This is a genomic window from Neobacillus novalis NBRC 102450 (genome assembly GCF_001591805.1).
GTDB classification, from domain to species: domain Bacteria; phylum Bacillota; class Bacilli; order Bacillales; family Cytobacillaceae; genus Neobacillus; species Neobacillus novalis.
Map to the genome: position 1 here is coordinate 1 of NZ_BCVP01000023.1, position 57,671 is coordinate 57,671.

Sequence of the window (57,671 nt, forward strand, 5' to 3'; positions counted from 1 at the left end):
AACAATTTCTAGCCACTTCATTTAAAGCAACTATATTAGAATAACATTTCAAGTTGTTAATGTCAACAACTTTTTTTGTTTTCTTTCGTCTTGCTGACGACTTTTCATATATTACAGGAGATTAATAGATTGGTCAATACCTTTTCTAAAGTTTTTTTAAAATAAGAAGCAATAATATGTAAACAAAGCAGCAGTGTAGGTTAAGCTGCTTTGTTCAGGGCCGATCCCTTAGATAACTGGCATATTATAAGTGACCCAACCTCTTTGACTCCATTTAAGACTCTTTAAGTTTGCGCATCATTTTTTTGATAATGCGAATCTGCCCGCGATGGCTCAACTCGTCTTCAAACACATGAAACCACTTAAAGTAATTGTTTGCAGGGCGGTTCCACCAAAACGGAGTTTGCTCGAATAACCATTCATCAGGCAGGGTTTTAAACGTTTCAATTGTCGTGTTTCTAACATCAGCTAATTGTTCCAGATAATAATCAATTGTGTTCCCCTTGATTTGCTCTCTTGCGCTGCTTCCTAAGTCTAGTCCAGGATTCAGTTGACAAACTTCTTCATCCGTTAGATCCCGGTTTTCAAAGCTTTCAATTTGGTACGCTTTTTCAACGGCAGCCATATGGGCTAACAGCATTCCGATTGAATTCGCCTCGTCATCATAAAGAAAGTCCAGCTCCTCAACCGATAAATCTTTTACCACTTCCATTGTCGTTGCTCTCGTGTAATTCATCATTGAAACCAATTTGCTGAACTCTAGACCTAAGCCATCTTTTTGATCGATCAAAAATAATGTTTGCATATCCAAAGACATTTTAACTACCCCCAATTGGAGAAATGATTCTTACCTTTTATTCGGCAATTGCTAGGGAAAACCCTTTTATGGGAAATTAGGAGGGTATTAAATTTCCATGGGGCTTTTCTGCAATTATTGATCTAACATTTTTCCGGGCTAATTACAGTGGTTTGTGTTAAACTAACCAAACGACGGTTAGCTGAACGAACAAGAATAATGGAGTGGTTATATGAGTAAAGCTAAGGGAAAAAGCGGAACTGGCAGAGGAACTGGCAAGAAGGGCTGGAATCGCTGGCAAGCCGGCGCCAACAAAGCAAAAAGCGCCAAACCATATGTTAGCAAAGGTACGAAAAAAACAGATAGAGAGCAATAAGAATGACAATTCCAATAGAAAAAATACGATGCTCTTTCGAGAGCATCGTTGTTTTTATCCCTTATTAAAGTATTTTCCACCTACAGCTATTCTCTCATTAAAGTTGCCGGTTTACTTCCCTTGCTCACCACAACCTTTTCACCACGACCTATCAAACGACTTAAGAGCTTTTTCCAAAATGAACTTCCTTTTCTCTTTTTTGCAAACCAACTAAACCGCTCCGACTGGCATTGTTTATATCCCTCTTGGACATCTTTCATTCGTTGCTTGAGAGTATATTCATTCATATGAAACATTTCTCTTCCTCCCTTTCTTAAAGAGATAGTTCACCAACATTATGAAGAGCCGCCCCTTGTTCCTTTAACTTTTCTTCTTCAACACTTCCTGCGTTCACTCGGACGATGTTCTGAAGAACGCCTTTTAATTTCTTATCGCGGACCGTTATCTCCCCAAGGATATCTATTTCTACAACCTTATTTCGCAGCACCTCTTCGCTTACATCTTTATCAAGAATAAGCTTGCCATTAACGATAAAATTAGTCGGTTCATCTAAGGCGAGGAATTGTTCGTTCGACCAGACTTCTTCCCCCTCAATGATAAAAAAGCTATTTTCGTAGGATAAAATTTCTGTATCCAGCAGCAGGCTTGTGAGTTCATACATTAGGTCTTCTACCTGCTCATGGCAAACGATAACAGATGTGGAGTGAATTTTGCCGATGGACTCGGTGATTATTTCTCTTGTTACATCTGCATCAAACAAAATCGGCTTTTTTGTATATAAATTCTTTTGTTTGAAGCGGCGAATCGAACGGTTATTTAACCGCAGAGTCCTATTTAACACCTCATATCCTGCTGGAATCACCTCTATCTTACAACCCGCTAAAGAAGCTGTTTTTTTATATAAAAAGGCTTCCTGCTCTTCGTAAAGGGATATTTTTCCACTGACTTCCAACCTGCTAATTTTATCATCGAATTTTTCCATGTTTAAATCTTTTGAAAATGAAAGCACTCCACTTACAACTAAATATGCTTGCTCATCAATGGCTTCGAGGTATGAATTTGTTAAGGTGAATTTACCGCTTTCCATCCGTGGCGGAGTCTCTTGATAGCTTTCAAGCTCAAATACCCCTTTGGAGATAATAGGGCTAAGTAGGCCGGAAAGATGAGCAGGACTATAAACCTTCCCATTTACCATTAAATGAAGCAGCCCTTTTTTTAAATAATCAGGATGAACGTTTTTGTCAACAATAACTTCGCCGTTCACCAGTAGATGTATCGGCTCCGAAATAGATTTCAGGTAGGCCTCATCGAGTTTCAGTATTCCTTTAAAATGGCTATAGCCCTCTGGTACCTCACAGGTCGAACCAATATTTCCAATATTCAGCGCCGTTAAAAGATGGGCATTCCCTTTTCGGTAAAGTACCCTTCCGACATTTTCAATTCGTTCGATTCCCTTAATACTTTCTACTGTCGCATCCAGCAAATTTAACAAGCCAACATTTCCAATTCGTTGATTCATTATTTTTCCTCCTCTAGTACCGTTCTTAATTTTTTGATAGCTAAATGAAGTTTGTAACGCACCGTTGCAGCTGGCAGCCCCAATTGACTGCCGATTTCCTGGCTTGAAAGCCCCAGCCAATAGCGTTTAAAAATCAAATCACTTGTTGCCTGCGGCAAGTGGGATAAGAGTTCGGTTACTTCTAGGTGGCTATGAGCAGCCTCCTGAATAGAAAAGTCTAAATCGTCTTCCCACTCTGTTAACCGTTTTTCTTTTCTTCGTTCATCAATCATTTTGTTTTTCATGACACGGAAGAACCATGCCCGCTGCTTATAGTCTGGTAAAGTAAGTATCTTTTCTTCCTTTAATGCCTTAAGCACCGCATCCTGAACGAGGTCATTCGCTTCTGGTTCATGCCGAGCTATTGACCGCGCATAGCGATGCAGATCGTCTTTTAGCCTTTCATATAAATCACTCACTCCCACTTTGATCACCACTTTTGTTTTTTTATCACATCATCATTTGGGTTAATATTGAAGAATTTTTACTTTGAAGACTGCCTCTTGGCTTTGCATTTAAGTGAAGAAACTTTACTTTCCTTACGTTCTCATATAGGTAACGGTTGAAGACCGCAAAGTGTTGGAGGAATTTATAAAATATTTTAAAGTTTCCCGGGGTTCGGATGAACGAACTCGAAAAAACAGTCCTATACTTGTATTTAAACAAACGTTTGAACAGTTTTCCAACCTAATAATTCCAAGTCATTCGACCAGTTCAAGACAAAACTAAAGTGGCGCTCCGCCCCTTTTCCAGACACAAAAAATGGATAGCCATTTTTAGCTATCCAGCAGCGGAAAGAAATAGGATATCAGGCACTACAGAAGTGTCCACGTGGGGTGGACAAATGTGTTTCTATGGTGCCTGACACCCTTTATTTATTTAAGCTTCTACAACGTTTGGTTGTTGGTATATTTCGGTTTCTAGTTCTCCTGTTGCTTTGCTTGTTAATACGCCTGCTGTCATGGCGCCGCTGACGTTTAGGGCGGTGCGTCCCATGTCAATTAGCGGCTCGACTGAGATTAGCAGTCCGACTATCGCAATTGGCAGGTTCATGACAGATAACACGATTAGCGCTGCGAAGGTTGCCCCGCCGCCAACACCTGCGACACCAAAGGAACTAATCGCCACAACTAGAATTAGCGTGAGAATAAACGATGGACTTGTCGGATTAATTCCAGCCGATGGAGCAACCATTACAGCTAACATCGCTGGGTAAACTCCGGCACAGCCATTTTGGCCGATTGAAAGTCCGAAAGAACCGGCAAAGTTGGCAATTCCTTCAGAAACACCAAAGTCTTTTGTTTGTGTTTTGATTGTCATTGGCAAGGTCCCTGCACTTGTACGTGAAGTAAACGCAAAGGTTAACGTTGGTAATGCCTTTTTCACATAGTTCACAGGGCTTAATTTTGCAAATGATATTAGCAGTAAATGCACAATGAACATAAGAATGAGCGCCGCATAGGAAGCAATGACAAACTTACCTAGTTTCGCAATCGCATCATAATCACTTGTCGCTGTTACCTTGGTGATAATCGCTAAGATGCCATAAGGTGTTAGACGCAGGATTAGCGTAACAACCCTCATAATAACAGCGTACAACGTATCGATGATTTTCGCGAAAAACTCCCCATGCTCCGGATCCTTCCGTTTGACCCCAAGATAAGCAATCCCTATAAAGGCTGCAAAAATAACGACTGCAATTGTGGAAGTTGGACGCGCTCCTGTTAAATCTTGAAATGGATTACTTGGAACAAGTTCAATGATTTGCTGTGGAATCGTCATATTTTCAACGCTTACCACTTTTTCTTGTAAAAGAGCATTCCTCGCCTTTTCTGCATCACCTTCGTTTAGATGGATGCCATCAAGACCAAATCCTAAGGCAGAACCAATTCCAATAGCGGCAGAAATGGCCGTCGTTGCAAGCAAAATCCCGATAACGAGAAAACTGATTTTTCCGATATTTTTGGTTAATTTTAATTTCGTAAACGCCCCGACAATGGAAATGAATATAAGCGGCATAACTACCATTTGTAAAAGTTTTACATAACCGCTGCCGACAATGCTAAACCAATCAATGGAACCTGCTGTAACTTCGTGTGTAGTACCGTAGATTAAATGAATAATAAAACCAAAAATAATACCTAAACCTAATGCAGTAAAAACACGTTTTGAAAAAGAAACATGCTTTTTTTGCATCATGAACAAACCAAAAATAAGTAATAGTAAAACAGCTACGTTCACAATGATCAGAACGGTATTCATCAAATCCCCTCCTTAGTTAATTTATTGAAAATTCTAATACATATATTCCTATGCGTCAAGTCGGAATTTCATTATTTTTTAAAAATTTTAAAACATCCGAGGACGGAGGTTTTCGATTCTAATTTACCTGTTCAATTTGATAAAGAAATGAACTGAAATCTTTTTTAATTAATGGAAGCGTTAAGCCAATTTGCATAAGCTCATCCCCGTAAAAAACCTTATCACCTTTATTTACTCGGTAAGTATCCTCAGGCTTAAGTCCGCGCAATTTCAACCGGAAAAAGGGGGGATTCGGCATTGCCAATGTTTTATAATAAAAAACAACCGCACGTTCCTGTTTGGGCGAAACATACATCCATGCCGTATCCATACCAGCAAACGGACTCAACAGCCTGAATTGGTCACCAAAACAAACTAGGTCTTTGATTTGATGATATTGTTGGATTTGTTCGGCAACTAACGTTTTGTCCCTATCGCTCAGTTTATCGATGTTTAATTCAAAACCCAAATTTGCCGCCATCGCCACATGGCATCTCATTAACAGTGGGGTCGTTCTCTCGACCTGGTGGTTTGGCACATCTGAGACATGGGCCCCCATCGTAATCGCTGGGTATACGAGACTTGTTCCATATTGAATTTTTAACCGTTCGACCGCATCGGTATCATCACTCGTCCAGGTTTGAGGCATGTAATACAGCATGCCCGGATCAAAACGGCCGCCGCCTCCCGAGCAGCTTTCAAACAAAATTGCGGGAAAGCGGTCGGTTAGTTTTTCTAAAATCCGATACAAGCCTAGCATATAACGGTGTGCAGTTTCCTTTTGCCTTTCAGGCGGAAGCGCTGCCGAACCAATTTCGGTCATATTTCGGTTCATGTCCCATTTGACATAAGAAATCGAGGCACTCTTGAACACCTTTGAGAGCGTATCGATTAAGTATTCACAAACCTCTTCACGGCTTAGGTCAAGGACCAATTGATTTCTTGACAGCGTCCGCCGCCGCCCCGGCACATGCAGGCACCAATCGGGATGCCTGCGATACAATTCACTGTCTGGCGATACCATTTCCGGCTCGACCCACAATCCAAATTGCATCCCCTTCTTTCCAATATAATCAGCCAATCCTGCCAATCCATTCGGCAGTTTCTTCCGATATACGATCCAATCTCCTAACGAACTTTTATCGTTGTCACGATGCCCAAACCAGCCATCATCCAAGACAAACAGCTCAATTCCCAGCTCGTTTCCGGCTTCGGCAATCTTCTTTAACTTTTTTTCATTAAAATCAAAATAAGTGGCCTCCCAATTATTAATTAGAATCGGGCGGATTTTGTCGCGATAAACACCGCGGCAAATCCTGGTCCGCAGTAATTTATGATACGTTCTGGACATTCCACCAAGGCCATCTGAAGAATAGACCATAATCGCCTCAGGAGTTTGAAATGTTTCCCCCGGCTTTAACAGCCAGGTAAAATCAAATGGATTAATCCCGATGCTGAGCCTTGTTGTTTGAAAAGGGTCAACTTCAATGGCAGCTTGGAAATTCCCGCTATACACTAAACTAACCCCATAAACATCGCCGGACTCTTCATTCGCATTTTTCGAGAGAAGGGCAACAAACGGATTATGCTGATGGCTGCTTGCCCCCCTGGCGGAAGAAATGGTTTGCATCCCATGGTGTAGGGAGGAGCGTTCAATATGACGTTCCCGGCTCCAAGTCCCGTGCAGATGGAGCCAGTCCCAGTCCGCTTGATGGAAATCGACGGACATACTCATACATTTATGTAATTCCACTTCCCTGCTCCCAAGGTGCTCGAAGGAAACAGACCTTGTAATGACATCAAGGTCACGGTAGATTGTATAATGGAGGTTCATCCCAACCCCAAGCATTGAATCAACAAGCGTGATGACTAATGTATCCGCCTCTGAATCATCCTCGACATAGGCAGCAGGCAATCCCTTTAGCGGGCGTTTCCCTTGAAAAATCTCATGAGAATTGTAAACAAATTCTGTAATCGTTGACCCATCAGCGGAACGCAGCTGATAGGCAGGCGAACGAAAATCCCCATTTCCATACTCCGGATATTCTTGGGGCAGTGTATCAAGCGAAAACTTGGGGGCACCCGGTTCTGTCGTTGGCGAAAACGCCCTGCCCTTAAAGGCAAGGATGGAGGAAGGCTGTCGCATTTTCACCTGCCTGCCCCAATACAAATGAGCAGGATACTTCCCTAGGACAATCTGAATGATGTAACTAACCCTGCCATTATATAAATGAAACACTTTTTCCTTATCATTCCACTCAATTGGCATGCAGCTTCCCTCCTATCACCCCTACTATATTCACTCTAAAACTAAACAATGCGACCGTCGGAGTTAAAATTGGGTAATATACAACAAAGGTCTTACATTTTTCCCGCCCTTTTAGCAGAAAATAATGACGGTAATTATCTATATTGAAATAGGATGTGTAAGTTTTATGCAGCATTTGAATCATTTAATTGAACACTATGGGTATTTTGGCATTATCATTGCGTTGGTGGGAGGTATTATTGGGCTCCCGATCCCTGATGAGGTTTTGCTGACTTATGTAGGATATAACGTTTTTGGAGGCAAAATGTCTTACTTACCTTCACTGCTATCTGCCTTTGCTGGGGCATGTGGCGGTATTTCGCTTAGTTATTTTTTAGGTGTAAAACTAGGTCTGCCATTTTTAATAAAGTTTGGCCCTAAATTACATATTACGGAAGAAAAAGTGAGTAAAACAAGAAAACTTTTTTTGAAATTTGGACCTTTTCTCTTATTTGCCGGCTTTTTTATCCCGGGCGTCCGCCATATTACCGCCTATCTTGCCGGGATTAATGGCTATTCCTATCGAAGGTTTGCCCTATTTGCCTATTTAGGCGCGGTAACCTGGTGTTTTACTTTCATAACCCTCGGGAGGGTGCTCGGTGAGAACTGGATCCTCGTTGGAACAAATCTTTCTAAATATAGTATTTATTTGATTGTCACATTCCTGCTCGGCTGCCTTATTTTTTATACCTATTGGCGAAAAAAAAGGCTGCTGGGAATGATCGATAAATAACATCCTGATGTTGGAACTCCTTGAACTCGAGGAGTTTTTCTTTTTAGCCGATAGGAATGTATAACTTTCCAATCCAAATATTCTAAGCCTTGTCTCCGGCCTCCTGCTATTTTGATCGGTGTCTATGAAATCATTAATTAGGTGTCACGAACCATGAACGACAACAATCCCCTGCAACTGAAAAAATGCCTCATAGTGTTATCGTATATTGCTGATTATTTATACCATCTTTTGAAAAGACACGTTCTCCGTATTGAATTTCTTTTTCCGACATCAATAAAACAGTTGAGCTTCTTGTCCCGTAATGCTCACTTTTGATAAACAGCGGAGAAAGCATTCTTTCCCACTCTAATGAAACGCCTGTACTAGGAAGGATACCATCCGGTGCAGGGTCTGAATGCTGGAGGAGCTCGAAAAGCTTGTCTGTCAAATCCTCTTGTTTTCCTGTTAAGATTTCCGATAGACCTTCCCTGCCTAATTTCACCTTAGGCCATTCGGTATTTAATTGGTGATTGCTCACACCATGAATACCAGGCTCAATCTTTTGCAGCATCTGCCCAATATTCGAATAATAAAACAACTCATTTGCATCGCCCGCAAGCAGGTTATAGCCAGGATAGTCATGATTGTTCTTAACAAGGCCTTGCAGATAATCCTTTACATTCCCTTTGTGTTTCAAGGCTTCTGCCACCAGTTCGCCACGCGACCGTTTCCCTTCGGTTAACTCTTGAGGATTGCGATAGTTGGTCAGGGCCGCAAAACGCCCTTTGGCGGTCACTCCCATCCAAGTTCCCATTTTTTCTAGATCCCTTCCCGCGAGGATTTCAGGACTCTCTGCCCAGTAATGGATCGGTGCAGTCGGCCTCTGATAAAATTCATCACGATTCGCCGCCACGATGAGTTTATATACCGGATGTACTTGATAGGCAAACAAAATTAAACACATTACTATCACAGCCCTTTTTAAAAAGATTATAACAACTTCGGGTGTCAGGCACCCGTTTTTGGTTTAGACGTTTATTATGACATGAAATTTACCATTGATGAGAGGTTAACGCAATAAGGGGAATAAATTAGGCGCTTTATTAATGGGAACTGAATTTTTTCCTAAAATAGTATGTAAATTGGCCTTAAAATGGCCGTTTTTAGGCTCATTATTCTTCTAGAAAATGTTTTGGCTATTTTTAATAGGGTTTTGGCTACTTTTCAGGTGGTTTTGGCTTTTTTTTCAAGGGTTTTGGCTATTTTTCAGGGTGTTTTGGCTACTTTTTAAAGGGTTTTGGCTAATTAGACATTTACTGGAAAACTAATATCATACCAAAAAAAGTATCAGGCTCCTATTTCATGGTGCCTGACACCCCTATCAATATACTATTGGAAAAACCGGGTATCCCCGGCTTCTACTTAGCTGGATAATTTATTGTTTTAAAAGTATCGTCGTCATTTCTTTTTCGAGGAACTATTTTCTCATCGCCTGGCATTAGTCTCCAGCCTTTACTTACAACAATCCGCAGCCAAGTTCCCGGAATCCAGGAAGTCACAAGCGCTAACATAACAAGGATGGCGAAAAACTCCTGGTTAATGATACCCGTCGAATAGGCTACGGAGGAGAGGACGATGCCAGGACCACCCCGGTCATTAATCGCTAATCCTAAGTTTAAACTTGTAAAAGGGTCCTGCTTAATGGTACGGGAAGTAATATAAACAGCTATCGTCTGTGTTAATGTTGCAAATAATAGATAGCCAAGGAAGAACAATGGGTTAAAGTGTCTTACAAGATCCAATTGTAATCCCACCGTCGCAAAGTAGATCGGGATAAACCACGAAAAGGAGATATTTGACACCCCTTGTTCCAGCCGTTCAGACACCACTTTTGGCAAGGCTACTTTTGCAACAATCCCTGCAAGCAGAGCACCAAAGATTGCCTCAACATGAAGATTACCGGCAAGTGATGCAAGCATAAACATAATAAATAAGAAGTATCCTAAATTGGATGACCTGAACAAGAGATTCTGTTTAATGACGGTCATTCGTTTAAATAACACGTAGCCAAGAAACAAGGTGCCAAGAATAAACGCAGTCGATATAGAGAAACTTTTCACCGCAGTACCTACAGTAAAGACGCCCCCTTCGCTAGCAATCGCAGTGGCGAATCCTAATGCAATCCAAAGCAGCACGTCATGGATTCCAGCACAGGCAATTACAATTTTTGCAAAGCGAGTATGCATAATTCCAAGGTCATTAAATATTTTGGAAATGACAGGGATAGATGTCACAGCAATGGATATTGCAATGACAATTTTGAAAGCTAAGGTGTTGTTGGCTGTTCCTAGATAGGGAGTGATGTTAAACCATCCCGCGGCAAGCCAGCCGACGATGAACGCCGGAATGGTCGCACCAATTACTAATGCCGAGGTGATTTTTGCGTCTTCTTTATTAAATTTCGTCTGGAATTTAAGCCCCGAGCAGAACATCAATAGCAGTAAACCAAACTGATAAAGCAGCCCAAACAATTTGTCCTCACCGGCAAAACCCAAAAATATCCATTTAAATGCATCCGGGAAGAAATGTCCTAATAGTGTTGGACCAAGGACTAAGCCTGCAGCAACCTCCCCTATAACTCGTGGAATGAATATTCGCTCCGCTAAATACCCTAATAAATGTGCCATTGCTAATAAACATCCCATAGCCATCAAAAAATGACTAATTTCTGCCCCGCTTAAACTAAACATTCCGTTGATCACCCATTTCAGCTTTTATTGTTTACTTTTTATAAAGGTATGCAATAATAGCCTCAGTGAAATGGACAACTGTCCACTGCTTGTCAAAATTAGGCATGCGAGATTATAGTTATTGGTCGATGTTTTGTGGCTTGAAATTTACCATTGATGAGATGTTGGCGGAATATGAGGAATAAATCAGGCATTTTTTAGATGGAAACTGACTTTTTTCCTAAAATTATTTGTAAAACGGCCTTAAAGAGGTCGTTTTTTAGGTTCATTATTCTTCGAGAAAATGTTTTGGCTATTTTTTATAGGGTTTTGGCTACTTTTCAGGGGGTTTTGGCTAATTATACATTTACTGGAAAAATATACAGACTGGATTAATGTTTGTTTAGTTTTTCTATCAAATGAGAAAAGAGGCACCATGTGAAAAATTCACATGGTGCCTGACACCTAAAAATGACAACCAACAATTACTACCAACCCCGGCCAGCACCGCCGCCTCCGGACGAACCTCCCCCGCCGCCGCGGGAACCACCGCCGCCTCTTCCGCCACCCCTAGACAAGATAGAAAGCAGAAGATAAGTAAGGGTGCCGCCAAAGAATTTAAAGTCAAGGAACACGACGACAACTACAATAATAATGAGGAGCCATGGCGGAATCCCGATCCCTTCATTCTTAGGTGCTGACTGCCCTTCTCCCTCAACGCCATATTCAGCAAGTACTTCTTTCACCAGAACTTTGTAAGTTGCAACAACAGCATTATTTGGCTGTTGATTCTTTAGATAGGGAACAGCATTCTCATCAAGAATTCGTCCAGCCTTTCCATCAGGAATTCTGCCTTCGAGCCCATAACCCACTTCAATTCTTACCTTTTGTTCCTTCATCGCTAAAACGAGTAAGACCCCGTTGTTTTCCTTTTTGTTTCCAATTCCGTACTTTCGAAATGCCTCAACGGCAAATTCCTCTATTGTTCGATCCCCGATTGTCGGGATCGTCAAAACGGCAACCTGCGCTGTCGTTCGATTTTCAAGGCTTCTGCCTAAATTGATTAACTCAGCCTTTTCGTTTTCGTTTAAAACATGGGCAAAATCCTGTACATAAATATCTCCCACAGGTACGGGAATTTGAACATCCTCAGCAAGTGCATTTGCTGCACCTAGTAGAAAGGTGAAAAACACCAATAGAAGGCTGAAGATCCGTTTCGCATTCATCACCCATTGCCCCCAAAGTCAACCTGAGGCGCTTCCTGCGCTTTAGGATCCGCTTTGAAATATTCCTTTTCATTAAACCCGGCAATTCTTGCGATTATCGCTCCGGGAAATTGCTTTACTTTTTTGTTAAACACAGCGACCTGGTCATTATAATCCTTCCGGGCAACAGAGATTCGATTTTCCGTTCCAGCAAGCTCATCCATTAATTGCGCAAACTGCTGATTGGCCTTCAGGTCTGGATAATTTTCAACAACGACAAGCAAACGGCTTAACGCCCCTGATAATTCGGCGTTCGCAGTTGCTTCCTCACCCGGTGTTTTCGCCCCGGCGAGTCGGGCACGGGCATCGGAAATGGAAGTAATCACTTCTTTTTCATGTGCGGCATAGCCTTTCACCGTATTTACAAGGTTTGGAATTAAATCCAGCCTTCTTTGCAGTTGATTTTCTATTTGAGCATAAGACTGATTCACGTTTTCTTCGGAATTGACAAAGTTGTTATAGCTGGACATGAACATAAGGCCAAAAACAACAATGACCGCAATAACAATTCCGATTGCCATAAAACCTTTTTTCAAAATATCCACGCTCCTTTCTCACCTATAGTATATATCACATTTAAAATAAGTTACGCTTTTACCACATTAAATCAAATGATTGATTGAGGACGCGGACGGAAAAACTTGTTTGCCAATTTGTATTATTAATTCTCGATTTAATCAATAACAATCTGCAGTAGTCTTGACTGCGGTTTTTTGGTATCTGATTCCGTGCCATCAGTCTCTGTCAAAAAGTAAACAAAGTATTGATTCAACTATGTAAAAGCTGGTAAAAGGTGGGGAGTTCGTACAAATCAAAAACTTCTTTATAAGATTGAACAGCCCTTTGCTTATTCGCATCGGGCTGTTGACAGTTAATATTCGTACTTTTTATTCTCAATGATTGTATAGCCTTTTCCGTTTTCAATTACAATCATCATGAAATTATTTTTAACAAAGTTCTCACTGAACTCAACATTTTGTTTGTAAATACTTTCCTGCTTGCTGCTATCCTTAAAAACTCCCATATAAAGTGTATTTTCATTAAAAACCTGCTTGATTAGGGTAGTTTCTCCGTTTTCCATTGTAAATAACTGACTCACATATCCATCTCCGGAAGGGACAAACTCAAATACCTTTGTTTCTTTGCCATTAACTGAAAAACTAGCTTTTAGGGATTCAGTTTTCGTATCATATTCACCTGAAATATTCATACTTTGAATAGTCTCATCTTCTGATTTCATTTCCAGGTCGAACATGCAAATATCGCCTTTCAATTCAACGTGACCTTTACTATCTTGATTCATCACCGGCCCTTCCCAAACATTCTGTCCTGTTTTAGGAACGCCAGACAACATCGCTAATGGCATTAAAGGAATATCTGTGCTAAACAAGCCCATCAAAGAAATAGAGGCCATTGGATTTTCTTTTGAGACGGTTTCCAACATAGGGTCCAACATCTCATATGCTTTTTGTTTCACTTCCATATAATGTGTCATTCTAGTGGCAATAGGCGGAATAGCTGACTCTGCAAGTTCATCTTTCGGTGAAGCAGGTGTTTCATTGTCCTTTTTTTGTGGAGCTTTTCCTTCTTCTTTACTCAAGGGAGCTGTTCCCTCTGTTTCCTCTTTTACGTCGCTTTTACCACACCCGCTAATGGAAAAAAACATCAATAAAGTCGTCAACATCAGAAACATTTTATTTACTAACATTCGTTTTCGTTTCCCCATGCACCACACCCCCATTAAAACATCTTATGTTTCCTTAAAATATTTAATGAGCATTTTCCATTTCTTGATACATGTAACAAATATTCATCTAATCAGCCAAACAACAAAACAGGATCTCTACCACTATTCGGTGAAGGTGCTGTACTATTTTTCAGAAAACCGCACTTACTTATGATACGGTTCACCGCATCATAAGTAATAATGAACAAAAAAGTAGCGCGGAGACGGTTCTTTGCTTTCTAAGAAGCAATCGAACGATCCCCGCGCTTTTTGCTAAATAAGTTTTTCCCCACAATTAGGGCAGAAATTGGCTGCACCTGTTTTTTCGCCGCAATTCGGGCAGAAGTTTGGTTTCTTTTGGCCGCCTCCATTTGGTTGTACAGGTGGTTGTGCATCTTGCGGTGGTGCAGGCTGATTCTGATTCATTTGATTCATCATTTTGCCCGCAATATTCATCCCCATCATCATTCCGGCCATATCAGATGCCGCTCCGCCTCCGCTCATTTTTCCAGAGGCCATGCCATCTGTAAGTGAGATTTGCTGGTACCTGCCAACATCACTTACCATGCCATGCGAAGCATTTTTGGTAATCATGTCCTGAATCTCTTTTGGATAACTGAAGCTCATGACAGTAAACCCAGTGATCGTGATGCCGCTCTTGATCATCTGCATGTCTAAATCTTCTTGAATTCCTTTTGAAATGTCGAAAGAGTTGGCTTGAAGATTGAACATATCCTTCCCTTCCCGTGTAATCCATTTCATCAGGAGCTGGTCAAGGATAGATGTGATGCGAATTTTGACATCCTCCACGAAATATTGATCCTTCACACCGGCAATTTGATCGATTAAGGCAATATAATCATGTACTTTAAAATTAAAGGTTCCGTTCGCACGAATCGGCATGCCGCCAGGAAGTCCGAGTGTTGGGATATTGATTGCATTTTGCGTGCCCCATTTCACCACAAACTCTTTCGTGTTCACAAACAGCACCTCTACCCGCATGCCGCTATTGAAGCCAAACTTGAATCCCTTTAAGGTCGATAAGAAAGGGATGATTTGCGATTCGATATCGTACTCACCGTCATCCCGAAACACCCCTTCGATTTTTCCATTGTTAAAAAAAATCGCATCTTGACCAGGTCGAATAATCAGTCTGCTCCCCTTTTTGATTTCACGATTGCTCCATTTATAAAAAATCATATCATCTCTAAATTCTTGCCATTCTACAACATTTGCAAATTGATTTTTAAAAAAAGACATCGATCAGCTGCTCCCTTCTACTTTTAGAATTTGCCACTGCTGCCGCTATGCGAGTGGCCGCCGCCAGTGATTCCGCCTCCGCCGCCACTATTTGTATTATTAGACGGCTTTCTTTGCTTCGTCACTGTTTGTCTGACAAAGTTATCATATTTGTTTAGTACTCTTGACTGATCACTATTCATATAGGTCCCCGCATTTACCGTGACTCTGCCGCCGGAGCGATAGGCCATAATCGCAACAATCACAGCAGCCACGATAATGGAGGCAATTAATTGGAACCACCATTGAAAAAATATATTCTCCGGGTCGGCCCCTGAATCATTGCCATTGTACCCATCCGAACTTTCACCAGGCCCATAGCCTGAATATCCATCCGAGCTGCTGCCATCACTTGGCTCATAGCCCATGTACTCATGGGAAGTAGTTATAAATGCCAAAAAGGCTTGAAAGTAGTGACCATCTGATAGATCAGGGGTAATGTTTTCACGAATCTGATCAAGCCGACCATCACCCAAATACTGCTCTGCTTTTTTAAAACCCGCCAAATAGATATCCCGTTCTTGCATATCGATGGCTAGTATTGCGGTATTTCCATGCGGCTGGTCATACCCGGGAGCATTTTCATCATAGAAATCCTCCACATATTGAACGATATCCTTTCCATCTGTTCCACTTACCGTGAGGATGATAAAAGCAGTCTCCCTTGCTTCACCCAGTTCTTTTGCCAAATTTTGAAGGTCTGCAGCCTCTTGATCCGTCAGTAAATGGGCAAAATCATAGATATACTGGCTCCGGTCAAAGTTTTCCGCTTTGACCGGCATTGCTAGGGGCAGCAGCATAAGAAACACTATCATTAAGAAAAATAATCCTCGTTTTTGCAGAAAAATCCTGCTCACCAAAACCCGCCTCCCATCATTAAAGAGACACATTTTAACGCTAAGAAAGTTCCAGCTGTGATGCCGCTAAACCACATCGCCACTTTAGATGTGCTGATTGGCGGTTTTCCGACTATTTTTCCCGTCTCGCCATTCATCGCAAACGTATACTCAGAATTATTATAATCATAGCTAACCATCCAAACCGGCAGTAAAACATAATCGCTGTTCTTGTTTCTTGTATCAATATGTTTATTCGTATAATTTACTGAATGATAGCCTGTTAGAGTGGATTGAATATAGGATTCAATATAACCGCTAATTTTATCTTTCGCCCGTGGGAGCAGTTCCTCGTCAGTATAATTGTATTTTTCCGCAATATATCCCGCTAAATAAGGGGTTTTAAAATCCTTTAATTGATCATATGGGTATGGCTCCAATTTATCCATTAATTGATCATTCATCTTTTCTGATGCATCAACAGGGATTTTGACATAATCAAGGTTGATATCGCGAAAGGCATCATAATACTTGGTTTCTGTATAAATATAATCACCCTGTTCATAGGTTCTAACCTTTGTACATGTGGCATTTACTTGCACCTTACTATTTAAATCAAATAACCAAAATGGAATATACATGCCTGTCAGACTCTTAATACGGTCTGCATTCATGAAGCCTTTCGGAGTAAGCAGCCCTTTTCTGCACCATTTTTGAAACGCCTTCGTTGCCTCTTCCTTGCTTATGGTAAAAGGAATGACCTTTGCCGGTGCAAGAGTACCCGATAATCTGTCGGCGATGACAACACCCGCTCCGCAGAAACTGCAGCTTGTTGCGGCTGTTTCAGCCTCTGTAATAAGAACAGCCCCACAATTCTCGCAATGGTATTCGTTCGCCTCATCCTCCGAAAATCGTACCGACTTCAATTCTTCCGGATAATTTTCAATATTTTCGTGCCTGCCGCAAGCTTCACAAGATAATTCGCCCGATTCAGCGTCAAAGCCCATATCACTCCCGCAGCCGGGACATTTATAATGAAGAATCATATTTTCATCACCTCTTTGGGGACACCGGGTCTGGAATATTGTCCCTCTCTCTTTCTATCTATCGAATTGGGACAAAGTTCCTGTCCCCGCATCCCCGGGTAGTTGACTGATATCCGCGATCAGTTTGTCATGCATTTGTTTCATTTGCAGGGCGTTTGATGAAGCTAGTTGATAAGAGGCTTGCAATGCCGATAATTCTACCGCTAATGCTGCTTTCTTTTCGAGAAACCTCCTCGCATCCCCTTCATTACCAGCTTCTAATGCCTTGAGGCGATAGCGCTCCATTTTTTCCATGTCATCGTGGCAATCATTTAATGCCCTTTTTGCTCGCTGCTCTTCAGCCATCACTGATGCCGTCTCCGCTTTTAACTTCCCTAACTCGCTGTTAAGTTTCTTTAAATACTGCTTAATCATTTTATCTGGGTCATCAGCCTTATCCAATATTGCCTCGATATTGCTTTCCATAATATCATTAAATCTTGAAATAATACTCATCCTGATCCCCCTAATTCTGAAAACAAAAATAAAAAAGCATCTCTACATATATACTGTTTGATTTTAAAAATAGTTTCATTTTTTACTGCCATATTTGTGGAGCATGGGTGACCTCGTCCCAATCTTCAGCCGTTCCAAAGTCATCTGATGATTGAATAAGCCAAAAGCATTGCTCATTTTCTAAAGTAAATTAACTTATGATAAGGTTCACCGAACCTGTTTAAGGGGCGGTTTTTGACAACTCTGAATATAATTATTATTACAATAATTCACTCTATGTGGTATAATTTATCTCAACCACTATTGAAGGAGGCGTTGTTTTTATGAAAATTACGATGACACTTTACGGGGTGAATTTAATAAAAGGGTGAACGTATAATTACCCCTATAAACTGCGTGAGCCCAATTCATTAGGGGGATTGAAACGTAGATGCGAGATGATTTAAGCGTAGTACCGTTGCCAGATTTTGAACCGGAGATTGGCCGCTGGGTATGGTGCCTAGAGGATGTAAGGGGACCGCTTTTAAAAAGAGTATTGGGATTGAACCAAGATTTGCTTGATAAAAGACTAAGTGGCGGGCACTCAATCGGATCCTTGTTATACCATATTGCACTAATTGAAGCGGACTGGCTGTATGAAGAAGTTCTTGGCGGTAAATGGAATCCAAAGATTCGTTCGTTATTTCCTTTTGAAAACCATAATAGCGATAACACTTTGACGCACATTGAGGGTCAGAACATAGAAGAACATTTACACCGTCTAAAATCGGTACGTGATGAATTGCTTTTCCATTTTCGTTCTATGGACATAAAGGATTGGCGAACCGCGAGAAGTCTAACTCACTATGATGTTACACCAGAGTGGGTAATCTACCATCTTATCGAACATGAATCAAACCATCGAGGACAAATTTTTCAAATTCTTCGTCATTTAAAGGAAATAAATATTAGTCAACATTAAGGTATTTAGCAAGTTCTGCTTATTTTTGTATGAGTCAAGAAAACTCGCCAATTTTTTATGGCGAGTTTTTACGTATTTATTCATTTAAACATGTCAAATTTTATTGCCGTTTTCCGCCCCTATTTATGATAAGGTTCCTTATTTCATAAGTTAATGATGAACAAAATGCCTGCCACCGTTCCTAGAGTATCAGATTACATACTGCTGATACCTTTCAAAATCATTTCGATTACATTCCACGGTTAGCTTTGTGCCATTATCATCATAGCTCGTTGAAAGCACATTCGCATTCTCGTTAAGGTAGGAAACTAATCGGCCATCGTCAAAAGGGATCAGCAGGTTGCAATGGATTTGATTTTTAAAAATCCGCCCGCTGATCATCTTAGCTAACTCCTCGATTCCGACTTCTTGTTTCGCTGAAAGATACAGACTTTCACCCCTCAACTGCGGAATTTCAATATCCACTAAATCCGCTTTATTATAAGCGTAAATCACAGGAACATTTTCAATCCCAATCTCTTTTAACGTTTGATTGGTAACGTCAATTAGTTTTTGATAATTAGGACTTGAAAAATCAACGACAACAATCAATAAATCCGCTGTTGCTGCTTCCTCCAATGTCGACCGGAAGGCTTTGACGAGATGATGCGGCAGCTTATCAACAAATCCAACCGTATCAGACAGTAAAAATGGCTGGTGATTGGCCAGTTTTATTTTTCTAACGGATGTATCAAGGGTCGCGAACAACATATCCTTCTCAAATACTTGTTTATTGAAAGATTGATGAGATCTTCTGAGAAGCGCATTCATAATCGTTGATTTGCCTGCATTCGTATAGCCGACTAAGGAAACAAGCGGCACACCGCTCTTCTTGCGTTGATTGCGCTGTGTTTCCCGTTGTGAGACGAGCGCCTCTAGTTCCTTATTCAAAGCGACGATTTTTGCTTCGATTTTCCGGCGATCGAGCTCTAATTTGGTTTCACCAGCCCCCCTATTTTTAAGGCCGACACCTCCGCCTTGCCGCCCTAACGATTCCCGCTGGCCGACAATCCTTGGGAGCATGTACTTTAGGCGAGCCACTTCGACTTGAAGCTGGGCCTCTCTCGTTTTCGCCCGAGTCGCAAATATATCTAATATCAACATTGTCCGGTCAATGACACGTCTGCCGAGCTCTTCCTCAAGATTTCGAATTTGCGTGGCTGACAGCTCATCGTTAAAAATGACGATTTCAGCATCAGTCTCTTCAAGCAGCCGCAGCGTCTCTTCGATTTTTCCAGTTCCGATATAATGAGTTTTATTAATTCGGTTTAGATTTTGTGTCACTTCAGCGACTGACTCGATTTGGCAGGCGGCAGCGAGGTTCGCCAATTCCTTCATTGAATAGGAAAAGTCAGCTTGATGATGAATATTTGCACCAATTAAAAGCGCTTTTTGTTTTTCCCTCATGGTTAAATTCCTCCATTCCATTTTGAAAATGCAATAAAAAAACACAGACTTCTGCCTGTGCTTAAGAAAATGGAAAAATCATGATCAATAAACCGATAAAGCCGCGAACCTATCTGCCTTACTATTGGGTTCAGATTGCAAAATGACCAGACACTAGTTCTTCGCTAGTAATGCAAAGTACAGGTGTAAAAGGCATTCCACTTATCCAATATTTATTTTTAAAGACCACAAAAAAGAGGTAGACTCGCCCCCTCTTTTTCACATACCGTAAAAAAAAGGTTCCCCTATATAGGCAGACCAATCCCATTTACTCTGCACAGCAGGCAGAGATTTGAACGTTATTCAATTAACGGTTCAAAGTTTGGAATCGCAATCTGCAAAAATACACAGGGAAAACCTCCATTTCGCTATAGTTGCAATTATCATAACACCATATTATATGGAAATCAATGGGATATTTCTTTTCCAAGATTAATAAATACAACCTGGATAGCCTAAAGGTAATCCAGAAAAAACTAACCCATCCTTATATTAGTGTCCACCCCAGACGGACATTTGTCCACGAGCGGTGCCTGACACCCAATTTTCTTCATCAGTTCACCATCGGCAGTTTAATTTCGACTAGTGTTCCTTCTTTTTCTTTGCTTTGGTAGGTGATGCTGCCATGGTGCTGTTTTATTATTTTTTTGCAGATCATTAAACCGAGTCCTGTTCCTTTTTCTTTCAAGGTGTAAAAAGGCTCTCCTAAGCGTGGCAACAGTTCTTCCGGGATGCCGCAGCCTTGGTCTTGAAAAGAGATTACACAGTCGTCCTCCGCACCTTTTCGCAGCTCAATCGTAATTTCTCCCCCATCGGGCATTGCTTCCATCGCATTTTTTAGGACATTAAGGAATACTTGTTTTAATTGATTCTTCTCAGAAGTAATAAAAAAGGCAGTTTCCTCGAACTTTTGGTTAAATTGAATATCCTTCATCAAGGCCTCTGGAGAAAGTAATTCGAGCGTTTTCTCGATTAATTCCCGTAAATTCGTCCGATCAAGCTGGATCGCCTGAGGCTTTCCCAACGAAAGCAGCTCACTTGTAATCGTTTCAATCCGTTCCAGTTCACTTAAGAGCAGGTCGTTATACACGATCGAACTGTTTTCAGCTTTATAAAGCTGAACGAAACCTTTTATCGTCGTCAGCGGATTCCGAATTTCATGGGCAACCCCTGCCGCTAACTCCCCGACAATCGACAGCTTTTCAGATTGCAACAGAAATCCCTCTGCCTTTTTCCGTTCAGATATATCCCGGCTTATCATCACGATATACTCGATGGAATTTGCTTCTCCCCGGACAGGCATGCAGCGGGACTCAAATTCAATCCAACTTCCATTCTTATGTTTGAAACGGAATTCCATCGATAGCGATTCTTTTTTTTCAAAAAGGGCCTTAATCGTATTTTGAAACATAAAAATATCGTCCGGATGAATGAATTTACATAATTCCGCCTTTTCCAATTCAGTGTTTTGGTAGCCCAAAACCAGCTCATGGGATGGTGAAAAGTAACTAATCAACTGATCTTTACCCATTATCTTTATCAGATCGGAGGTGTTCTCAGCAATCAGCCGGTATTTTGCCTCACTTTCGGCCAAGGATACCTCCATGCGGTCTTTTTCAGTAATGATTCGATGCAGCTTTAAGTAGGATTCAATTAGTAATCCCCCTATCATTACCCCAAACATTACAAACAGCACGTATTGAAGATGAAAGAGTGGCTTGTCTCGAAAAACATTGAAAACAAGTGGTACAGTGATTAGGTAGATAACGATGTAAGTTCCATATAAATAAAAACATTTTTTTACCGGCGTGAGCCGTTTTGTGTACAAATGAATGATTGAAAAACCAATCATGATGGCGGACCAGCCAATAATAGCTGGCATCCAATGACCGCTGGCAAACAATCGTGCGGATAATGCAAAACCCCCGGTAATGAGGCCTGCCATTGGGCCAAAATAAGCAAATATCAGAATGACAATGGCATACCGAATGTCATAGGTATAGCCTTGCTGCTGGAAAGATAACATAACGAGGATGCAGGAGACAATTCCCCCATATATACCGCCCCAAAGCCGGACCCGCTTGAACGGTTTAAGTTTAATAAACGAGCGAATAACTAGTGGTGTACTAACCAGTAGCGAAAAAATAGAGAGATTCATAATATAGTCTAAAAGAATCAATGGAACCCCACCCATGGCATAGTTATTTTCATAATATTCCCTCTTATCATATACAAAAAATAGTATTATTTCCATAGGTCATAAACTTTTCAGTTAGTAGTATAGGTCCATGGCAGGATAGCACAACGCACTCCGACGTTTACCACCATTTGTGTTATATTGACAGCTGCTCCGAGCTGCAGTCTTTTCTAGTTAATCCCATACAATTTGCATTTCTCATAGAAACTAGTTTTACCGATTTCCAACAGCTTAGCCGCTTCCTGCTTATTTCCATTCGTGACGTCCAGTGCCTGTAAAATGGAGTCTTTTTCAACTTTGGCCAATGTTTCTTTCAATGGCTGAACCTGTAACGGAGGTTTGATTGTTGAAGGTTTATTCTCTTTATTCGTTTCCTTTACGCAGGTATTATCCAATTCTAGATCTCGTAAATATAATGGCAGGTGGGCCAAGTCAATGATTTTTCCATCTAATACATTGATTGCCCGCTCTAACACATTCTCAAGTTCGCGAATGTTTCCTGGCCACGTATGCTGCATAAGTCTTTTTATAACGTCTGAGGATAGCTCTATTCCTTTTCGGTAAAATATACCTTCCAATTTTTTCAAAAGACCCAAGGAAATTAACGGAATATCCTCTTTACGTTTTCTCAGCGGAGGAATTTCTATTTTAATAACATTTAACCGGTAGTATAAATCCTGGCGAAACTTCCCTTCCTCCACCATCTTTTCTAAATCGCGATGGGTTGCGGCAATGATGCGGACGTCAACAGCAATCGATTTTTGTCCGCCGATACGCTGGATTTCTTTTTCCTGCAGCACCCTTAATAGTTTGCTTTGCATGGCGAGCGGCATATCGCCGATTTCATCTAGAAAAATCGTTCCGTTATTAGCAACTTGGAACTGCCCTTTCTTTCCGCCTTTTTTCGCGCCTGTAAAAGCCCCATCCTCATAACCAAACAGTTCTGATTCTAGCAAATGCTCTGGAATCGAGGCACAGTTGATTGTAACAAACGGCAAGGACGATCGCATGCTGTTGTTGTGGATCGCATGGGCAAACAATTCCTTGCCTGTACCTGATTCTCCAATTAATAAAACAGAGGAATTATTGGCAGAGATTCGTTCAGCCAGTTTTTTGGTGGCAAGAAATGTAGGGCTGTTTCCAATTAAACCATTAAAATGGTACTTACTTTTCAAATCCTTTTCTACTTTTGTTTTATAATAGTTTAGTTCCTCGGCTAGATTCTGAATCTTCGTTTTATACATTCGCCATTCCTCAGGATTTCGAAACATAACTGTTCCTAAGGCTCCGACTATTTCACCATTTACTACAAGAGGAAAGCGGTTTGCAACCATTTCACTTCCGTTTATCGGATGAACGGCTGCCAGCTCTTTTTGGCCTGTTTTGGCGATGATGTGCATGCGTGTATTTTCAATTACATCTTGCACGGGGCGATTGATGGCCTCCTCAACGGTCGTTCCCAGAAACTCACAATAAGCTTCATTTATGTAGAGAATAATACCGTCACGATCGACTACAACGATTCTTTCAGCTAATAGATTGATGATTTGCTCATGCCAATTATAAGGGATTCCTTCCATTCCTAGGTTCATCTTTTCTCACCCTTTTCACATCTAGTAAGTTAATTATAACAAAAAGTGGATGGGCTGCTGCCCGCACCGGAATATTTTTACAGAATAAAAGAATCCTATTCTCGAAAACGAATAGGATTCTCTTGATTTCGAGACAGGTGCAGATACACTGGTCAGGATGTTCTGAATGCACTATTGGACGGTATAGCCGCCATCTAAAATAACGGCTTGACCCGTGACTCCTCTTGCTTTATCACTTGCTAAAAAAACAGCATAGTCAGCAATTTCAGTTACCGATAAAAGCCTTTTTTGCGGAACAAGCGGGAAGAATACTTCCTCGATGACATTTTCTAGGCTGACATTCCGTGTTTTTGCCAAATCTTTTAATTGGTTTTGTACGAGCGGTGTATCGACGTAGCCGGGACATAAGGCATTTACCGTGATTCCGTGTGCTGCACCTTCTAAGGCGGCAACCTTTGTTAAACCGATGACGCCGTGTTTGGCACTATTGTAGGCAGCCTTTCCGGCAAATCCGATGACCCCATTAATCGAGGCCATATTAATAATTCTTCCAAAGCCCTGTTCTTTCATAATCGGGAATACACTTTTAATCCCGATAAACGGAGCGGTCAGCATTACTTTTATTAATAATTCGAATTTTTCAGTTGGAAATTCCTCTATCGGCGCGACATACTGCAGTCCGGCATTATTGACTAAAATATCAATGTTACCAAACGTTTTATAAGCATCCTCAAGGCAATTTTTATATTCTGCCTCATTCGTCACATCGCAAGGAGCGGATAGGGCTTCAAACCCTTGCTCCGTTAAATCCGCTGCCACTTGATCACTTTTTTCCTTATTTAGATCGGAAATAACTACTTTCGCGCCTTCCTGTGCAAAAGTCTTTGCAATTTCCAATCCAATCCCACTTGCAGAACCTGTAATAAATGCTGTTTTTCCTTCTAATGACTTGTTCATGTGATATTCTCCTTTAACGACTAACATTTAATCTTGCGGTTATTAAATAATCCCAAACATGGTATAAAGTGCAATGATGAAGAAAACGGCGATTGTTTTAATAATCGTCACAGCGAAAATGTCGCGGTACGATTGTTTGTGTGTTAATCCAGTAACGGCAAGCAAGGTAATTACAGCTCCGTTGTGCGGCAGCGTATCCATCCCGCCTGATGCCATCGCGACCACACGGTGCATTACTTCAGGTGGAATATTCGCCGCTGCAATTGCCTGATTGTATTTATCAGCCATCGCACCTAAGGCAATCCCCATTCCTCCAGAAGCAGACCCTGTAATACCGGCTAGAGAACTCGTAGTAACAGCACCGTTAACAAGCGGATTCGTAAAGGTGCTAGAGATGCCATCACTGATTTTCGCAAATCCCGGAAGCGAGGAAATAATCCCGCCAAAGCCGTATTCGGCCCCTGTATTCATCGTAGCAAGCAAAGCTCCGGCAATACTTAGGTTTAGTCCTTCTTTGAAGTTTATGGTTACGCGTTTCCAATCAAAAGCAAGTGAGGTGATAATTCCAACGACAAGCGCCATTTCAATCGCCCAGATGGCAGCTACAGCTGGCACATCCACTGTATACGCTTTCAAACCAATGGCGGAAAAATCAAAGCCATTCGGATACCATTTTGGTATGTAAGTAATGAACAGTTTATTTGTGACCCCTACGAGAATAAGCGGCACAAACGCCAAAATCTGTTTTAAAACAGTTTGACTTGAAGTTAAATCAGGTACGGGTTCATCCTTTTCAATCGATACCGTCTTTTCCAATGCAGCAGCAGTTTCTGATCCGAATCCAAAATACCCTTCCCCGGCTTTAGCGGCCTTTTTCCTTCTTGTCTCCAGATAAAGCAAACCAAGACCTAGGACAAAAATAGCACCGATGATTCCAAGGACTGGCGCCGCATAAATATCTGTTTTAAAGAAGGCAATTGGAATAACGTTTTGAATTTGCGGCGTACCTGGCAGCGCATCCATCGTGAACGTGAATGCACCAAGTGCAATCGTACCAGGGATAAGCCGTTTCGGGATATTGGCTTCCCTAAACATTTGCGCGGCAAACGGATAAATAGCGAAAACGGCTACGAATAAACTTACACCGCTATACGTTAAAATGGCCCCCAATAAGACAATCGTCAACATCGCCCGTTTCGCGCCAAGCAGGCGAACAATCGTCTTGGCAATAGATTCAGCGATGCCTGACATTTCTACCACTTTCCCAAAAATTGCTCCTAATAAGAAGACCGGGAAATAGGATTTAATAAAGCCAACCATTTTTTCCATGAACACACCGGAAAAGAACGGTAGAACATGGCTTGGGTCAATAAGTAAAACAGCTAAAAGTGCACAAATTGGAGCAAATAAGATTACAGAAAAACCACGATAAGCGACAAACATTAACAGCCCAAGTGCCAGTAGAATTACAACTAATTGCATGTAAATCCCCCTTATAAAAATTTTTTGTAAGTCCCATCAATCAGTAAGCGTTTTCAATAAGAAACTTACATTTATATAATTGCAAGTATCATGCCAGAATTGCCCCTTTTTCAAAAGAATATAAATATTCCCTCTATTATACTAGCATTCTACTTATTTCTACGTTTTTAAAGTTTGATATATTTATACTATAGGAGTTTTTATTTCCCAAATTCCGGAAATTAATCTGTACTTGATTCCGCAAAAACGGAATTTTTCCGCTTTTACGGAATCGTTTTGACAATAATTTAGACAATGAAATCCAATTATTTTCTATTTCAACAATCGTGGCAATCCCTTGCCCGCCGCCAATACACAGGGCAGCAAGTCCATATCGGGAATCCCTCCGTTTCATTTCATGCAGCAAGGTGACAAGTACGCGTGCACCACTGGCACCGATTGGGTGTCCCAATGCGATAGCACCGCCATTTACATTCAGTTTTTCATTTTGAATCTGCAGTTCACGGCCGACTGCCAATGACTGTGCAGCAAAGGCTTCGTTCGCTTCAACTAAGTCGATTTCTTTCATTGAAAGTCCTGCTTTTTCTAATGCTTTTTTCGTCGCAGGTACAGGCCCAATGCCCATAATTGTCGGATCCACTCCAGCAGTGCCATTGCCACGGATAACGGCCATTGGTTTGATGCCTAGTTCGATTGCCTTTTCCCTGCTCATGAGGACTAGGGCGGCCGCTCCATCATTGATACCAGAAGCATTTCCGGCGGTAACGGTTCCCCCTTGTTTAAAAGCAGGCTTTAGTTTTGCAAGCTTTTCCGCGGTTACTCCTGCACGCGGGAATTCATCGGTATCGAAACGAAGAGGTTCCCCCTTACGCTGTGGAATAATTACAGGCACAATCTCTTCCTTGAATTTACCTTCTTCGATTGCGATTTCAGCCTTTTGCTGACTCCATGCCGAAAATTCATCTTGTTCCACGCGGCTTAAGCCATATTGCTCGGCAATGTTTTCAGCCGTTACTCCCATATGGTAGGAATTCAAGGCACATTGCAAACCATCTTCAATCATACTGTCGATTATTTTCCCATCTCCCATGCGGTAGCCTTCCCGGCCATGCATGAGCAGGTATGGTGCTAGACTCATATTTTCCATACCGCCGGCTACAACAATTTCAGCTTCGCCAGTCTGGATGGCTTGGGTGGCAAGATGTACGGCCTTTAGCCCCGAGCCGCAAAGCTTATTGATTGCCATGGAAGAAACCTCAACCGGCAAGCCTGCCTTGATAGCAGCCTGACGGGCAGGTCCTTGGCCAAGTCCAGCTTGAAGCACGTTCCCGATAATCACTTCATCCACCTGTTCTCCGTTTACTCCCGCACGGTTTAGAGCTTCCTTGATTACAAGTGCACCTAACTCAATGGCCGGGGTCTTACTTAAAGTCCCCATGAAACTACCAATCGCTGTCCGAACAGCGCTAACTATGACTACATCACGCATGAAATTTGTCCTCCTGTGCTTTTATTCGTTGCCTAATCTATGAAAATGGTACTTTTTTTCTTTAAATATTCCCTTTATTTACGAAGTTTGAACATTTATCAGCGAATTTCTAAAGTTTATCAGCGAATCCAACCTTTTATCGGCGAATTTTATACTTTTATCAGCGGATTTTATACTTTTATCAGCGAATCTGGAGGTTTTATTAGCGATTCCATTTTTTTCGAGTAAAAATACCACTCAGATCCTTGAACATTTATCGTGAAGTTATGCTAACGCTGGATTAACAATAAACGCAGCCTCTGTTTTTTCCCTAACGGTCTCTAAGCTGACACCTTCTTGGAGTTCTTCAAGTACAAATCCTGCTTCGGTCACACGAAAGACGGCTAATTCTGTTACGATCATATCGACAACGCCTTTTCCGGTAAGGGGCAAACGACATTGTTGAAGGATTTTGGACGATCCATTTTTCGCCATATGTTCCATTGCGACAATAACTTTCTTGGCTCCAGTGACTAAATCCATTGCACCGCCCATACCCGGCACCATTTTTCCAGGAACCATCCAGTTGGCAAGGTTGCCCTTCGCATCTACTTCTAATCCGCCTAGAACCGTGACATCCACATGCCCCCCGCGGATTAATTCGAATGAGAATAAGCTGTCAAAAAAGGCACCGCCCGGAAGGATACTCGAAGGCTGCCCACCAGCATTAACCAAATCGGGATCAATGTCCCCTTCTAGAGGTCCAAGGCCGATGTAACCATTTTCCGATTGAAGAATCACGTTGACATCCTCCGGAAGGAAATTCGGCACCATCGTTGGCAGACCGATTCCCAAGTTCACTACATCCCCGTCACTTAATTCCTTAGCAACACGAGCAGCGATGATTTGTTTTGGATTTATTAATGTACTAATCATGATTGACAACCTCCCTGGACAAAAATTTTATCGACGAGGATGCCCGGAGTCATGACTTCATCCGGGTCAATATCCCCGATTTCGACGATTTGCTCAACTTGAACGATGACTGTGTCCGCGGCCAAAGCCATTAATGGGTTAAAGTTCCGAGCGGAGCGGTGATAGATTAAATTTCCTGCTTTGTCTGCTTTATATGCTTTTAGAAGGGCAACTTCAGCACGAAGCGGTTTTTCAAGCAGGAATTCGCGCCCGTCGACAGTAATCTTTTCTTTGCCTTCTTCGACAACTGTTCCAACACCCGTTGGCGTCAATACTCCACCAAGGCCCGACCCACCAGCCCGGACACGTTCTGCCAATGTACCTTGGGGAACCAGCTCCACTTCCAATTCACCAGCAATCATTTGTCTGCCTGTTTCAGGATTTGTCCCGATGTGGGAGGCAATTACTTTTTTAACGCGTCTGTTTACAATTAACGGCCCTACACCCGTTTCTGTGAAAGCGGTGTCATTCGCAATCAGAGTAATATCCCTCACATTGGCTTCCAGCATGGCAGATACCAGCTCCTGTGGCGTACCAACCCCCATAAAGCCCCCCGCCATAATTGTCATTCCATCTGTAAAAAGCGTTGAAACTTCCTCCATTGAAATCATTTTATTCACTTAAAAGCACCTCCTGAAAAAATATGTTTAGTTAATCGTCCCCACACCTTATTGAAATGCAAGATTCGTGCCAACAAATAAGTGGAAAAACATCATGAAATTAAAAGTATAATTTTTATACTTGATATATTTTTTATACTTGCTATACTTAAGTATATAAGGGAGGTTGTTATATTGGAAATTTGCCCCTATCTGCAATACTCATTTGAAATATTAGGTAAAAAATGGAATGGATTGATTGTTCATTACCTATCCATCTGTCCAAATGGAAGTGCTCATTTTTCCGAAATGAAACGTGACCTTCCTGATATTACACCTAGATCCCTTTCATTAAAGCTAACAGAGCTTGGCGAGTACGGATTAATTGAAAAAAAAGTGGTCACTGGATCCCCGGTCATTATTTCGTATGAATTAACGGAAAAGGGACGATCCTTAACAGCAGCACTGGAATCGATTCAGAAATGGGCCTTGCAATACAAAAATTAGAACAGGAAAGAGGAGACTTACATGACGAACAACAAAATGGTTTGCGACTTAGAAACAGGCATTTGCGGTGAAGCCGGAGATGAGACATTTGAGACAATCGATCTGAACCAACCCCAAAAGAAGGTTACCCTTTATTATGTTACGGATCCTATCTGCTCTCACTGCTGGGCACTTGAGCCAGTGTTGCGCAAGTTTGAAGAGCAGTATGGACAATATTTTGAGTTGCATACAGTGATGGGGGGATTATTAGAAAGCTGGGACGGCTTTGCCGACGTAGCCAATGGCATCGGAAGTCCTTCGGATGTTGCCGGTCACTGGAGGGAAGTCGGCGAGTACTCCCGTATGCCAATTGACGGTTCCTTATGGCATGACAATCCCGTTCATTCTTCGTTCATACCATCACGTGTGTATAAAATCGTTCAGCAACAGGATGAGCAGCTAGCGAGAACCTTTTTACGGCGTGCAAGGGAAGCTGTTTTTGCCTTCAATGAAAATATTGCCGATGAACTAGTCTTGATTAACATCGTAAACCAATTGGGGCTAGATGGAGAAGCCATTGTGAAAGAAGCAGAACTCACCAAAGGACACGAACTATTAGATCAAGACTTTGCACAAGCTAGAAGCCTTGGTGTACGCGGCTTCCCAACCATCATCATGGTTAACGAAGAAAACAAAGGCGTCAAAATCGTCGGTTCCCGTCCTCTAGAATACTACGTGAAGGGCCTTGAACAGATACTAGGAACAACTGAACCTTTACAAGCACAGACACCGGCTTCACTTAAAAAGCTCCTTGAAAAAGAAGGTCTATTGTTCTCAAAAGAAATCGAGGTACTTTATGACCTTGAACAAAATCAGGTCAGCTCATTTATTGGGGCAGGGATTTCATCTGACGATTACGAACTCAGCGAAATTCTTGGAGAAGCTTATATCGTTAAAAAGTAGGGAAAAATGAATCAAGGATAAAAAGCGAAGAGCCACAAGACGCTCCTCGCTTTTTCATTCAGCAAAATACATTTGTCCACCCCAGATGGACAAATGTATTTTTGTGGTGCCTGACACCCTATTCAACGGCTTTTATGTAGCCAATCCTTTCAACAATTTCCTGCCCTTGTGGTCCCTGCATCCATTCAAGGAATGGTTTGATAGTTGGCTTTGGGTTATCCTTGAGTGTGATGGCGTATAGGGATGCTGTGAACGGATATTTGCTGCTTGCGATGTTTTCCGGATTTGGTTCTACACCATCAATCGCCAGCAGTTTAATATCCGGATTCTCCTTCATTCCGGTCGCAAAGACGCGGAACGAAAAGCCGATCGAATTGTCATAGTTCCTGTAATCAGCTACTTGTTCAATGATCCCACCCATTCCTTCAGGTACATCTTCTTTAAGAGGCTTCATAATTGGGGTATCGCCCATAATTTTTTCCAATAAAGTTTGACTTCCGGAATTTTTCGGCCGTTGAAAGGCAATAATTCTTTTATTCTTACCACCCACTTCGGACCAGTTTTTTATTTTTCCAGAATAGATACTTTGAATCTCGGAAACTTTTAAGCTGACCACTTTATTGCTTGGATTGACAAAGAAGACAAAAGCTTCCTTACCAATTGGTGTCATGACAAGTTCTTTTCCTGCTGCTTTTGCCATTTCTTGCTGTTCTTTCGATGGGACGGCGCCAAAGTAAATATCCACTTCGCCCGATAAAAGCCGTTCATAGGCATAGATCGTATTGGTAAAACTGACGACCTCGCTGGATTCGCCCATCACTTTAATATTTTCATAGGTTGCATTAGCAAAGGCAGAGTAAACCGGAAAGGCCGCTTCTGCCCCGTCCAAAATCGGCATTTCACTAGGGTTCTTAATAGTAAAGGCAGGCGGAGCTGTCAACTTTGGCAGCTTATTATCAGGATTCGTTATCTCATATGGAGTTAAGTCGGTACTGGAATAGCCGCCGCCATATTTAAAACCATAGGAGGGCAAGGCCGTTTGACTGCGTTGCCATTGAACAGCAACACCCGTACCCATTGCAACGACAAACACCGTCAAAACCGTCAGGAATTGCCGCTTATTAAAAGCAGGACGAACCTTGTTTATTAACCCTGCTAAAAATACCCCGGTAACAAACGCTAACTCATACGCCAACGGTGCCCATAGAAACAGTCTTCCTTCCCCACTAAACATGGCAAAAAAATAGATCGGTCCCAGCGCCAGATGAAACATACTATAGTAAAGCCAGGAATTCGCACCATAAAACCCGCCGCTGATAAGCATAAAAACAGCCCATAATACAGCCGTATAGGCAAGAGGCAGAAGATAGAGGATGAACAGCCCTTGAAATTTACCCGACTGCTGCCGCTTATTACTAACTAAAAACCCTGCCAGAATGCCACCGATACTTAAAGGCAGGAGTGAAGCAATCATGATGTCGTTTAATCCCGTACTCATAAAGATAAAAGTAAAGATAGACAACACAAATGGCATGAGACCAAAATTCGCAAACAAAAGCAAAAACTTTTTCCCCATTTTTATCCGTCCTCTCATTGTAAAATGTATGTATTTTCCACATTGCCCCATAGTGTAATATTACACCTTTGTTATCTGATTTACAACGAAGTTTTTGTAAAATACAGACTTCATTTCTCGAAAAAAGACTCCTTCGCAAGGCGAAAAAGTCTTTTTTCAAAAATTAATCTTATTTTGAGAGCAGTGTTAAGACCGTATCTAAAACAACATTTACACCCTTTTCACAATCTTCCCAAGTGGTTAGCTCTTCTTCACAATGGCTTTTTCCGTTGATACTTGGAACAAACAGCATTGCCGTTGGAACGAAGCTGGCAATGAATTGCGCATCATGGCCGGCACCGCTGACCATTCTTCGATTGGAATAGCCCAGCGACTTTGCCGATTCTTCAAGCAGATTGCAGATTTCCGGTTCGAACCAAACGGTATCCCGCTCCCATAATTTGGTCACTTTAACCTCACAGCCCTCATTGACCCCTAAATGCGGCAGACGTTGAACGAAGTCCTTATAGGTGCTAACGATTTCCGGATTCTTATGCCGTGCCTCCAGCGAAAAGATTACCTTATTGGGAATGACGGTATGGATACTCGGATACACATTCACCCTGCCAATAGTGAAGACTAATTCTTCATCTAACGCACTTAAGCGTTGGCGGATTTCATTGATTAAGTTATTAGTTGCAAACAGAGCATCTTTTCGCATGTTCATTGGGGTAGTACCGGCATGATCCGATTCCCCAGTTACTTCAATCTCAAAGCACGCCATCCCGACCACACATTCGACGACGCCAATAGAAAGTGCAACATTTTCTAAAATGGGGCCTTGTTCAATATGTAATTCTAGGAAGGCGGTCGCTTCTTTTAGACGGTTTTCGATCTCCCCTGCGTACCCGCTTGCTTGAAGGGCTTCCTCAAAGGTAACTCCTTCAGCATCTTTCTTTTTCAACATAACGGACTTGTCAAATTTCCCAGAGAGTACACCTGAGGCCATCATCGAAGGTTCGAATCTTGCTCCCTCTTCATTGGTAAAATTCACGATCGTAATTGGAATCCGCGGCTTGATGTCATTTTCCACTAGCGTTCTAACCACTTCTAAACCTGTTACTACACCGAGCACGCCGTCAAAGCGGCCGCCCTTTTTTACCGAGTCCAGGTGGGAACCAATTAGGATTGGAGGTTTATTTTCGCTGCCCTCAAGGGTGGCATACATGCAGCCCATATCATCGACCGTCACCGTCATTCCTAATTCCTCGCAGCAGGAACGGAAGTAATCCCTTACCTTGCAATCCTGTTCAGATAATGACAACCGGGTGACCCCATTGTTTTCTGTCCGACCATAATCGGCAAATTGTTCCAGTGTCTGCTTCAGTCTTTCTCCGTTAATCAATAGCTTTTGTTTTTGCATGATTAAACACTCCCTTTTAAAAATGAGATTACGAACGTTTTTAATGTGTGTTTATAAATCTCATGGAGTTGAAAAGCAGAAATTCTGTTTGTCAGTAACGGTTACGACTCTACTTTGGTAAACCGTCCCATTCCCACAATCATCTTATTATAAAATTTGCAAAAATATTCAGTCATTTTAATTATATAACACTTCCACTAGCTGTCACTAGACAAAACATCAAATCCTTCGGGGAGATTGTTTTATATATTGTATGATTCACAGCCTGGCCCAACGGGGATACATTTCCTACATCGAATGAACCTATTGGCAGTGAATGGTAGATTTTCTAATAAAGTACTGCTTTATTTTTTCATTAAGCTAGGTATCCTCTTAATGTTTCAATAAATGTCGTCAAAGCTTTTGTCTGATAGGAAGTATGAGTCAGGATTGAAAAATTCCGTTTAAAAGGCAGTCCCTGCACATTAATCAATCCAATGTAGCCATTGGTTAATTCCTTCTTAATCGCCCAACGGGACAATAAACTGATCCCAAGCCCCGCTTCCACCGATTCCTTAATCAGCTGTGTGCTTCCGAATTCGAGGATTTTTTTCGGGATAAAATCATACATCCGAAAAAGATTTTCAGCAGCCTCCCGTGTCCCTGAGCCCTCTTCCCTTAGAATCCATGTTTCTTCCGCTAAATCAGACATTCTTTTATCCCGTTTCTCTGTCAATAAATGATGTCCGAGCGGGGCAACAATAAACATTTTATCTTCAGATACGACTTCCGAATTTAATGTATCTTCTTTAAAGAATCCTTCAATGATGCCAATATCCAATTGATGCATTTTCACCAGCTCAATGATTTCCTTTGTATTTTGGATCTTGATGGATGGGCTGATGAGAGGGTATTGCTCCTGCATCCTGGCAATTATATGCGGCAGGATATATTCACCAAATGTATAGCTCGCGCCAATGGCAATCGGACCGCTCGCCTTATTGGTCAGGTCATCGACCAGTGACTGCATTTTTGTATAAAGCGCCAAAATTTCTTTTGCGTGATGATAAACAATCTCTCCGGCCTTATTGAGGCGCACATACTTATTACTTCTCTCTAGCAGCCTTGTGCCGATGGATTCTTCTAAGGTTCTGATATACTGGCTGACGGCAGGCTGCGTCATATGCAGTTCCTCCGCCGCTTTCGAAAAATTCTCCTTTTCGACGACCTTTACAAAAACTGCTAAATGCTGAACCATCGTTTTGCACCTTACCCTTTTTATTTATATACATTTACTTATCATCCCTATTATATATCTTTATTTTCCTTATGTATAAAACAGGAGTATGCTGAGGATAGAAAAAAACTGAGGTGATTTGAATGGGGAGCCAAAGTGCTAGAACTTTATCTGTGAATGAACAGGCTGAGCAGCAGCAAAAACAGCCAAAACCAAAACCCTCCGCAGGATTATGGTTATCTGGAATCGCGTTTACCGTTGTGATTGCGGCATTCGGTTATGCATTATCAAAGGTCCCTGGCTTTGATCGTGTTGGCCCGCTTGCTTGTGCCATCGTGATTGCGGTTATTTACCGGCAATTTCTCGGTTATCCGGAAAAAATCCGTGCGGGAATCCAATTTTCCTCGAAACGTTTTTTACGTTTTGCAATTATTTTATACGGCTTAAAACTGAATATCGATATTGTGCTCCATCAAGGACTGGGACTGCTTGCACGCGATCTTGGTGTCATTGCCTTTGCGATATTATTTACTGTTTGGCTTGGAAAATTGCTGAAAGCGGAATCTTCCCTCGTTATGCTTTTAGGCGTCGGTACAGGTGTATGCGGGGCAGCGGCAATTGCAGCCGTTTCGCCAATCATTAAAGCAAAGGATGAAGATACCGCCATTGGTGTAGGAATTATAGCGTTAGTTGGGACCATTTTTTCGATTACGTATACCATCCTGCGCCCTTTCCTTCCATTATCGGCGATTGATTATGGCATCTGGAGCGGGATTAGTCTTCACGAAATTGCCCATGTAGCTTTAGCCGGAGCTCCAGCAGGTCCGGATGGGTTAGCGATTGCCTTACTGGCCAAATTAGGCCGAGTCCTGCTGCTTATTCCATTATGCTTCATTCTTATGTATTGGGTAAAAAGAAAAAGTGCTGGAAAGGCCGGGGATACGAAAATTGAATTTCCATGGTTTCTGATTGGGTTTATTTTAATGAGCTTGTTTGGAAGTTATGTGCTTGGCAAATCGATTCCGGTTTCGAAAGCGGCCATGGATGGGATTGCAAATGCAACAACCTTTATTTTAACCACCGCTATGGTCGGTCTTGGTTTGAATGTAAGCTTGCGTGATCTCCGGACAAAAGCAGCACGGCCTTTGATAGCCATGTTAATTACGTCTGTCATCCTTTCAATCGCTGCGTATTTTATTGCCTAAAAATCGTGTAAGTTTAGTTGTTTAATAGCTATGTGAAGAGGAAACAGGAGTACCTGTTTCCTCTTTTCTATTGCCTACTCAACAAATTGAATGTCTTGATTCGATTGGTCGAGCAGTTCAAGGTCTTTCGGGATGCGCAGGTAGAGAATGCTTTGTCCGTGTGTAATGTCGGTATCATGGTCGAATAAGGATGCTTCTCCTGTAAACTGGCTGACGGAAAACGGGCTTGAAAATTCTGTAAATGCCAGTTTACTTGCCTTTGGATTCTTGATTGTTAAACTGTCCCCCGTTAGTGTCAAGCCAGGGGGATTTGCTAGTTCTGATATTTCCATCCCATTCACACTTGAACTTGTTTTATAAAATACAGCTTCAAGCGTGCCATCATTGGTCTGTTTCCGCTCGACAATGATGGAAATATTTTGGTATTCATCATTATCAAAGGCTATTGAAAGCTTTTTCCCTGTTACAGTAAATTGCCATTGCTTACGGATCAATTTTTTGTCAACCTGATTGATTTTCCCCTCCTTTACTGCTTCATATAAATTTAAGCTTTCACTTTCCAATTCCCCGCTATCCACCTTTTCCCGCCCTTCCACTATTTTAGCGGGTTGAATAGCTGCCAACACCACACAAATCAAAAGGATCGCTACATATCCGCTGAAAATCCACAGAACACGATGGCTGTATGAAATTTTTCCTTTCCGATTTATTGTTCTTTTCATCGCTTTTGTCGATAAAACCACAATACCGATGATAATCATTGCCGTAATAAGAAGCGGTATCATCCCTATCATGACCGGACCTCCATTCTATTCGATAATGCAAAGGCAAAAGAAATAAGCAGGCCCGCCGTAACAATGACTTTTATCAAAAACAATGTTAATGATGGTTCCATAAAGAAAAAATTAAATCCCTTTGCGATCACTCCTTCATTTCCTCTAAGACCATCAAAAATTAATCCCCCGAAAAACGCTGCCGGTATCAAAACCGCAAATACCTTATTAATCTGAACTAATGTTCCAATTAAATAACCGAGCGCACAAAATAGGAAGATGTAGAGAAATGTAGAGAATGAGCCTAAGAAAAACTCGTTTGGAGCCGACATGACTGACGTGCTTTTTAAAGATACGTCACTAATTAAATAATAAACAATCACTTTAATTAAATACGTAGATAACATCGATGTAATTCCGCCAATGATACTAGCGGTTAATAAGAATACTATATTAGACAAATTACTGCTGGCTCGATTGGTAACAAAGACAAAGTCATCATTTCGATACGCCTTCGTTGTTATGATGATGGCGGTAATAAATCCCCACAGCATCGTAAAGGCCACCACCATTACAGCCGAGAAATATTTGATTTCTATTTGAAAACTTCCCTCACTTGAACCCAAACCCCCAACACCATTCATGGAAAAGAGGACGGCCAACAATTGAATGAAAATCAGCGACATGAAAACCTGACTGTAAGCCTTCAGCTTATAAAGATACTGCTTTTTCACAACATCCACCATACTAACCTTTGTTAAAGACATCATCGATTCCCCCTTTCGTTTTGCTAGTTAAATAGACACAAAGGTCACTGGAAGTAACCGGCGTAAGTTCGAGTCCTGCGATACGGGCTTTTTGCCATTCTGACTCAGAAAAATCATTCCTGACCACCACATACGACTGATCGAAACCAACACTTTTTGTATAAATAAGTTCTTTGTTTTGTGTCCATTCATCGACAATCGCCGTCTTCCCTTGAAGCCCAATACCCCATTCCTTTAAGTCAGCGATCGGCAGATGAAGCAGTTCTTTCCCATCTTTCATAAGGAGAATGTCTTCGAGCAAATCCTCAATCTCATTCAAATGATGGCTCGAAATGATAATAGTTCTTGGGTGGGCAAGATAGTCCTTAAGTAAAGCACGATAAAAATCCTTTCGGACCGCTGCATCCATCCCTGATGTCGGTTCATCAAAAAGGGTTAATGGCACTCTGGCGGCCAATCCAAAAATGACGTTAAACGTGCTTTTCATTCCCTTAGATAATCCGTTATGATGCTGCAATGGGTTGAGGGAGAAATATTCTAAGAGTCGGTTCGCCAAATCATGGTCCCAATTTTCATAGAAGCTCGCTGCTGTCTCCAATATTTCTTTAAGATTTAAGGAAGTCGGAAGATTCATTTGATCATGAATAAAAATAACATTCGCCGATACCAGCAGATTGTTAAACGGATTTTCCGAAAAAACCGTTAGTTCCCCGGAGGTTTCTTTTAAAAAGCCAGCAATGATTTTTAGTAAGGTTGTTTTCCCGGCACCATTCCGGCCAATGAGTCCAGTAATTTTATTTTCTTCAATATTGCAGCTAAGATTGTTTAACGCCTTTGCCCCGCCATATACTTTCGTCAGTCCGCGGCATTCGATTACAGTCATTGCTCTGTCCCCCCTATGTCAGCCGTTTTGATCATGTCGATTAATTCCTCTTTGCTTACTTGAAGCCGTCCCGCTTCCAATACAATTTCCTGTACAAGCCGCTTCAATGTTTGGTTTTTCCGTTTGTTCAAAATCATTTCTTTAGCGTTGCCCGTGACAAACATCCCAAGTCCGCGCTTTTTCATTAAAATTTGTTCATCCGCCAAAATGTTCAGCCCCTTTGCCGCCGTTGCCGGGTTAATATTAAAAATCTCTGCAAGCTGATACTGAGAGTAAATTTTTTGTTCACTTGCAACATTTCCATTTAAAATCTCGTTCTCCAGCCACTCTGAAATTTGGACATAAATCGGCTTCGTCCCGTCCAGATTAAGAATCAATCTTTTCACCCCTTCCCTGATATAGTGCATTAGTGATGTAATGTAGTATATCATAATTGGTAATGATAAACAATTGGACTTTTTTATTATTTTTTAAAAAACAAAAAAGGCCCTTCCCTGGGGCAATCCTGCACCAAGGTCAGAGCCTTATGAAACATTAATAATTCTTTTTGTTCGTTTTGTGTATCCAGGCATTAAATGGCATATAGGTATTGCTTGGGACGATTCGTTTCATTGGAATACTTCGTTTGTCCATTGGTAAGGCAAGTTGTTTGTATATAAAGAGGTCGTCAAACCCAATCTGTGCTGCGTCTCTATTTGTACAGGCATAATAAACTGCTTTTAGTCTGGACCAATAGATGGCTCCTAAACACATTGGACATGGTTCACAGCTTGAATAGACCTCACAATCTTTTAATTCATGACTATTCAAATACCGGCATGCAGCCCGAATCGCCTGCATCTCAGCATGTGCCGAAGGATCGATATTGGCCACCACTTGGTTACGGCCGACCGCAATAATCTGCCCGTTTTTTACGATAACCGCACCAAATGGCCCGCCCCTATTAGTTACAACATTATCAAGAGCAAGATCTACCGCTGCCTTCATAAACATTTCTTGGCTCATCTTCTTCCCCCAGTCCATTAAGACATTTCTCCTTCATATCAGGTTATTCCTAAATTTAGGAAGGGGGAATTGTACATCATCTTCAAGCATCTTGTATGACAGATTATCTTTATGCAACAACTTCCCGTTCGTTGCTGAATTTTTTGTATTGTTCTTCTATCATGATGGTTTTTAGGATTTGCACCGTCTTCCATATGTCATGATAGCTGGTATAGAGGGCAATCGGGGCTAAACGGATGACGTTGGGCGCACGGAAATCCGGTGTTACCTTATTTTCTTTTAACGCCTTGCAGATTCGCGCTGCTTCAAGATGTTCAAGGCTGACATGCCCTCCTCTAAAGCGGTCATCCATTGGATTTGTGATGGAAAACCCCAAATCCCGCAGCTCAAAGTCAATCAGCTCCATCATATACCGGGTTAGACTTAACGATTTTCTGCGAATATTTTCGATACCTGCTTCTTGAAAAATTTCTAACGAGCCCAAAATTGGTGCTAAGCTTAATATGTGTGGCGTGCCAATTTGGAAGGCACCTGCTGTTGCAGCAGGTGTGAGGACATGCTCCATATCAAATTGCTTTTCCTTTTTCGAACCAAACCATCCTGCCAGACCCGGTTCAGGAAGAATCCCAAGCTGCTTTTCATGAACGAAAAGTCCCCCGACACTGCCTGGGCCGCCATTCAAATATTTATAATTGCACCACACCGCAAAGTCCACTCCCCAATCGTGCAGTTCATGTGGCATCAGCCCAATGGAATGGGCAAGATCAAAACCAATGATGATTCCCCGCTTTTGGGCTTTATGCGTCAAGAGCTCCATATCAAGGAGCTGGCCACTGCGGTAGAGCACGGATGGCAGGAAAATAATGGCCACTTCATCCGTCATCGCCGCGATAATGTCTTCCTCGTTGAGTGTTCGGCCATCCCTGCTTTTCACACGGATGAGATCTTCAACTGGGTCAAGATTCTTTAACCTCAGCTGACTTTGAAGGGCGTAAATATCCGACGGGAAAGTTAACTCGTCCGCTAAAATTTTCTTTCTCTTTCCTTCAGGCTTATAAAAGGTTGCAATTAACTGGTGAATATTGACGGTAATCGAGCCCGTCGCCATCACTTCTTCTTCCTTAGCACCAACTAAAGGTGCAAGCATTCCTGCCATTTTTTCAGATAAGGAAAACCAAGGCTGCTTCCCGCCCAGCCAGCCATCAATTCCAAACCTCTTCCAGTCTTCAAGGGAATTTAACAGCGTTTCCTCTGCCCGTTTCGATAATAGACCTAATGAATTTCCATCCATATAATAATGATCCTTTTGAAGGTAAAATTCGTCGCGAAACTTAGTTAATTCTGCTTTTTCATCCAGTGATATTGCATAGGCTTCTGAAGCATCCAGTAAAGACTCCTCCATCGTTAACAATCATCCCTTCATCTATCGGATTGGCAAATGCAGGTGCAGTCAGCAGTAAACTTGGAAATACAATCTTATTTTTATAAAAAAACAACCGCACCTCACATTATTGCTATTAACATAGTATAAAACATAATCCTGCTGAACGGCATTAATTGTCTAATCATTCTGAATTTCATTTGTAGATTTTTTCAAGCAACTAATGATTTTGAAAAAAGTAGTTTGTTATTTTCAGGAAATTTTGTACAATAGAAGTATGGACAGGTCCATCTTTGTAATTTTTTTAAATTCGATATAGTTACCTACTTTAAGATGATACTAGGAAGTGAATGGAGCGTTATGTTGAAAACTAGGATTTACGAATTATCGTTATTTTTTACTTCCGTGGCCATAGCTTTTTTCTCATCAAATATTTTGACAGACAACACCAGCTTTATCGTAGCCTTAATTGTATTCTGGTTTTTCTCCAGTCTATACTTTCGCCTTCGGGTATTCTTTAAAAATGGCAATACCAATATTGAATATGGAATCAGCTATGATTTATCTCTAATTTTATTTGCCGGTCCGTTGGGCTTGTTCATCTTTGAGTCCCTTTATCGATTTACTGTTTATTTTTATCGAAAGTGGACAAAGGCGGCTGACCCAAATGAGTTTTTCGATACTTTTTACAACATTGGCTCCTTTGTTATTACAAACTCGATTGCTTATTTTTTATTCCAGCACTTTTATTCAAGTTTCCAATCCTTCCCCTTTGGCTATTGGATTCTGTTATTTGGATTAGTTTGTCTTTCTTCCTATTTATCAGGTGCGATCATGTTGATTTTATTTGTTACTTTAGGAGAACAAAAATCATTTAAAGAGGGCATCGATTTTATTTTTCGAGACATAAGTTTACTTGACTACGGAAAAGTGGCTATCACGAACGGTCTATTATTTCTTTTCCTTCGAGACGGAAAATGGGAAATGATTATCAGCCTATTTATCTTAAATTATATTGTTAACCTCTCGTTCTATTCAAAATCCCAAAGTATTCAAAATAAGCTGGAGCGGGACCAGTTTGAACAAATGGCCTATACGGACTTTTTGACAGGCGTCTCCAATCGCACCTTCATGGATAAAAAGTTGGCAGAGTTAAATCAAACTGGGGAGGATATCGGTATTGTCCTTGCCGACATCGATAAATTTAAAGGAATTAATGATAACTACAATCATGCCGTCGGAGATAAAGTAATCCAGCATTTTGCCGCAACGTTAAAAAGCTATCTAGGTCAAGAGGATTATCTTTTTAGAAGCGGCGGTGAAGAATTTACGCTTTGTCTTAGAAACAGAAATTTTAACCAGACCTTGGATTTGATCAACAGGATGCTTGGCGGGATTGCAAATAATTCCGTACAAGTAGAGTATAACGGGGAAATGACGACTATTTCCTACACAGCATCGTTCGGGCTCTATTTCTATAAAGTGAATGAACACACCTCAATGGAAAAAGCCTATATCCAGGCCGACGAACTAATGCTCCAATCCAAACAGCTTGGAAAAAACCAAGTATCCGCCCTCAACGGCCTATTAAACAAAAAAGTGGTATAACCAGAAATTTATGGTTATGCCACTTTTTTGTTTGCGTTAATTGGGTGTCAGACACCACAAAAAGACATTTGTCCGTCTCCAGTGGACACTGTCTTATTAAAGTGCCTGACACCCTTTTTGATACTAGTTAGGAAACGCGTTTTAATTGTTTGAATTGGCCTTTTGATAGGACGGTTTTTTCTAGCCGGTGGGCCATTATTCCTGCAAATACGGCTAGGATTATATCCTTTGGCATCGGGGGAACCATCCAGAGCCATGCCATTTTATATGTAAAGCCATCAGGTGCCGCAGTCCAAAATTTATACGCAAAATACATCCAATTTGTTCCGAAGAGATAGTTGACGACCAAGCCGATTACAGCTGCAATGATAAAAGCTGGCACAGTTTTTTTCTTTTCCACCACTCTCCCAATGATAAATGCAACTAAAATAAATGAAATAATAAAGCCAAATGTGGGATCTATAACCATAAATGGTCCTGATTTTAATTTTGCAAAAACAGGTACCCCCACCAAACCAACTAACATATAAACGATCATCGCAATGGAACCTAAACGACTTCCCAATATTGCCCCAGCTAATATAGCAAAAAATGTTTGGAGTGTGATTGGTACCGTGCCTACCATCATAAACGGAGCCACTGAGGTTATGTTAGCTCCAATCGCCATAAGTGCCACGAACATACCAACCAGTGTTATATCAAGTGCCCTTAACTTCATTCTTTTCAATCTCCTATCCCAAAATAAATTGTCATAAATATAAAATAAATGGTTTGTGGATGTATTGTCAACTATAAACTAATTTTGGTTAACAATAGATTTTTCTATTTTAATTAATAGGCTATCTTAAAGTGAAAACCCACAATTTTCCCACATCCTTAATGGTTACTCACCGCGTGTTCCCCTTTGGCAAAAATTTTAATAGGATTAATTATTCAAAAGAGTTTGACATCGGCCGGTAAAGTCTTTATATTAGAATAATAATTTAATTATCTGAATCTTATAAAAAGATATACTACTTAGGAGGAACATTTATGGAGAATCGTCAGCAGTGGGGCTCTAGATACGGATTTATCATGGCAGCAGTGGGGTCCGCAGTTGGATTAGGGAATATATGGCGGTTCCCAGCCGTTGCCTATGAAAATGGCGGAGGTGCCTTTTTCTTACCCTATTTATTTGCACTTTTAACCGCGGGAATACCGATTTTGATTTTGGAATTCACGATTGGTCACAAATACCGAGGTTCAGCACCACTTTCCTTCTTCCGGATTAGCAAAAAAGCGGAATGGCTTGGCTGGTGGCAAGTATTAATCTCGTTTGTTATTTGTACCTATTACGCAGTTATTATCTCCTGGGCCGTTAAATACACTATCTATTCAGTTGGCACCCAGTGGGGAGCAAAACCTGATAAATTTTTATTTGGAAAAGTTTTAAAGGTATCTGAAACACCTGGAGATATCGGCAGTTTAGTTCCAGGCGTCGTTATTCCTTTGCTTTTTGTATGGGCCGTTACGCTTTTCGTTCTTTACAGGGGTGTATCAAGAGGAATTGAAAAACTGAACAAGATTTTCATTCCAACTCTAGTCATTATGTTCTTGATCATCGTTATACGTGCGTTATCACTTGACGGTGCTGCTGATGGATTAAACGCCTTCTTTAAGCCGAACTGGGATAAAATTTTGGACGGAAAAGTTTGGGTTGCCGCCTACGGACAAATCTTCTTCTCATTATCAATTGGATTTGCCATTATGCTAACGTATTCCAGCTATCTGCCAAAAAAATCGGATATCAATAATAATGCCTTTATCACCGGTTTTGCCAACTCTGGATTTGAATTACTTGCTGGTATCGGGGTATTTGCTGCTTTAGGATTTATGGCAAAACAACAGGGTGTACCAATTGATCAAGTGGTTAGCAGTGGAATTGGCCTTGCGTTCGTTGTTTTCCCAAGCATTATTAATGAATTTCCTGGATGGAATGGACTATTTGGAATATTATTCTTCCTTTCGCTTGTTTTTGCTGGAATGACATCGCTGATTTCGATTGTTGAAACCTTTGTCGCCGGGGTTCAAGATAAGTTTAATATCTCGCGGACAAAAGCTGTTTTAGCCGGCGGCTTGACTGCCACTGTTATCTCATTACTCTTTGCCACAAACGGCGGGTTGTATTTGCTTGATATTGTAGATTATTTCATCAATAACTTCGGTGTTGCTCTTGCGGGATTAGTGGAAATTATCTTGATGGCATGGTTCTTTAAAGGATTAACTGGTTTACAAAAGCATGCCAACGAAATTTCCGATTTTCGCACGGGTGCTTGGTGGAAATTCTGCCTCGCAATCCTTACACCACTTGTTCTTGGTTACATGATGTTTGATAACATCCGTCAGAACCTTGCGAAAAATTACGAGGGTTACCCAACCAGCCTGATAGTGTTCGCAGGAGTAGTTGTTGCCGCAGTTGTTATCTTAGTTGCTGTCCTCCTGCCCCTTAAGAGATGGAAAGCCAATGCCAATGCCGAAGATAAAAAGGGGGTCGCCTAGCATGTCAGGTAGCGCAATAACCATGATGGTTGTAGGAATTGTTATTATATGGGGTGGTTTAGTAGCCAGCGTCCTCAACGTGGTCAGAGTATCAAAAAAATCATAACCACCCGTAAAAACAAAAAAGGATTGAGCACTACTTAAAGCTCAGTCCTTTTTTACGTTAAACCGGAGTGGCACTAACCGCCCTTCACAGTGTCCACCCCGCACGGACAAATGTCCACGGACGGTGCCTGACACCCAATTGATTGCCCCCCCAATGACACCCCAATGATTAACATCCTATTTATCTTTTATACGGCAGTTTTTGCAGACTTTGATGGTTTGGTTTGTTTCTGTTTTGTATGGATAGAGCAATTTTATTCTTGTTCTTTCACAAAGTGGACATGTACCCCGTCCATTTTGCGGCAGGTAGCTGATGGTTTTCCCCCGATTTCTTTTTGCCATTTTCATCCATCCTAATCGATAATAAATTCCTTTCTTTATTAAATGTTGGACTGGCAGAAAGAATGATAGGCATTTAATGGTTTTTTGGATAAAAACAATAAAAGTGCTGGAACTAGACAGTTTTTATTATCAAAAAGTTTCTGCCTACTTGATCCACCGAAATATTTTTCTACTACCTTTACATTTTTCCTTTTCCAAAAATCTGCATAAAGCAACAATATTATACAAAAATCAACACTCTCAAACCAACACCCAATTTACGGAAGGTATTGTGAAATAAAGTCTAGCAATTCCAAACCTCAAAAATAAATAGAATTTCGAATTGTTATAGGTCTTTTAAAATAGGTGATACTCCCTATTTTTTAATCTACTAATATAAAGTTCAACATTATCTTACTAAAATTTTTGTTGGAAGAATTTTAGTAGCTCTCCGATTTTACGTCGAATTATTGTGAATATTCAGTATAAAATAAGTTTGTACAAAATTTGATGAAAATTTGGGGGTGCAGTTTTTTGACAAAAAAGAAAAAGCTGAAATGGAAAAGGAGTTTAATGGTTATGACTGCCATAACCGGACTGGGTTTCTCCACATTTTACCCTGGTCTAAGTATTCCAACTGCAGCGGTTGAACAGCCTGACCAGCCGCTGCCTGCCGAGGAATCTGTCTCAATTGTTCAACTAGAAGTACCGAATGATCAGGCCAAGGACAAGCTTCTTGAGCTCGGCATTGACCTTACCCACAATATCGAACAGCACGACGGTGTCTATGAAGTGGATGCCGTAGTCACACCATCTGAAATTGCGATGTTAAAGACTTTTGGAATCAATGTTAAGGATACGCTAATCACTGAAAATGAATGGAACACACGTGTAGCAGAACGGCAATCTGCAGTTCAACTTCAAGCTAGTTTGGCAGCTTCTGAGGATACACTTAAGGTGCTACGGGCAAATCATTTTACTAATCAATCTGCCACATTCCTGTATCTTGAAGTGAAATCAAGTGCCGGAGCGACAGCAAGCACAGCACTTAAAGCAACTTGGACCGAAGACGGAGTTGAAAAATCAGCCACACTTTCTAGATTCGTTGATTACGGAGAATATATCTATCACTATTTGATGGTGCCAGTAACCGCAATACCTACATCTGTCAAAATTGATAGTAACCTAGGCGGAAACGCAACGAGTTTCGTAACGGAATGGCTGGTGAAAGAGCCGAAACATCCAAAAACAGATTATGTCACGGACTTTGTTGACCACTATATGGCACCAAATGAATTATATGAACGTGCCGAAAAACTAGCAAAAGAATTTCCGAAATTAGTAGAAATCATTGATATGCCGAACAAAACAAACGGATACAGGCGTCTTGCCCAGGCAACGATTGGCAGCACTACGAATGCCTCAGTAGTCGTTTCCTCAAAAGCATGGGGCCATGAGGGCGGAAACGATGTATCGGTAGAATTCGAGAATCCTGTAACCAATAATTCACCACTAAAAGGGACGGTGGATGGTAAAAAGATTATAGTAGATTTAGCTACAAATTCAGCGGGCACGGTCACTAGTACAGCCGCGCAAGTGGTAAGTGCATTAAATTCCAATGCCGGTCAGCATATCACCGCGACTACATATCGCGGTAATGCTGGAACAGGTGTTGTCGCAGCGGCTACTGTAAAATTAACAGATAATCTCAAAGCACCTGCAGATGTTTCTCGTGATCCTTTCACGGTAAAAGCCATCCGGATAGGCAAGCATCGTGACGGTTCCAAACCAGGTGTCCTAGGATACGCACAGGAGCATGCCCGTGAGTGGGTAACACCGCTTGTGACCATTGAAACAGCTGAACGGCTGCTTCGCAACTATTCCAATGATAGCGAAACTAGAAAACTTGTTGACAACCTGGATATTTTCCTTGTTCCGTCGGTAAACCCTGATGGTGCCAATTACAGCTTTAATGATTACAATATTCAGCGTAAAAACATGACCAATCACTGTGGTCCAACTGCCTCTGACCCTGGGAACCGTAATGCCTGGGGAGTTGACCTTAACCGCAACCATTCTGTAGGTTCAGTGTTTGATGGCTATATTGGCGGCGGTACAAGTTGTACGGGTGAAACCTATGCCGGACCTTTTGAAAACTCCGAGCCAGAAGCTAGAAACCTTGTCTGGCTTGCCGACAACAATCCGAACATCAAGTTCGCGATGAATATTCATAGCTATGGCGGCTACTTCATGTGGTCACCTGGTGCTTACGATGCTAAGCGTGTAACATTACCTCGTCCGACAGCAGGTCAGGAAGCCTTCTATTGGGCAGCATCTGACCTCATGTTAAACGACATTCAAGACCATCGCGGAACGGTCATTCTGCCAAGCCGTACCGGTCCGATTCCGGATGTATTGTACTCTGCTGCGGGTAATTCGGCAGACTACCTCTGGTATGAAAAAGGGATTTATGCCTGGAACTTCGAAGTTGGTGCTGATTTATGGAATAAAGATACGAAGAGGTGGCAGGCAGTTGGATTCCAGCCTGCGTTTGCAGAGGGACATGAAGAGGCAATGGAATTTTCCAACGGGTTGATTGGCTTAATTAAAGTAGCCTACAACAGTTCAAAAGACCATCAGCCACCTTCCTCAAAAGCATCACCTGGAAACGGTAAATACACTGGTCCAGTTGAGGTTAAGATTGAAACAAGCGAGCCTGCTACCGTCTTTTATACACTTGATGGCAGCCGCCCAACTTTCCAATCTAAGAAAATCCAATTAAGCGGAACCCGTGAATTTGAAGAAACATTAAAGATTGATAAAACAACAACGATTAATTATTTTGCAGTTGATGCAGCCGGAAACATTGAGAAAAATTATAATCCGCTTGGCAATGGCAAGAACTATAACTCTGTAACAATTACTATTAAGTAAGAACAGGAAAAGGGTTGATCCTCTGGGTTCAACCTTTTTATTTTTCAATAAAATCACAAAAGCCCGGCTCTATATAGAACCAGGCTTTTGGAACATATTTATTTTTCAAAAATTGCATTGGATAGCAGACGGAATAGGTAATCTGTATGGTCACGGAAGCCCGCTTCCAGACCAATTAAAGTTACATCCTTATCCTGCTCTTTAACCATCACAGCTTGGCCTTTAGCGTTTATGTTATTTCTCCAGTGTCCGGCCTGGAAGAAATCATTAGAGTTTGCATATCGAGCAACTACCTTATCATTTCCGGTATTGGTGTACCATGTTGGTCGGTAGACAAATCCGATATCGTCCTGTCCATAGCCGCCTGTTAGACCGGTTCCTTCGTAATCAACCTTGACAATTCCGTTGCTGTCGGAACCGCCAACATTTATCGTGTCATCCGTAAGTCCCAGCGTTTTGGTTGCCTGTGAAGCACTTCCGCCTACGGCGATATATTTACCGCCTTGAGCAACAAAGCTGCTAATATTCGCTTTTAGCTTGGCTACTTGAGCCGAATCTTGGAGACCGAATTCTTTGCTTGATGCACTTGTGATAACCGTAATCAGGCTGGATGAGCCGCTGTAAACAAACACATCAAACCCATTTAAGCCTTTTTCCGCTACTTCAACCGGTGTCAACTCTGTCACTTGGAAGCCCAATCTCTTTAAGGAGAGCTTTGTTCCGCTATGGGATTGAACTTTACTAATGCCGCCATCCTTTAGAATTGCCACTTTTAAGCTGGATAATTGCGCAGCATCTGCTGGAATCTTCGCGGTCGATTCAATTTGCAGGCCTGATTCCTTTACAGCAGCTGAAATTTTATTGGCTGCCGCATCTGTGTAAAAATTGCCTTTCGAATCGCGTTTTATCGAAACTCCTTGTTGCAGTAAAGTATTTACTAGCTTAACAGATTGAACGGAACTGTTTGTAATCAAGAATGGACCCTTACCGGATACAGACCCCTGCTCCGAAATCTTGTTCACCTTGTTTGTCGTTACATCAACAGAACTTTGTGTCGGAATCGCCTCAAATCCCCAAAGCTCAGGCAGGCTCCATGCTGAAATATCATACATCGCGTTAATATCGTTGGTGATATCCTCTCCGTCCCACAGCATAGTGTTTGCTAATCCGGCTTTTGCCTGGTCCATTTTTACGATAAATGTACCTTTCGGATAAGATTTTCCATCCACTACAAATGCTTTCGGAGCTTGGACGACTTCAATATCGTTATTGAGTAAATGATTAACGGCCTTATGTGTGACAGTTGGATCTTTCTCATCCACCGGAAGAATATACGCTTTAGGGAAGAAACCGTCCTTATGGAAAGGATGATCAAAATTAATCCCGCGCTTAAACATTTCAATTTGGTCGGTAATCATCGCCTGCTTGTTCTCTGTCGCATAATTAAGCGCACCAATGATAGCGTTGTACATCCAGCGTACGCCATTCCAATCATTTGTTGGTGTTTCTAATGTATGACCGTAAGCCCCGTGATACATCGCGTACATTGGCGTAAAGATTGGCGGGTAGTCATCCCAGCCATCCTTGTCATTCCGCTGTGGAATATAAACGCCTTGCATATTTTTATATAGGGTGCTATCTGTAAATTTATCTTTTTCTTTCATGATGTTAGCTTCCATCGCCTCAGCCTGCTTGTAAGCCCACTTGTTGTACAGGTCATACTCGTAGTTTGGATTATGCGGCGGCGTACAAGGTTCAATTAAGCCCTGTCGGTTTGGTGCGTAGTTTTTCACATATCCATGCGTATCAAGAAATACCATCGGGTTCCATTCTTTAATGAGATCAACGGTTTCTCTTGTTTCTGGCTGGGATTGGGTGATAAAATCACGGTTCAAGTCAATACCCTCGCCGTTAAAACGGGTAGCATCCACACGTCCGTCAGGATTTTGCACGACATTGAAAATGAGAATGTTATTTTCTAGTATATTTTTCGTTTCTTGGTCATTCTCGGTGGCGAAGCGTTCAATTAGCTGCAGGATAGCATCCGTTCCTGCAAATTCGGTCCCATGGATGGAACCATTGATCATAATTGGCACTTTAAAGTCTGGATTATTAGCAATCCAATCTTGAGCTTTCCCTGGGTTTTTAAACATTTGTTTTCTGAGTGATTGAATTTTCCCAAACTTGCCATGCGAACCAGGATCGGCAATCGTTACGACATAAAGTGGATTTCCATCCGCAGATGTTCCACGAACTTCCACTTTAATGCGATTCGATTGTTTCTCAATTGCTTTCAGCTTTGAACCAATTTGCGAGAATTTCACAAAGTCATAGTTTTCACTATTAAACTTACTTCCATCCTGTTCTTCATATACATTGACGTTTGTCCATTTTGGCCCCTCTGCAAATCCCACGGTCCATGGTACACTTGTTAACAAACCTACGGCCAAGAGGCCTGCTACCGCTTTCTTCTTTTTCATCATTAACCCCCACTAATGTATTTTTATTAATTTTAACGCATTTTTATTAGTCACTTTTATTTTAATAAGAAAACTATTAGAATACCATCCTACCTTTCTCCCAAACATTCACCAAAAGTAAGACATTCTTGGGAAAAAGGTAACGAAAAATCCACACACTACCATTCTATGAACAAAATTCTTTATTATTACATTTAAAATAGGATAAATGGTGTCAGGCACCACAAAAAGACATTTGTCCACCTGTGGCGGACATACATGAATAGTGCCTGATACTATGGTTATTTTGGTGTCAGTTTTTGCAGACTTTGAAGTACTAATCCTTTCAAGGGCTGCACGACTATAATCCACTTTCCATAAGATAGGTATAAGAATTGAGAAATAAACCTTTAAAATGGAAGGGAAAGATGTGGTGCTTCAATATGAAAAAATCTCAGGATTACCACCATTCGTTTCAAAACCTTCAGGAGAATGGAATGTCGTTTGAACAGGTCTTGGAACGGATTGTTACATTCATGAATCTAAATCCAAGCGGGCACTACCGCTTAATGGTTGGCACTGATTCTCAGGTCCATAAATCACAGACCATTTTTATCACTGGAATTGTGATTCAAAATAAGGGCAACGGAGTATGGGCGTGTATAAGAAAGGTGAATGTCCCAAGAAGAATGACCCATTTGCACGAGCGGATCTCCCTTGAACTTTCGTTAACAGAAGAGGTCGTTTCCTTGTTCACGGAGGAAAGAAAAAGTGAACTGATCAATATTGTTCTTCCCTACCTATACCAAGGTGCAACCTTCACAATGGAGGGGCATATCGACATCGGGGCAGGCAAACGTAACAAAACAAGGGAATTTGTAAAAGAAATGGTAACAAGAATAGAATCCATGGGAGTCGAACCAAAAATCAAACCAAACGCCTTCGTCGCCTCAAGCTACGCGAACCGTTACACAAAATAAGGGTGTCAAAATAAGGGTGTCAGGCACCATGTGAAATTTTCACATGGTGCCTGACACCCTTTCCTTCATCTATAATGCGGCTTCTATTTCTTTGGCCATTACTTTCATGGATTTTAAGCCGCCGCCGCTTAGGTACCAAGCGTCAGCGTCTAGGTAGACGACCTTATCATTTTTATAAGCTGCTGTTTTCTTTACTAGTTCATTTTCAATGATTTCTTTTGCGCCAACTTCTCCTCCTACGGCCGTTGCGCGGTCAATGACAAATAATACGTCTGGATTTTTCTCCATAATGTATTCAAACGTTACGCTTTGACCATGGGTAGAAACTTCAATCTTCTTATCGGCAGCGCCGAATCCAAATACATCATGAATGATTCCAAAACGGGAGCTTGGGCCATAGGCACTCACTTTTCCTTCGTTCGCCAACAAAATAAGGCCTTTTTGGTCGAGTCCAGACGCCTTTTTATTTACCTTTTCAACGGTCGCTTTAATGTCTTCTAATTCACCGGTCACCTTGTCTTCTTTTCCAAAAATTTTGCCTACTAAGTTCATGTTTTTCTCAAAGGAGTCCATATAATTTGCATAATCAATGTCCACATATACCGTTGGTGCAATTTCTGCAAATTGATCATATAATTCCGCTTGACGCGTCGAGATAAAAATAACATCTGGTTTCAAAGCATGAACTGCCTCGAAATCCGGTTCTTTTAAACTTCCGACATTCGTATATTTTTTATCGGCATATTTTTTCAGATAAGAAGGAACCGTTGCTTGTGGGACACCTGTGACATCGATACCTAACTCATCTAGGGTATCTAAGATCCCAAAATCGAACACAACCACTTTCTTAGGGTCTTTCCCAACTACTGCCTCACCGTATTTATGCTTAATCGTCAGTTTCTCTGCCGTTTCCTTAGTATCTGTTGAAGCCGTTTTCGACTGGCCTTCCTCTTTTGAAGTACCCCCGCAGGCAGCTAATACGAAAATCATGCTAAAAATCAATCCTAATAAACTCCACTTTCTCATCATCTATCCCTCTTTCTTTTATGAATTAAAATAAACACAGATCCTACAGTTATCCATTTCTCGAATCGGAATATCCATGTCGTAAATCTCGCTTAATGCCTCGGACTGAATAATCTCCTCTGTCGGTCCATCCTTCACGACCTTTCCATCCTTCATCGCGACAATCCGATCCGAATAAACCGAAGCAAAGTTAATATCATGCAAGACGATGACGACGGTTTTTCCTAGTTCATCCACCAACCGGCGTAAGATTTTCATAATTTGAACAGAGTGCTTCATATCCAAATTATTCAGCGGTTCATCCAGCAAAATGTAGTCGGTATCTTGGGCAATCACCATCGCGATAAAGGCACGCTGCCGCTGACCGCCAGATAATTCATCTAAAAAGCTGTCCTCCATTTCAGTTAGGTGCATATATTCGAGCGATTGCTCGACAATCCGTTCATCTTCTTCCGTTAACCGTCCCTTTGAGTAGGGAAAGCGCCCGAAGGAAACAAGCTCACGAATCGTCAGACGGACATTCATGTGATTCGACTGCTTTAAGATTGAAACCCTTTTAGCAAACTCCTGTGACTTCATCCTGCGGACATCAGCGTTATCGACAAGCACTTCGCCCGTATCAGCATCAAGCAGCCGGCTGACCATCGACAACAGTGTGGATTTCCCCGCACCATTTGGTCCAATAAAGGAAGTAATTTTACCAGGTTGAATATCCACCGAAACCTCTTCGACAACCGGCTTTTTCCCATAAAACTTCGACAACGACCTCACTTGAATCATCCAGTCTTCCTCTCCTTTAATAATAAATAGATGAAATAGACACCGCCGATAAAGTTAATGATAACGCTCAAGGTCGTCGAAAACGTAAAGACCCGTTCGACCACCCATTGCCCGCCGACAAGAGCAATTATACTCATGATAACGGAACCGCTAATGAGCACCCTGTGTTTGTGTGTTTTAAAAAATTGGTACGACAGGTTGGCAACAATTAAACCAAAAAAAGTAATCGGTCCAACTAATGCCGTCGAAATCGAAATGAAAATCGCGACAATTACCAGCATTTTTTTCACAATCGAATCATAGGGAACGCCTAGATTAATCGCCATCTCCCTGCCAAGTGATAACACATCAAGATATTTTAAATAACGCCAAGCATAAATAGCCACAAGCCCAATGATAACAAGGGCCAGCCACACTAAATCAGCGTTAATATTATTAAAACTCGCAAACATCCGGTCTTGGACAATCTGAAACTCATTCGGGTCAATCAGCACTTGGAAAAACGTCGAAATACTTGAGAAGAATGTTCCAACGATGATTCCAACCAGCAATAAGAAATAAATCGACTGTCCGCCTTTTTTAAATAAAAACCGATATAACAAAAGGGCAAACAAAACCATTACAACAGCAGAAAGAAGAAAATTCACTTGTTTATTGACAACAATCATGTGACCGGAACCGAGGAAGAAGATAATCAATGTTTGTAATAACAGATAAAGAGAATCCAGGCCCATTATGCTCGGCGTTAATATTCGGTTATGGGTAATTGTCTGAAAAACAACGGTGGCATAAGCGATAGTAAAGCCTGTTATCACCATTGCCATCACTTTTATCGCTCTTCTCGGCAGCGCATAATCAAAACTGCCATTTAAATCATGAAATAAGTACAGCGCACAGCACCCTGCCGCGATTAAGACAAGACTGGCTATTTTCATCGAATTACGCATAGGCTTTCCTCCTAAAAAGAAGGATTAAGAAGATCCCGCTGCCAATAACTCCAACCATGAGACTGATTGAAATCTCATACGGGTAGATGATGACACGCCCCAAAATATCACAAACCAGCAAAAAGATGGCTCCTGCCAAGGCAGTATGAGGTAATGTTTTTTGTAAATGATCCCCTTTGAAGATCGAGATGATATTCGGAATGATTAAACCAAGGAATGGGATAACTCCGACGGTTAAGACAACTGTTGCCGTAATCAGGGCGACCAATCCCAGCCCGATATTCACAACCCTGCGGTAGCCAAGACCCAAATTTTTCGAAAAGTCTTCGCCCATGCCCGCTACGGTAAAGCGGTTGGCATATAAATAGGCTATTATTAAGATTGGAATACTTATGTATAGCAGCTCATAACGACCTTTCATAATCATCGAAAAATCCCCCTGCAGCCATGCCGACATATTTTGAATGACATCAGCACGATAGGCGAAAAAGGTTGTCACAGAGGACAAAATATTTCCAAACATCAGCCCGACCAGCGGAATAAAAATCGCATCTTTAAACTTAATCCGGTCGAGAATCTGCATGAATAAAAAGGTTCCGCCAAGCGCAAAAAGAAAAGCAACCGCCATTTTCTCAAGCATCGATGCGTTTGCAAACAATAACATTGCAACCAGGATTCCAAGCCGTGTGGCATCCAAGGTTCCGGCCGTTGTCGGTGAAACAAATTTGTTCCGGCTGAGCTGCTGCATAATCAAACCAGCAATACTCATCCCCGCACCGGCCAGTAAAATCGCAACAAGTCGCGGCATGCGGCTGATTAGGAATATCTGCGTTTCTTCTGATTGAAAGTCTAATAGGTCCAATGGTGATAGACTGCTAACACCAACAAACAAAGAAACCCCTGATAAAATAAGTAACACAACTAGTAGATATCGTTTCTTCATGACTGTCTCCAATATTTCCATTTTTCCAGCATTATAGATGAAATTGAAAATCATTATCATTTGCTTATTAACTTGATTATACCATTGGAAAGGTTTACGTCAACAGTTAATTGAGAATTTCTATCAATTGGAAGCAGGAGGCATAAAAAGCGGGGGCACCAATAAAAATGTTACACCTTATAACCGCTAAAATTGATGAGGAACTTTTCTTTTTTCCACACTCAAGATAGTGGTTGCCTACCTTCCAACTTTCCCCTTATACTTAAGTGGAGAAATTTGGTTATAAGGAGAAACCCTATGTTTTCAAACCTTCAATTTTTAGAAACGGCACAGCAGGCAGAATATTTGACGCGGGAACTAATCAAGCTGAAAAGCTATAACGGGACGAATGGGGAAAATCTGAAGGCACAGTATTTATTGGATGTGATTCACTCGTTTCCTTATTTCCAACAACATCGCGAGCATGCTTGGACAAAACCGATTGAACACTACGAGCTCGAGCGCAAAAATGTCTTTGCCTTTGTCAAAGCTGCAAACGGAACCAAAAAAACGATCATTTTTCATGCTCATATCGATACAGTGGGAACTGAAGATTTTGGCTCTTTGCAGGCTATCTCCCATGATACCGATGCACTCCAAGCCTATTTTGCAGGCTATAGCGCCGATCAGGATGTTAAGCAAGATGCACTGTCAGGTGAGTGGCTGTTTGGCCGAGGCTCGCTTGATATGCAAAGCGGCATTGCTGTTCATCTCGTCAACCTCCTTTATTTTTCAAGATATCCCGAAGAATTAAACGGGAATTTGCTGGTGATGTTTAATCCTGACGAAGAAAGCCAGCACGTGGGGATGCGTAGTGCACTAACCGAGTTAAAGAGATTAAGAGAAGAACACTCCTTGGAATTTACGGCTGCGATTAATGACGATTTCATTACGCCCTTATATGAAGGGGACGAAAATAAATACATTTATACAGGTGTGGCCGGAAAGCTGCTCCCGTGTTTTTATATTTTCGGCAGGGAGGCACATGTCGGTGAGAGTGTTTCCACCATCGATCCAACTATTATAGCCTCTGCCCTCAATCTGAAAATTGCCCAAAACCTTCAGCTTGTCGAAAAAATTGAAGGCGAACTGGTCCTGCCTCCTAGTTGTTTATTTCTAAGGGATGATAAAAAAAGCTATGATGTGCAAACAGCCATAAGCAGTAGGCTCTATTTTAATTACTTTGTTTACGAAAAAACTCCCAAACAGGTTATCAACGAGCTGCTCGGCATCACCAAGCAAATCTGTACTGAACAGACAGAAAGACAGAAAAATACCTATCAGCAATTCTGCCATGTAAACGCTATCCCAGCTAAACAGCTTGATTGGACAATCGAGGTTACTAGTTTAGAGGATTATATTCATTATCTGGACAACTTGAACTTACATCCTAATGAGGCTATTCAGGAAACTTACAAAAAATATAACCGTGCAGACCTTGATGATCGGATGCTGGCTTTTCAGATTGTTGAGGTCTTGCAAAACTTAGATCCGGAGAAAAAACCGCGCGTGATTGTATTTTATGCCCCGCCTTTCCTGCCTTCAAACTATATTGAGGAGGACAACCCGATATATTCGAAGGTTAAGGCAGAATTGGAAAAAGAAGCATTACTAGTAAACGAACGATTTCAATTAAAGAAATACTTCCCTTATTTATCGGATGGAAGTTTCATGACCTTTAATGGGCCAGAAGCGGAAATGATTTCTTTGAAAAATAACTTTCCTGCTATGAATCAGTTATTTCCGTTACCGCTCGAGGCAATGAAGGAACTGAGCATTCCTTCTATTAATATCGGTGTATATGGAAAAAACGGGCACAATTGGACCGAGCGCGTCTACAAGCCTTATAGCTTTGGAGTCCTGCCAAGACTCATTCGAAACGTAACAAAAAATTTACTAGCTGATTGAATGAGCTAGTTAGCAAAGGACTCTTCCCTTAAGGGGAGGAGTCCTTTTTCAATATGAAAAAAATTATTATTTTTCCAGCACATATTGGACTTCCTGCACCTCATAAATTGGGCAATAGGAGGTGAAAGGAGTGAAAAAAGCGTTAGCAGCCATTGTTTTTCCGATGATTTTTTTATTGGCAGGATGCCTGGGCGGCGACCCTGTGAAAGACGACTTACTTAACTATGTGAACAAAGAAATGAAACAGGCTGTTAAATTGG

Annotated in this window: 51 protein-coding genes and 1 pseudogene (1 of these 52 running past the window's edge); 13 read left to right on the plus strand and 39 right to left on the minus strand. The window is 41.5% G+C overall.

The window, feature by feature from the left end:
* Positions 1-274 precede the first annotated feature (274 nt).
* Positions 275-817 carry a DinB family protein gene (locus BANVL01_RS16960; protein ID WP_235845628.1) on the minus strand — a complete coding sequence of 181 codons (543 nt, stop codon included), beginning with the start codon at positions 815-817 and terminating at the stop codon, positions 275-277.
* 211 nt (positions 818-1,028) lie between these two features.
* Here BANVL01_RS16960 and BANVL01_RS26835 point away from each other — a divergent pair, with 211 nt between their 5' ends.
* The gene (locus BANVL01_RS26835) at positions 1,029-1,172 is read left to right on the plus strand and encodes a DUF3934 domain-containing protein (protein WP_082805037.1); all 144 of its coding nucleotides are present in this window, start codon (positions 1,029-1,031) and stop codon (positions 1,170-1,172) included.
* Positions 1,173-1,258: 86 nt separating this feature from the next.
* Here the strand turns inward: BANVL01_RS26835 and BANVL01_RS16965 are convergent, their stop codons facing one another.
* The 5 genes from BANVL01_RS16965 to BANVL01_RS16985 form a co-directional block, all read right to left on the minus strand.
* Positions 1,259-1,468 carry a hypothetical protein gene (locus BANVL01_RS16965; protein ID WP_066096033.1) on the minus strand — a complete coding sequence of 70 codons (210 nt, stop codon included), beginning with the start codon at positions 1,466-1,468 and terminating at the stop codon, positions 1,259-1,261.
* Positions 1,469-1,485: 17 nt separating this feature from the next.
* The gene (locus BANVL01_RS16970; protein WP_066096030.1) at positions 1,486-2,691 is read right to left on the minus strand and encodes a hypothetical protein; all 1,206 of its coding nucleotides are present in this window, start codon (positions 2,689-2,691) and stop codon (positions 1,486-1,488) included.
* Positions 2,691-3,167, minus strand: a complete 477-nt coding sequence (locus BANVL01_RS16975) for an RNA polymerase sigma factor (RefSeq protein WP_235845630.1) — start codon at positions 3,165-3,167, stop codon at positions 2,691-2,693. Before BANVL01_RS16975 ends, BANVL01_RS16970 begins: the two co-directional genes overlap by 1 nt.
* Before the next feature lie 442 nt (positions 3,168-3,609).
* Entirely contained in the window at positions 3,610-4,992 is a 1,383-nt protein-coding gene (locus BANVL01_RS16980; RefSeq protein WP_066096024.1) for an L-cystine transporter, read from the minus strand.
* Positions 4,993-5,110: 118 nt separating this feature from the next.
* The gene (locus tag BANVL01_RS16985; protein ID WP_066096021.1) at positions 5,111-7,300 is read right to left on the minus strand and encodes an alpha-galactosidase; all 2,190 of its coding nucleotides are present in this window, start codon (positions 7,298-7,300) and stop codon (positions 5,111-5,113) included.
* A gap of 124 nt (positions 7,301-7,424) precedes the next feature.
* Between BANVL01_RS16985 and BANVL01_RS16990 the strand changes: the two genes are divergently transcribed.
* On the plus strand, positions 7,425-8,072 hold the full coding sequence (locus BANVL01_RS16990) for a DedA family protein (protein ID WP_235845632.1): 648 nt from the start codon (positions 7,425-7,427) through the stop codon (positions 8,070-8,072).
* A gap of 190 nt (positions 8,073-8,262) precedes the next feature.
* On the opposite strand, the gene BANVL01_RS16995 is transcribed toward BANVL01_RS16990, so the two are convergent.
* The 9 genes and pseudogenes from BANVL01_RS16995 to BANVL01_RS17035 all read right to left on the minus strand — a co-directional run.
* Complete coding sequence (locus BANVL01_RS16995; RefSeq protein ID WP_369689613.1) at positions 8,263-9,006, minus strand: NRDE family protein; 744 nt, start codon at positions 9,004-9,006, stop codon at positions 8,263-8,265.
* Between the two features lie 466 nt (positions 9,007-9,472).
* Positions 9,473-10,804 carry a cation:proton antiporter gene (locus BANVL01_RS17000; protein ID WP_066096012.1) on the minus strand — a complete coding sequence of 444 codons (1,332 nt, stop codon included), beginning with the start codon at positions 10,802-10,804 and terminating at the stop codon, positions 9,473-9,475.
* A 467-nt stretch (positions 10,805-11,271) separates the two neighbouring features.
* Positions 11,272-12,009, minus strand: a complete 738-nt coding sequence (locus BANVL01_RS17005; RefSeq protein WP_066096009.1) for a TPM domain-containing protein — start codon at positions 12,007-12,009, stop codon at positions 11,272-11,274.
* Positions 12,009-12,569, minus strand: a complete 561-nt coding sequence (locus BANVL01_RS17010; protein WP_172800921.1) for a LemA family protein — start codon at positions 12,567-12,569, stop codon at positions 12,009-12,011. The genes BANVL01_RS17005 and BANVL01_RS17010 overlap by 1 nt, the downstream gene beginning before the upstream one ends.
* A 350-nt stretch (positions 12,570-12,919) precedes the next feature.
* Entirely contained in the window at positions 12,920-13,756 is an 837-nt protein-coding gene (locus BANVL01_RS17015) for a hypothetical protein (protein WP_156482345.1), read from the minus strand.
* A 291-nt stretch (positions 13,757-14,047) separates the two neighbouring features.
* The gene (locus BANVL01_RS17020; protein WP_066096003.1) at positions 14,048-15,034 is read right to left on the minus strand and encodes an SPFH domain-containing protein; all 987 of its coding nucleotides are present in this window, start codon (positions 15,032-15,034) and stop codon (positions 14,048-14,050) included.
* Positions 15,035-15,057: 23 nt separating this feature from the next.
* Complete coding sequence (locus BANVL01_RS17025; RefSeq protein ID WP_235845633.1) at positions 15,058-15,930, minus strand: TPM domain-containing protein; 873 nt, start codon at positions 15,928-15,930, stop codon at positions 15,058-15,060.
* Positions 15,927-16,955 (minus strand): TFIIB-type zinc ribbon-containing protein, encoded by a 1,029-nt coding sequence (locus BANVL01_RS17030; RefSeq protein WP_066148011.1) that lies wholly within the window; start codon positions 16,953-16,955, stop codon positions 15,927-15,929. Before BANVL01_RS17030 ends, BANVL01_RS17025 begins: the two co-directional genes overlap by 4 nt.
* A 99-nt stretch (positions 16,956-17,054) precedes the next feature.
* A pseudogene (locus BANVL01_RS17035) lies at positions 17,055-17,450 on the minus strand (PspA/IM30 family protein); the annotation flags it as partial.
* A gap of 430 nt (positions 17,451-17,880) precedes the next feature.
* Here BANVL01_RS17035 and BANVL01_RS17040 point away from each other — a divergent pair.
* Positions 17,881-18,411 carry a DinB family protein gene (locus BANVL01_RS17040; protein ID WP_066095996.1) on the plus strand — a complete coding sequence of 177 codons (531 nt, stop codon included), beginning with the start codon at positions 17,881-17,883 and terminating at the stop codon, positions 18,409-18,411.
* Between the two features lie 189 nt (positions 18,412-18,600).
* On the opposite strand, the gene hflX is transcribed toward BANVL01_RS17040, so the two are convergent.
* From hflX to atoD, 8 genes are all read right to left on the minus strand, one after another.
* Positions 18,601-19,857 carry a GTPase HflX gene (hflX, locus tag BANVL01_RS17045; protein WP_066095993.1) on the minus strand — a complete coding sequence of 419 codons (1,257 nt, stop codon included), beginning with the start codon at positions 19,855-19,857 and terminating at the stop codon, positions 18,601-18,603.
* Positions 19,858-20,449: 592 nt separating this feature from the next.
* Complete coding sequence (locus tag BANVL01_RS17050) at positions 20,450-22,075, minus strand: ATP-binding protein (protein ID WP_066097243.1); 1,626 nt, start codon at positions 22,073-22,075, stop codon at positions 20,450-20,452.
* 188 nt (positions 22,076-22,263) lie between these two features.
* On the minus strand, positions 22,264-23,685 hold the full coding sequence (locus tag BANVL01_RS17055; RefSeq protein ID WP_066095990.1) for a sigma-54 interaction domain-containing protein: 1,422 nt from the start codon (positions 23,683-23,685) through the stop codon (positions 22,264-22,266).
* 171 nt (positions 23,686-23,856) lie between these two features.
* On the minus strand, positions 23,857-24,642 hold the full coding sequence (locus tag BANVL01_RS17060) for a 3-hydroxybutyrate dehydrogenase (RefSeq protein ID WP_066095987.1): 786 nt from the start codon (positions 24,640-24,642) through the stop codon (positions 23,857-23,859).
* A gap of 42 nt (positions 24,643-24,684) precedes the next feature.
* A complete protein-coding gene (locus tag BANVL01_RS17065; protein WP_066095984.1) occupies positions 24,685-26,124 on the minus strand; it encodes a GntP family permease in 1,440 nt (479 codons plus the stop codon).
* Between the two features lie 136 nt (positions 26,125-26,260).
* On the minus strand, positions 26,261-27,613 hold the full coding sequence (locus BANVL01_RS17070; protein ID WP_082805038.1) for an acetyl-CoA C-acetyltransferase: 1,353 nt from the start codon (positions 27,611-27,613) through the stop codon (positions 26,261-26,263).
* 264 nt (positions 27,614-27,877) lie between these two features.
* Positions 27,878-28,528, minus strand: a complete 651-nt coding sequence (locus tag BANVL01_RS17075) for a 3-oxoacid CoA-transferase subunit B (protein ID WP_156482346.1) — start codon at positions 28,526-28,528, stop codon at positions 27,878-27,880.
* A complete protein-coding gene (gene atoD, locus BANVL01_RS17080; protein WP_066097240.1) occupies positions 28,525-29,178 on the minus strand; it encodes an acetate CoA-transferase subunit alpha in 654 nt (217 codons plus the stop codon). Before atoD ends, BANVL01_RS17075 begins: the two co-directional genes overlap by 4 nt.
* A gap of 183 nt (positions 29,179-29,361) precedes the next feature.
* On the opposite strand from atoD, the gene BANVL01_RS17085 reads away from it, so the two are divergent.
* Both BANVL01_RS17085 and BANVL01_RS17090 read left to right on the plus strand, forming a co-directional pair.
* Positions 29,362-29,673 carry a winged helix-turn-helix transcriptional regulator gene (locus BANVL01_RS17085; RefSeq protein WP_066095983.1) on the plus strand — a complete coding sequence of 104 codons (312 nt, stop codon included), beginning with the start codon at positions 29,362-29,364 and terminating at the stop codon, positions 29,671-29,673.
* A 21-nt stretch (positions 29,674-29,694) separates the two neighbouring features.
* Complete coding sequence (locus BANVL01_RS17090; RefSeq protein ID WP_066095981.1) at positions 29,695-30,615, plus strand: DsbA family oxidoreductase; 921 nt, start codon at positions 29,695-29,697, stop codon at positions 30,613-30,615.
* A gap of 118 nt (positions 30,616-30,733) precedes the next feature.
* Here BANVL01_RS17090 and BANVL01_RS17095 read toward each other — a convergent pair whose 3' ends face one another.
* From BANVL01_RS17095 to BANVL01_RS17105, 3 genes are all read right to left on the minus strand, one after another.
* Positions 30,734-32,209 (minus strand): PstS family phosphate ABC transporter substrate-binding protein, encoded by a 1,476-nt coding sequence (locus BANVL01_RS17095; RefSeq protein WP_235845637.1) that lies wholly within the window; start codon positions 32,207-32,209, stop codon positions 30,734-30,736.
* 151 nt (positions 32,210-32,360) lie between these two features.
* On the minus strand, positions 32,361-33,593 hold the full coding sequence (locus tag BANVL01_RS17100; RefSeq protein ID WP_066095975.1) for a Zn-dependent hydrolase: 1,233 nt from the start codon (positions 33,591-33,593) through the stop codon (positions 32,361-32,363).
* 355 nt (positions 33,594-33,948) lie between these two features.
* On the minus strand, positions 33,949-34,830 hold the full coding sequence (locus tag BANVL01_RS17105; RefSeq protein WP_066095968.1) for a LysR family transcriptional regulator: 882 nt from the start codon (positions 34,828-34,830) through the stop codon (positions 33,949-33,951).
* Positions 34,831-34,952: 122 nt separating this feature from the next.
* Between BANVL01_RS17105 and BANVL01_RS17110 the strand changes: the two genes are divergently transcribed.
* On the plus strand, positions 34,953-36,014 hold the full coding sequence (locus BANVL01_RS17110; protein WP_066095965.1) for a YeiH family protein: 1,062 nt from the start codon (positions 34,953-34,955) through the stop codon (positions 36,012-36,014).
* A 74-nt stretch (positions 36,015-36,088) separates the two neighbouring features.
* Here BANVL01_RS17110 and BANVL01_RS17115 read toward each other — a convergent pair whose 3' ends face one another.
* The 6 genes from BANVL01_RS17115 to kynU form a co-directional block, all read right to left on the minus strand.
* Complete coding sequence (locus tag BANVL01_RS17115) at positions 36,089-36,808, minus strand: hypothetical protein (protein ID WP_066095962.1); 720 nt, start codon at positions 36,806-36,808, stop codon at positions 36,089-36,091.
* On the minus strand, positions 36,805-37,554 hold the full coding sequence (locus tag BANVL01_RS17120; protein ID WP_066095959.1) for a hypothetical protein: 750 nt from the start codon (positions 37,552-37,554) through the stop codon (positions 36,805-36,807). The genes BANVL01_RS17115 and BANVL01_RS17120 overlap by 4 nt, the downstream gene beginning before the upstream one ends.
* Positions 37,535-38,437 (minus strand): ABC transporter ATP-binding protein, encoded by a 903-nt coding sequence (locus BANVL01_RS17125; protein WP_066095957.1) that lies wholly within the window; start codon positions 38,435-38,437, stop codon positions 37,535-37,537. Before BANVL01_RS17125 ends, BANVL01_RS17120 begins: the two co-directional genes overlap by 20 nt.
* Positions 38,434-38,814, minus strand: a complete 381-nt coding sequence (locus BANVL01_RS17130) for a GntR family transcriptional regulator (RefSeq protein WP_066095954.1) — start codon at positions 38,812-38,814, stop codon at positions 38,434-38,436. The genes BANVL01_RS17125 and BANVL01_RS17130 overlap by 4 nt, the downstream gene beginning before the upstream one ends.
* A 157-nt stretch (positions 38,815-38,971) precedes the next feature.
* Positions 38,972-39,442 carry a nucleoside deaminase gene (locus BANVL01_RS17135; protein ID WP_066097239.1) on the minus strand — a complete coding sequence of 157 codons (471 nt, stop codon included), beginning with the start codon at positions 39,440-39,442 and terminating at the stop codon, positions 38,972-38,974.
* A gap of 109 nt (positions 39,443-39,551) precedes the next feature.
* Positions 39,552-40,844: a kynureninase gene (kynU, locus tag BANVL01_RS17140; RefSeq protein WP_066095951.1), complete on the minus strand. Its 1,293-nt coding sequence runs from the start codon at positions 40,842-40,844 to the stop codon at positions 39,552-39,554.
* Between the two features lie 339 nt (positions 40,845-41,183).
* Between kynU and BANVL01_RS17145 the strand changes: the two genes are divergently transcribed.
* Positions 41,184-42,431, plus strand: a complete 1,248-nt coding sequence (locus BANVL01_RS17145; RefSeq protein WP_066095948.1) for a GGDEF domain-containing protein — start codon at positions 41,184-41,186, stop codon at positions 42,429-42,431.
* A gap of 127 nt (positions 42,432-42,558) precedes the next feature.
* Here BANVL01_RS17145 and BANVL01_RS17150 read toward each other — a convergent pair whose 3' ends face one another.
* Positions 42,559-43,149, minus strand: coding sequence for a biotin transporter BioY (locus BANVL01_RS17150; protein WP_066095945.1), 591 nt, complete (start codon positions 43,147-43,149; stop codon positions 42,559-42,561).
* Between the two features lie 314 nt (positions 43,150-43,463).
* Between BANVL01_RS17150 and BANVL01_RS17155 the strand changes: the two genes are divergently transcribed.
* On the plus strand, positions 43,464-44,969 hold the full coding sequence (locus BANVL01_RS17155) for a sodium-dependent transporter (RefSeq protein WP_066095943.1): 1,506 nt from the start codon (positions 43,464-43,466) through the stop codon (positions 44,967-44,969).
* Between the two features lies 1 nt (position 44,970).
* The gene (locus BANVL01_RS26840; RefSeq protein ID WP_082805039.1) at positions 44,971-45,075 is read left to right on the plus strand and encodes a methionine/alanine import family NSS transporter small subunit; all 105 of its coding nucleotides are present in this window, start codon (positions 44,971-44,973) and stop codon (positions 45,073-45,075) included.
* A 176-nt stretch (positions 45,076-45,251) separates the two neighbouring features.
* On the opposite strand, the gene BANVL01_RS27850 is transcribed toward BANVL01_RS26840, so the two are convergent.
* Complete coding sequence (locus BANVL01_RS27850; protein ID WP_169803197.1) at positions 45,252-45,416, minus strand: hypothetical protein; 165 nt, start codon at positions 45,414-45,416, stop codon at positions 45,252-45,254.
* A 513-nt stretch (positions 45,417-45,929) separates the two neighbouring features.
* Here BANVL01_RS27850 and BANVL01_RS17160 point away from each other — a divergent pair.
* Entirely contained in the window at positions 45,930-48,329 is a 2,400-nt protein-coding gene (locus BANVL01_RS17160) for a M14 family metallopeptidase (protein WP_066148014.1), read from the plus strand.
* Positions 48,330-48,427: 98 nt separating this feature from the next.
* Here the strand turns inward: BANVL01_RS17160 and BANVL01_RS17165 are convergent, their stop codons facing one another.
* A complete protein-coding gene (locus BANVL01_RS17165; protein WP_066095939.1) occupies positions 48,428-50,809 on the minus strand; it encodes a M14 family zinc carboxypeptidase in 2,382 nt (793 codons plus the stop codon).
* 422 nt (positions 50,810-51,231) lie between these two features.
* On the opposite strand from BANVL01_RS17165, the gene BANVL01_RS17170 reads away from it, so the two are divergent.
* On the plus strand, positions 51,232-51,768 hold the full coding sequence (locus BANVL01_RS17170; RefSeq protein ID WP_066095936.1) for a ribonuclease H-like YkuK family protein: 537 nt from the start codon (positions 51,232-51,234) through the stop codon (positions 51,766-51,768).
* A 69-nt stretch (positions 51,769-51,837) separates the two neighbouring features.
* Here the strand turns inward: BANVL01_RS17170 and BANVL01_RS17175 are convergent, their stop codons facing one another.
* Genes BANVL01_RS17175 through BANVL01_RS17190 form a run of 4 tightly spaced genes read right to left on the minus strand, consistent with a single transcriptional unit; the run spans position 51,838 to position 55,464 of the window.
* Positions 51,838-52,794 carry a siderophore ABC transporter substrate-binding protein gene (locus tag BANVL01_RS17175; RefSeq protein ID WP_066095935.1) on the minus strand — a complete coding sequence of 319 codons (957 nt, stop codon included), beginning with the start codon at positions 52,792-52,794 and terminating at the stop codon, positions 51,838-51,840.
* Positions 52,795-52,812: 18 nt separating this feature from the next.
* Positions 52,813-53,574, minus strand: a complete 762-nt coding sequence (locus BANVL01_RS17180) for an iron ABC transporter ATP-binding protein (RefSeq protein ID WP_066095933.1) — start codon at positions 53,572-53,574, stop codon at positions 52,813-52,815.
* On the minus strand, positions 53,571-54,521 hold the full coding sequence (locus BANVL01_RS17185; protein WP_066095928.1) for an iron chelate uptake ABC transporter family permease subunit: 951 nt from the start codon (positions 54,519-54,521) through the stop codon (positions 53,571-53,573). The genes BANVL01_RS17180 and BANVL01_RS17185 overlap by 4 nt, the downstream gene beginning before the upstream one ends.
* Complete coding sequence (locus BANVL01_RS17190; protein ID WP_066095924.1) at positions 54,514-55,464, minus strand: ABC transporter permease; 951 nt, start codon at positions 55,462-55,464, stop codon at positions 54,514-54,516. Before BANVL01_RS17190 ends, BANVL01_RS17185 begins: the two co-directional genes overlap by 8 nt.
* Before the next feature lie 297 nt (positions 55,465-55,761).
* On the opposite strand from BANVL01_RS17190, the gene BANVL01_RS17195 reads away from it, so the two are divergent.
* Positions 55,762-57,411, plus strand: coding sequence for a M20/M25/M40 family metallo-hydrolase (locus BANVL01_RS17195; RefSeq protein WP_066095919.1), 1,650 nt, complete (start codon positions 55,762-55,764; stop codon positions 57,409-57,411).
* 130 nt (positions 57,412-57,541) lie between these two features.
* Positions 57,542-57,671, plus strand: partial view of a guanine nucleotide exchange factor domain-containing protein gene (locus BANVL01_RS17200; protein WP_066095915.1) — the beginning only. The gene runs 356 nt beyond the window's last position; only the first 130 of its 486 coding nucleotides appear in the window; its start codon is at positions 57,542-57,544; its stop codon lies off the right edge, out of view.

Coding starts and splice junctions, on each gene's coding strand:
- BANVL01_RS16960 (WP_235845628.1), bottom strand. CDS start 817: ATGTCTTTGGATATGCAAACATTATTTTTGATCGATCAAAAAGATGGC.
- BANVL01_RS26835 (WP_082805037.1), top strand. CDS start 1,029: ATGAGTAAAGCTAAGGGAAAAAGCGGAACTGGCAGAGGAACTGGCAAG.
- BANVL01_RS16965 (WP_066096033.1), bottom strand. CDS start 1,468: ATGTTTCATATGAATGAATATACTCTCAAGCAACGAATGAAAGATGTC.
- BANVL01_RS16970 (WP_066096030.1), bottom strand. CDS start 2,691: ATGAATCAACGAATTGGAAATGTTGGCTTGTTAAATTTGCTGGATGCG.
- BANVL01_RS16980 (WP_066096024.1), bottom strand. CDS start 4,992: ATGAATACCGTTCTGATCATTGTGAACGTAGCTGTTTTACTATTACTT.
- BANVL01_RS16985 (WP_066096021.1), bottom strand. CDS start 7,300: ATGCCAATTGAGTGGAATGATAAGGAAAAAGTGTTTCATTTATATAAT.
- BANVL01_RS16990 (WP_235845632.1), top strand. CDS start 7,425: ATGACGGTAATTATCTATATTGAAATAGGATGTGTAAGTTTTATGCAG.
- BANVL01_RS17000 (WP_066096012.1), bottom strand. CDS start 10,804: ATGTTTAGTTTAAGCGGGGCAGAAATTAGTCATTTTTTGATGGCTATG.
- BANVL01_RS17005 (WP_066096009.1), bottom strand. CDS start 12,009: ATGAATGCGAAACGGATCTTCAGCCTTCTATTGGTGTTTTTCACCTTT.
- BANVL01_RS17010 (WP_172800921.1), bottom strand. CDS start 12,569: ATGGCAATCGGAATTGTTATTGCGGTCATTGTTGTTTTTGGCCTTATG.
- BANVL01_RS17015 (WP_156482345.1), bottom strand. CDS start 13,756: ATGTTAGTAAATAAAATGTTTCTGATGTTGACGACTTTATTGATGTTT.
- BANVL01_RS17020 (WP_066096003.1), bottom strand. CDS start 15,034: ATGTCTTTTTTTAAAAATCAATTTGCAAATGTTGTAGAATGGCAAGAA.
- BANVL01_RS17030 (WP_066148011.1), bottom strand. CDS start 16,955: ATGATTCTTCATTATAAATGTCCCGGCTGCGGGAGTGATATGGGCTTT.
- BANVL01_RS17040 (WP_066095996.1), top strand. CDS start 17,881: ATGCGAGATGATTTAAGCGTAGTACCGTTGCCAGATTTTGAACCGGAG.
- hflX (WP_066095993.1), bottom strand. CDS start 19,857: ATGAGGGAAAAACAAAAAGCGCTTTTAATTGGTGCAAATATTCATCAT.
- BANVL01_RS17055 (WP_066095990.1), bottom strand. CDS start 23,685: ATGAACCTAGGAATGGAAGGAATCCCTTATAATTGGCATGAGCAAATC.
- BANVL01_RS17060 (WP_066095987.1), bottom strand. CDS start 24,642: ATGAACAAGTCATTAGAAGGAAAAACAGCATTTATTACAGGTTCTGCA.
- BANVL01_RS17065 (WP_066095984.1), bottom strand. CDS start 26,124: ATGCAATTAGTTGTAATTCTACTGGCACTTGGGCTGTTAATGTTTGTC.
- BANVL01_RS17070 (WP_082805038.1), bottom strand. CDS start 27,613: ATGCGTGATGTAGTCATAGTTAGCGCTGTTCGGACAGCGATTGGTAGT.
- BANVL01_RS17075 (WP_156482346.1), bottom strand. CDS start 28,528: ATGATTAGTACATTAATAAATCCAAAACAAATCATCGCTGCTCGTGTT.
- atoD (WP_066097240.1), bottom strand. CDS start 29,178: ATGATTTCAATGGAGGAAGTTTCAACGCTTTTTACAGATGGAATGACA.
- BANVL01_RS17090 (WP_066095981.1), top strand. CDS start 29,695: ATGACGAACAACAAAATGGTTTGCGACTTAGAAACAGGCATTTGCGGT.
- BANVL01_RS17095 (WP_235845637.1), bottom strand. CDS start 32,209: ATGAGAGGACGGATAAAAATGGGGAAAAAGTTTTTGCTTTTGTTTGCG.
- BANVL01_RS17100 (WP_066095975.1), bottom strand. CDS start 33,593: ATGCAAAAACAAAAGCTATTGATTAACGGAGAAAGACTGAAGCAGACA.
- BANVL01_RS17105 (WP_066095968.1), bottom strand. CDS start 34,830: ATGGTTCAGCATTTAGCAGTTTTTGTAAAGGTCGTCGAAAAGGAGAAT.
- BANVL01_RS17110 (WP_066095965.1), top strand. CDS start 34,953: ATGGGGAGCCAAAGTGCTAGAACTTTATCTGTGAATGAACAGGCTGAG.
- BANVL01_RS17115 (WP_066095962.1), bottom strand. CDS start 36,808: ATGATAGGGATGATACCGCTTCTTATTACGGCAATGATTATCATCGGT.
- BANVL01_RS17120 (WP_066095959.1), bottom strand. CDS start 37,554: ATGTCTTTAACAAAGGTTAGTATGGTGGATGTTGTGAAAAAGCAGTAT.
- BANVL01_RS17125 (WP_066095957.1), bottom strand. CDS start 38,437: ATGACTGTAATCGAATGCCGCGGACTGACGAAAGTATATGGCGGGGCA.
- BANVL01_RS17135 (WP_066097239.1), bottom strand. CDS start 39,442: ATGAGCCAAGAAATGTTTATGAAGGCAGCGGTAGATCTTGCTCTTGAT.
- kynU (WP_066095951.1), bottom strand. CDS start 40,844: ATGGAGGAGTCTTTACTGGATGCTTCAGAAGCCTATGCAATATCACTG.
- BANVL01_RS17145 (WP_066095948.1), top strand. CDS start 41,184: ATGTTGAAAACTAGGATTTACGAATTATCGTTATTTTTTACTTCCGTG.
- BANVL01_RS17150 (WP_066095945.1), bottom strand. CDS start 43,149: ATGAAGTTAAGGGCACTTGATATAACACTGGTTGGTATGTTCGTGGCA.
- BANVL01_RS17155 (WP_066095943.1), top strand. CDS start 43,464: ATGGAGAATCGTCAGCAGTGGGGCTCTAGATACGGATTTATCATGGCA.
- BANVL01_RS26840 (WP_082805039.1), top strand. CDS start 44,971: ATGTCAGGTAGCGCAATAACCATGATGGTTGTAGGAATTGTTATTATA.
- BANVL01_RS27850 (WP_169803197.1), bottom strand. CDS start 45,416: ATGGCAAAAAGAAATCGGGGGAAAACCATCAGCTACCTGCCGCAAAAT.
- BANVL01_RS17165 (WP_066095939.1), bottom strand. CDS start 50,809: ATGAAAAAGAAGAAAGCGGTAGCAGGCCTCTTGGCCGTAGGTTTGTTA.
- BANVL01_RS17170 (WP_066095936.1), top strand. CDS start 51,232: ATGAAAAAATCTCAGGATTACCACCATTCGTTTCAAAACCTTCAGGAG.
- BANVL01_RS17175 (WP_066095935.1), bottom strand. CDS start 52,794: ATGAGAAAGTGGAGTTTATTAGGATTGATTTTTAGCATGATTTTCGTA.
- BANVL01_RS17180 (WP_066095933.1), bottom strand. CDS start 53,574: ATGATTCAAGTGAGGTCGTTGTCGAAGTTTTATGGGAAAAAGCCGGTT.
- BANVL01_RS17185 (WP_066095928.1), bottom strand. CDS start 54,521: ATGCGTAATTCGATGAAAATAGCCAGTCTTGTCTTAATCGCGGCAGGG.
- BANVL01_RS17190 (WP_066095924.1), bottom strand. CDS start 55,464: ATGAAGAAACGATATCTACTAGTTGTGTTACTTATTTTATCAGGGGTT.
- BANVL01_RS17195 (WP_066095919.1), top strand. CDS start 55,762: ATGTTTTCAAACCTTCAATTTTTAGAAACGGCACAGCAGGCAGAATAT.